Here is a 57671-nt window from a genome sequence, read left to right on the forward strand (position 1 = left end):
TTAATTCTCAAGGAAATGTCAACATGTATGTAGTTTTGAAGGTGCAAAACCTTTAATGGCCCAGTGGCTCAGTTGGTTAGAGCGCCGCCCTGTCACGGCGGAGGTCGAGAGTTCGAGTCTCTTCTGGGTCGTTAGCAATAAGCTAACGAGTTTAGTAAATTGCATATGGATATGGAATCTTAGCTCAGCTGGGAGAGCATCTGCCTTACAAGCAGAGGGTCATAGGTTCGAGCCCTATAGGTTCCATACTTGGATGGATTCCCGAGTGGCCAAAGGGGGCAGACTGTAAATCTGTTAGCAACGCTTTCGAAGGTTCGAATCCTTCTCCATCCACTTAGCTCAATAGCTAAGCCGATGTGGCTCAATTGGCAGAGCAGCTGATTTGTAATCAGCAGGTTATCGGTTCGAGTCCGATCATCGGCTTTTAATTCAATAATGAATATCGCGGGGTGGAGCAGTCTGGAAGCTCGTCGGGCTCATAACCCGAAGGTCATAGGTTCAAATCCTGTCCCCGCTATTTTGCCCAGATAGCTCAGTTGGTAGAGCAGAGGACTGAAAATCCTCGTGTCGCTGGTTCGATTCCGGCTCTGGGCATTCACTTTGAAAGTGACAATTAAATAAATATGGAGCATTAGCTCAGTCGGTAGAGCACTTGACTTTTAATCAAGTTGTCCGGGGTTCGAATCCCCGATGCTTCACTTTTAACTTCTATGATATTCCATAGAAGTTTTTTTGTGTATAAAATTTTATTATTATTTGTCAATCGGATATTTGCACTTCACTTCCGATACTTGACTATAACCGAATAACTGCTTTGCAGTTTAGTAAAAGGGGGTACAAGTAAGTCACCATCTACTGCTTATTGTTCTTCGAAATTGGAGCAGGGAACTTACAGAAAGACGAAATTAAGGAAATATTATCATATGGTTCTAAACATAGAGGGTTGCTGCATAAAGTATTAGTACCTGATAGCCGTAGGAAGTGCGCAGTCTTAGCGGTGGACAGGCTTGTATGGCAATAATATATGTAATGCAGAACAGGAGGAGTTTCCATGAAGAATTCTATAAAAGATCTGAAGAATTATTTCCAGATGATTATGACGGCTGTTACCTGCTTTGTAATGGGATTTGCAAAAATAAAAGATCAGAAATGTGTATGCCAGAATAGTGCTAGAAGACATGAAGAGAGAAAAACAGGATGTTTAAATGCATTATGGAAAAGCCTTGGAATGGGAATGTGTTTTGTCTATGAAACTCCGAAAGCCAAAATGATTTCAGAATATATTGTGAAGGACAGAGATTCAAAGAAAGACAGATCATATTTACAGCCTGATGAAAAAAAGAGTTCCCGGAAAAATAAAATTATTTACTGGGATGAGCCTAGAATTCAGAACAGGATAAATAAATCTGTATATTTTAATACGGGGTGAAAATCCCCGTATACGTTACTGTTCACTTCGTTCTCAGTAACGTAGCCAAAATTCATTCCAGATTGCCTACGGCAATGGAATTTTGAAAAGTGTACATACAGAAAGATATAGGTGTATATACTAAAAGGAAAGAAGATCATTAGAAATCGATGATCGGATAACCTGGATGGTCTTATATATGAAAAAATCTTTTTTCCCCGGAACAACGGGAGTCTTTTGTCTGTTTTTTATTCCCTATATGATTACAATAATTTTTAATGGTGTAGATACGACTTTAATTAATAGAAAATTTGATGTGGAAACAATATTACCGGTTATTGTGGCCGGGCAAATTGGAGATAATTATGAATTGGAGACAATAAAAGCGCAGGCAGTTATTGCGAGATCTAATCTTTACAGAACAGTAAAAGAGCAGAAATCACTAAATTCTGTTTTGAATCAAATTAGAGATGAAATAAAGAACAAATCATTAAAGTCGTTATATTTGCTTATTATGCAGGATAAATATGAACGTGCAGTAAAAGAAACAAAGGGAAAAGTTATTACATGGGAGAATAAGCTGAAATTAGTTCCTTTTCATGAGATTAGCGCAGGAGATACCAGGGATGGAGAAGAAGTTTTCCACAGTGAAGAGGATGCATATCTGAAATCTGTACACAGCAGTGTGGATAAGGAATCAGAAGATTTTTTAAACAGTGTATATATAAATAAGAATATACTTCCTAAAGAACTTGAAATAAAGTCAAGGGATAGTGCAGGTTATGTTACAGAACTTCTGGCAGATGGAAAAGTGTTGGAAGGTGAATCATTCAGAATGGGAATGGGGCTTAGTTCAGCAAATTTTACGATCCAGACAATAGGAAATAAAGTTCGATTTCTATGTAAAGGAAAAGGACATGGATTAGGATTTTCACAGTATGGTGGGAATGAGATGGCTAAAAATTCTAAGACAGAGGAAGAAATTCTGGAATATTATTTTCCAGAAATGGAAATAGTGGAGATTGATGCTGTTATGAGCAAGTAGCGGAAGCGGATTGCTATAGGTATCTTTTGCTTAAGTGTATTATTTTCTGGAATTATTATAGGATTAAAAGATATAAATATAAAATTGTTGAATAGATGATAATATTCTGGACACCCTATAGATATGAAGATGAAAATAGAGGTGAATGGAATATGATGAATAACAGAGTTACACGAATTATTGCCAATTCCGTTGGGCTGGCTGCTGTAGCAGCATTGGGAATTACGGTATATCAGTTAGGAACATCTCCAATTAAGGAAGAAGCGCCAAGGGAGCAGACGGAAAGCACAGATCAGGAAGAACAGAAGCAGGATACAGATGAACAGTCTATGGTAGATGTCGGAACGAGCCAGGTTGAATCTGAGAATCATCCACTGTCAGGAGATGAGGAAAATTTAGATAATACAGAGTCGACATCAGCAAATGGAACTACGGATGGGGAAATATATGGGAATACTGTGGATAATAACGATGTAGATGGTACAGCATATGTGGATAACGAAAACTCTGTTGTTGGTGAAAATGACAGTAATGCACAGCAGGGTAAGGGAATATCGTCAATGAATACTGGTGATGGAGCGTCTATTGCATCGGATAGTGAAACTACAGATGTTTCGGCATCTGCAATCAATCTTCCGGAAATTAATTTCTCTGAAGATACATTGATGGAGTGGCCAGTCAATGGAAATATTTTGCTGGATTACAGTATGGACCAGACAACATATTTTCCCACACTTGATCAGTACAAACTAAGTCCGGCGATTGCTGTTGGAGCAGTTGAAGGAGCACCTGTAGTAGCTGCAGTTAATGGCACAGTTTATTCTGTAGAACAGGATGCACAGACTGGCACTACGTTGACAATGGAAATTGGAAATGGATATCAGGCTATTTACGGACAGCTCACAGATTTAACTGTGTCAGAAGGGGATACGGTTAAAAAAGGAACTACTATCGGATATATTGCACAGCCGACAAAATATTATAGTACTGAAGGAACAAACCTTTATTTTGAAATGAAAAAAGATGGAGAACCAATTGATCCGATTGCGTATCTTCCATAATATTAACCGAATCAGGTAAGTCCCCTGCGGAGGTTGCGAAGAGCAATAAGCAGTGGGTGGGGATTTGCTTGTATCAGGAGGGGGACAAGCCCCTCCTGATAAACTGCGAAGCAGTTATTCGGTGTAGAGCCACGTAGCGGAAGCGGATTGCGAATAGCCGATTGACTTGTTTGATTTGTATGTGCAAAAATATAGAGGTATACGGCACAAATTTATTTAATAAGCATGGATTAAGTTTGAAAAGTGCACTATTGAGAACGAAGTGAACGGTGAACAGTAACGCGGACGATTTTCATGGACATATAACGATATTTTGATATTTGCAACAAAAAGTATATCTGTAGTATAATAGAAAAAAATTTGTTGGTTATTGGGGACAGAGAGGACAGTAACCTTTGTCACCGGATAGGGTAAACAAATAATGCGAAAAATACGTGTGAAATAATATTACAAACAGCGTGAAAGAGGAATTTTTGCATGAATATTAATGAAATAGCGAAGATGGCTGGAGTTTCCAGAGCTACAGTGTCCAGATATCTGAATAATGGTTATGTCAGTGAAGAAAAGAAAAAAGTTATCAGCAAAGTTATAGAGGAAACAGGATATCAGCCTTCTTCCCAGGCACAGATGCTGCGTACGAAAAAAACGAAACTGGTAGGTGTGATTTTGCCTAAGATTGATTCTAATACGATCAGCCGGGAGGTTGCCGGAATCAGTGATATACTGACCCAGAAGGGCTATCAGATGATACTGGCAAATACCAATAACAGTGTTGAAGAGGAATTAAAGTATCTCTCTTTGTTTAAAGATAATCAGGTGGATGGAGTGATTTTTATAGCAACGATTCTGACAAAGCAACACAGGGAAATGTTGAAAGAATATAAAGTACCGATTGTCTTGCTGGGGCAGCACCTGGAAGGATATCCGTGTATTTTTCAGGATGACCATAAAGCAGCGATGAGCCTTACCGAACAGATGTTAAAGACCGGAAAGAAGTTCGGATATATTACGGTTACAGATAAAGATGAAGCTGTTGGAAAGATGCGAATCTCCGGAGTAGAAGAAATACTTAAAAAAAATAATATAGGGTTAGATAAATCATGCGTTAAGTGTGGAAACTTTACCCTGGAGTCTGGATATGAAAAGGCAGAAGAACTGTTTACGGAGCATCCGGATATCGATACATTAATATGTGCAACAGATACAATGGCGGTTGGAGCGGTGAACTGGCTGAAGAAGAGCGGATACCATATTCCAGATCAGGTTCAAGTCGCCGGCATGGGTGATAGTTATCTGGGGAAAATAATCGAACCGAAGCTGACAACTGTTCATTTCTTTTATAAGACAAGTGGAATGGAATCTGCAAAAATGTTAGTGGATCTGATGGAGTCAGAGAATATATCGATACATAAAGAGATAAAGATGGGATGCAAAGTGGTAATGAGAGAATCCCATAGAAATATATAGCAGATTAAATATATAGCAGATTATAAGAGTACAAAGAGAGTTAAGAGCTTTCAAAATAGAAGTTCTTAACTCTTTTTATTATTTTATTGTTATTTATACATTGGTATTCTGCAAAAAAATAAAGTCCTGTTGTCTCAGGCAATTTTGGACAAAGTCAATCGGATATTCGTAAGTGAAGCAGGGGATTTATTTGATTCGGTTAAATTATGGTTACGTTACTGGGAACAGAATGAAGAGTAGCGAACCAGGCTATGCGACGGGATGTTACAGACAGAAGATGCTACAGACAGAAGATTTTATAGACGCGATTGCATCTTGGATATAGTGTATAAAAATGAGAGCGAATATTTGTGATATCTTACATATTTACAAATAAAAATAAGATGGATATAATAAAAACAACATATGAGAACGATTCCATAAAGAAAAACATATAGATTTATATATTTGTAAGTGAAAATACAAATGTATAAAAAACAAAGTAGAATCAAATATGGGAACGATTACATAATAAGAGGGAGGATATTATGGATTACAGAAAGACAGCCCAGGAAATATACGACCATATTGGTAAAAAAGAGAATATTATTTCCGCGGCTCATTGTGCCACACGTCTTCGACTGGTTATCGGTGATAATGCGAAGGCTGACAAGGAATATATTGAGAATATTGAAGGTGTTAAAGGCGTTTTCTTTGCCCAGGGACAGATGCAGATCATTCTGGGAACAGGAGTTGTCAATAAGGTATACGATGAATTTATTCAGATTGCCGGAGTTTCTGAGAGCAGTAAGGAAGATCTGAAGAAGGTTGCAGCTTCCAGAGCAAATCCGGTACAGAGACTGATTAAGACTCTTGGTGATATTTTCGTTCCGATCATTCCGGCAATCGTTGCAAGTGGTTTCCTTATGGGAATTATGGAAGCATTGAATTTCATGGTTAACAATGGATTCCTGAATATCGATACCAGTGGTTCGATTTATACGTTTGCACAGCTTTTCAGTAATACGGCATACACATTCCTGCCAATTCTGATTGCATACAGCGGTGCGAAAGTATTTGGCGCGAATCCGTATCTGGGAGCGGTTATCGGTATGATTATGATTCATCCAAACCTGCAGAATGCATGGACAGTTGCAACAGAAGGTGTTCAGGCAACACAGAAAGTATGGTTTGGACTTTACTCTATTGATATGGTTGGGTATCAGGGACATGTTATCCCGGTTATCATTGCGGTGTGGGTACTTGCCCAGATTGAGAAAAGACTTCACAAAGTTGTTCCAGCGATGTTTGACCTGTTTGTTACCCCGCTTGTAAGTGTATTTGTAACAGGATATCTTACATTATCTATTATCGGACCGATTTTTGTAGCTGTTGAGAATGGACTTCTGAATGGTATTCAGTGGCTGATTGCTCTGCCATTCGGTATCGGAAGCTTTATCATGGGTGCGTTTTATGCGCCGACAGTTGTTGCCGGTGTGCATCATATGTACACAATCATTGACCTTGGACAGATTTCCAAGTTTGGAGTTACCTACTGGCTGCCACTTGCGTCAGCAGCAAATATCGCACAAGGTGGAGCTACACTTGCAGTTGCACTCAAAACAAAAGACCAGAAAATCAAATCTATGGCTGTTCCATCTGCATTAAGTGCATGTATGGGAATTACAGAACCGGCGATTTTTGGTGTAAATCTTCGATTCGGAAAACCGTTTGTGATGGGATGTGTTGGTGGCGCAGTTGGCGCGTTGTTTGCATCGGTTACAGGACTGGGCGCTACAGGAACTGGCGTAACCGGTATTTTCGGAATTCTGCTTTGCCTGAATAATCCGGTATCTTATATTCTGATGTTTGTAATTGCTTTTGGTGCGGCTTTTGTGTTGACATGGCTGTTTGGATACAAGGATATGGCAGCCGGAGAAAATAAAACTGTCGAGAAGAATGTGGAAAATATTTCTGCTAAAGGTACAGAAAACATTGAAAGAACAAAAGATATAGAAAGTGTAAAAACCGAGACTGGTGTAACTGAGAATAAAGAGATTTCTAAGATGGAAGAAACAGCTGACAATGTAGAAGATTTTTCACTTTATAGTGCATTAGAAGGAACAGCAATTCCAATGTCCATGGTGAATGACGCTACATTTGCTTCTGAGGTTCTTGGAAAAGGAGTTGCCGTAATTCCTGCTATGGGAAAGGTAGTTGCACCATGTGATGCGACCGTTGAGACTGTTTTTGATACAAAACATGCAGTTGGTTTAAGCACTGAAAGTGGTATGGAACTGCTGATCCATATCGGAATTAATACGGTAGAACTTGGTGGAAAATATTATACAACTCACGTAAAAGATGGTGATCAGGTAAAGAAAGGACAACTTCTTGTGTCCTTTGACATGGATAAAATCAAAGAAGCTGGATATGATGTGACTACTCCACTTATTGTAACCAATTCAGATGATTATAAAGATGTGAAGGTTTTACGTGAAGGCGCAGTAACATCTGCTGATAAAGTATTGGAGATTGTGAAAGCATGAGCACATTAACGAAAGTTCTTGAGAAAAACGTAGCAGAGATTGAAAAGAACGCAGATATGAAAGAAGGCAGATTCCGATTGGGGCATCATCTGATGCCGCCAGTCGGATGGCTGAATGATCCAAATGGGTTATGCTGGTATAAAGGTAAATATCATGTGTTCTTTCAGTATGCGCCATTTGATGTTGAAGGTGGATTAAAATTCTGGGGACATTATACAAGTGTAGATCTGGTAGATTGGAAATATGAAGGAACAGCTCTTTACCCAGATTCTCCGTATGATTGTCATGGAGTTTATTCTGGATCTGCGCTGGTTGAAGATGAAAAGATGCATCTGTTTTTTACAGGGAATGTAAAGATTGATGGTGATTATGATTACATTAATGAAGGAAGGGAAACCAGCACACTTCATGTGGAAAGTGAAGATGGAATCCATTTCGGAGATAAGGAAGAAATCATTTCTTTTGAAAAATATCCGGAAGATTTTACATGTCATATCCGGGATCCTAAAGTCTGGAAAAAAAATAACAGATACTATATGATTCTTGGAGGACGCCTGAAAGAGGATAAAGGTGCTATTTTAGTTTACGGATCAGAAGACATGAAAGACTGGAAGCTTGATCGTGTGATCACCACACCGGAAGCTTTTGGATATATGTGGGAATGCCCGGATTATTTCGAATTGGACGGACAGAAATTTTTATCTGTATCACCTCAGGGACTTAAACGGGAAGAATATCGTTTCCAGAATATTTATCAGTCCGGATATTTCCCGGTAAAAGAAGATGAATCTGTAGATACTGAAGATTTCCGTGAATGGGATATGGGATTTGACTTCTATGCTCCGCAGACCTTTGTGGACGATAAGGGAAGAAGGATTCTGATCGGATGGATGGGAATGCCGGACGCAGAAGAAGAGTATATAAATAAGACTATCGATGAAGGCTGGCAGCACTGCCTTACAGTACCGAGAGAACTGAAAGTACAGGATGGAAAAATTCTTCAGTATCCTGTTAAAGAACTTGAGCGGCTTCGAAAAGAGAAAACGATACTTCATGATGAAAAATCAATCGCGGAGATTCGCGTTGAAGTGAATGAAGGGTTTGACCTGGTACTTGAAGAGATTGCAATAACAGACAGCAGTTTTCAGATCAGCATGGGTGGTCAGATGATATTTAAATATGAAGAGGGAATCGCTGAAATTGGCTTTTCCGGAATTGCAGGTGCGGGAAGAGACAGGCGAAAAGCTAAAATCAGTGAACTCAGGAATATCCGTATTCTCGCGGACACTTCGGCAGCAGAGATTTATCTGAATGATGGAGAGACTGTATTTTCAACCAGATATTATCCTGACCGTGAGGATCTTCAGCTAAAGATCCTTGGTGGTAAATTCAGGGGGAATCTCTGGAATCTTCGGAAAATGATATTCACAAAATAAGAAAATAAACGTATAATAAAGCAGGTGGGAAAGAAAATCCTCAGTCGGTTTCCCTACCTGCTTTTTTGACATATAAATAGTTCTGATATTGTAAATGCAAGTCAGAAAAGGATATGTCCGGATGAGATACGTGCTTTATACCGGCTGTTTATTATAGAAATAAGGATGATTGCAGAGATGCTAATGCAATTGTCCTTTACATAAATTGTAACTGACCAGTCTCCTCACAGGAGATTGCTGAATAGTTACTATAAATCAATAATAAATAAGCAGATGCTAATAACAAGTCTGTGGGAACAAAAGAAATCGAATGTATGGCAATATAGCCGGAGATTTGTAATTTAGATGGAGAGTTCGATGAATTATACTTACATTGTCAAATGTGCAGACGAAACTTTTTATACGGGGTGGACAAACTGTTTGCAGAAACGGCTGAAAGCACATAATGAGGGAAAAAACGGAGCGAAATATACAAAGGCCAAAAGACCGGTGACGCTGGTATATTATGAAGGTTTTTCCACGAAGGAAGAGGCAATGAGACGGGAGTATCAGATTAAGCAGCTTACCAGAAATAAAAAACTGGAATTGATGGATTTCTGACCAGATTGTACAAGGAGGACAAAAAAGATGAAAAGGATGACGAAATGGCTTGCAGTGTGTGTTGCATGTATGGCGTTCAGCGTTCCGGCCATGGCAGCAGAGATGCCTGGAGTTACAGTGACACCGACTCCGGTTGAGACACCGGATATTACACCAATCGAAACACCGACACCAACACAGAAACCACAGGTAAAGAATGGCTGGTATACTTACGCGTCAAAGAACAAAAGATATTATAAAGATGGACAGTATCTGACCGGAATGCGTAAAGTTCAGGGAAAAATCTATTACTTTAGTCCTAAAGGTTTCATGAAAACAGGATGGATAAAGTATAACAATAAGAAATATTATTTCGGCTCAAATGGAGTAAGATACAGTGGTGTCAAAAAAATTGATGGAAAATATTATTATTTCAGTGATAAGGGTGTTCTGAGAACAAAGACTGTCAAAGTTGGAAATACGACATATTACTGTACAGAAAAAGGAATTCTGGAAGCCTGGAAGAAGGGAAGTACTTTTTATTATCCAAGTGGAAAGAAAATGAATTCCACAAGAGCATATGAATATGAAACTTTACAGAGAGCAAAACAGGTTGTCAATGCGATCACAAAACCAAGTATGTCAAAAAGTGAGAAGTTTGAGACTTGCTTTAGATGGGTAATGTATCAGCATTATTATGATACCAGAAGAATTTTCTACAACCAGACTGCATGGCCGGCATTATATGCCAATGACTATCTTATCCTGAGTGGAAAAGGCGGAGACTGCTTCTCTGATGCATGTTCTTTTGCATACCTTGCAAAGGCGCTGGGATATACAAATATTTATGTTTGTGTAGATACAACGGCAACTGATGGAAGCGGACATTGCTGGGCTGAAATCGGCGGCAGAGTATATGATCCATTATTTGCAGAAGCTAAGAGCTACTATGGATACTTTGGTGTAGGATATGGTTCTTATGGATTATATCCGGAGAGACGAGTGGCTGTTTAACCGAATCAAGTAAGTCCCCTGCGGAGGTTGCGAGGAGCAATAAGCAGTGGGTGGGACTATATAAATTTTGAAGAGTTTTAAAATTGAACATATAAAAAGATGCTCTGGCAGATTACATTGTGACTGTTCAGAGCATCTTTTTGAGTTATTCGGTGTAGAGCTACGTAGCGGAAGCGGATTGCGAATATCCGATTTTATGGCAATTCCAGAAAATAAGATACATTGCTTATACTGGTAATGGTGCTACAAAGAAATACATTACAACAAAGTGGCAGGCACTTCCAAGCATGACAAAAATGTGGAAGATTTCGTGAGAACCGAAGTTCTTATGTCTGGAATCAAAGAGTGGAACTTTTAATGCGTAGATCACACCACCAATAGTATAAATGATTCCGCCAGCCAGAAGCCAGTCAAATCCTGCGCGTGGGAGTGCATGGAAAATAGGAACAAATGCCAGTACACACAGCCATCCCATACCAATATAGAGTACAGAGGATAACCATTTAGGACAAGTGATCCAACAGCCCTTTAAGATGATGCCAAGAATCGCAACGCTCCATACCAGTGCACATAAAATATAGCCAATGTGGTTATGAAGAACAATCAGGCAGACCGGAGTGTAACTTCCTGCAATCATAACGAAAATCATCATGTGATCCATTTTCCGAAGTCGTCTGTTGACTTTTTCCGTAGAGTCTACGGAATGGTAGATAGTACTGGCTGCATAAAGCAGAATCATAGACAGGATAAAAATACTCAGAGCTACGATGTGGATTACGTCATAGGAACGTGCAGCCTTTACGATAAGGGGAATTGCCCCGGCAACAGCGAGAAGCAGAGCGATTCCATGTGTAATAGCACTTCCGGGATCTTTTAATTTGAATTTCATAAAAATCGCCTCCATTTATGTGAGTAAATAAAAACAATAACATGTAGTTTTAAAAACTATATAATAAGTATACGATTACTATAACATAAATATTCAAAAAATCAAGTATATATTTTGGGAATCAAATAAAAAGATTTTGGAGCATGGAAAATAGTTGAAAATGCGTGATAAAGCTCATATAATGAGATTAATTGAAAAAACAATTATTGTGGGATAAGTAAGTGACAAGGGAGGCAGTTCCATGGGGAAAACTATAACGATATGTTTTACAAATAATAAAGGCGGAAGTGGAAAATCTACCACTTGTTCTAATCTTGGAGCGGCAATGGCTCAGGCTGGAAAGAAGGTTCTTCTGATTGATGGAGATATGCAGCTGAATTTGTCACTTGCGTTTTTTTCAGAGGACTGGGTGCTGGAGCATGCAACAGGGGAGAAGAACTTGTATTATGCGATTAAAAAGCAGGAAGACCTAAGTTGTTATGTGGTACATACTCCATATGAGAATCTGGATCTGATTCCGTCTTCTACATTAATGAGTTCTATAGAATATGAACTTTTTACAAAATGGCAGAGAGAATTTATTCTTCGGAAATGTATTCAGAAGATTAAAGAGACAGGAGCTTATGATTACATTTTGATTGATGCACCGCCTACACTTGGAGGCTGGGTTATGAACATTCTATGTGCTTCAGATAAAGTGATTATTCCGGTTGAGGCAAGCCCGTGGGGAATGTTTGGACTTGCAAATATGTTTGAATTCTTAAATGAAGTAAAACAGATATCACCAGAGCTTGAAGTCGCCGGGATAGCGGTGACAAAGGTGGATACGAGAAAGAATTACTATAAGCAGACGATGGAAACATTACATGAATTGGAAGATATCCACGTGTTTGAACAGATAATCAGGGTGGATAGTTCCATAGAGTGGTCCCAGGACAATAGTATTCCTGTTGTAGAGTATAAAAAATCAAGCAGAAGTGCAAAAGAATATACGAAATTAGCGGAGGAGGTAATGAAATTATGTCAGTAGGCAAAGAGAGTATCAGACGTGCAGCAAGTGCAGGTGCAAAAAGGACTACAAAAACGACAGCAAAAACAGCAGATACGGCAGCAGTTAAAACAACTGCCAGGACAACAACCAAAACAGCAGCTAAAACAGCAGCTAAAGCAACTTTTGAGAAGAAAACGGTGAAGAAATCAGTTGTTTCCACACAGGATACCAAAAAGCTGGAAGCAGTATTTGTTACAGAAAATAAAAATGAGACAGTAGAAGGGCCAGTTCGTATTAAAGAGGAACTTCCGGTATATCTTCTCTGAATTAACTTGCCAGAAGAGAGTTAATTTGTTATGCTATACGAAAAACGCAATCGGTTGCGCATATCGACAGGATGTTATTATGATGACAGAAGAAGAGAAGAGAATATATACAATTGATGATATTGCAAGAGAGCTTGGAGTTAGTAAAACAACGGTATCCAGAGCTATTTCGGGAAAGGGACGGATCGGACAGGCAACCAGAGAAAGAGTATTGGCATTTATCAAGGAGCATGACTATCGTCCAAACGTTGTTGCGAGAGGCCTTGCACAGCGAAAAACTTATAATATTGCACTGTTAATGCCGAAAGATTATGTTGCGACAGAGTTCCTGTTTTTTAAAGATTGTATGAATGGAATCTGTGAAGTAGCCTCGGAATATAATTATGATATCATTATTTCTATGATTGACGGAGAAGATATATCGCAGATACAGCGTCTGGAAGCAAATCGCAAGGTGGATGGGATTATAGTGAGCAGGGCGGTGGTAAGCTCTAAGGTACAGAAATATCTGAAAGAGTGCAGAGAACCATTTGTGCTGATCGGTCCGTCAGATGATCCGAATATTCCATTTATAGATAATAAGAATCAGGAGGCAGGAAAAGAACTGACAAGTATTATGCTGATGAAGGGAATGCGTCACCTTGCGCTCCTTGGGGGAAATCAGTCTTACAATGTTACGGTAAGCAGATATCAGGGATTTCTGGATGCACATCATGAATGAGGGATTCCTGTTGATGAGAATCTTATTTTCATGAATGTAGATAATCAGCTGGTTGTATCAGAGGCAGTAAGTAAGTTGTATGCAGCAGGAGCAGACGGTATTGTATGCATGGATGACGTGATCTGCAGTATGTGTATGAGCAGCCTGAGGGAAAAGAAAATACAGGTACCGGCACAAATAAAAGCAGCGAGTATGTATGACAGTAAAAATCTGGAATATCATAATCCACCGGTTACGAGTATTAAGTTTGATGCGGTACGGCTTGGAAAAATGGCTTGTACTAAGCTATTGAAGATTCTTGGAGAGAATCCACAGGAAGAAATAACACCGCTTAATTATCAGGTAGTGCTGAGAGAATCAACACAATAAATAAAGTATATGAGAAATGTAGGGAATCCTTGGAATAAGGGTTCCCTTTTTATATCAATCATAAGAAATTACTCCGTAATATTCCTATGGTATGGCAGGACCGCACTACAGCGGAAAGAAATTATGTCACAGAATCAATTCGTTGCAGGCGGAGAGTCCTGATTGTAGGATTCACGGGCAGTTATTCGATGTAGAGCCACGTAGCGGAAGCGGATTGCGAATATCCGATTGACATTATATTGAGGCAGGGGTTGAAAAAACGATTGCGCAGAAAAACGGAAAACGAACAAGATTATTGTGCAATATAGCAAAATATCAGCTGAAAATTAGATAATAATGGCTAATTGACTTTAATAAAATTATGTAATATACTAAAAACATGAACAATCGGTTGCGCAACAAAAAAACAGAGCGTTATGGTTACTGTGCACGCAGTGAATAGTAATATGTTTAAGAAATGATTGCGTACAACCACCAAAAAATCAGGAGGAAGAGAAAATGAGAAAAAATGTAAAAAAGGTAATCGCACCGTTACTGGCAGCAGCTATGGCACTTTCCTGCACAGTATGTGTAAGCGCAGCAGAGGACGAGACAATTAAACTGACTGTATGGGGCGCTGAGGAAGATCAGAATTTATTAAAAGAACTGACAGATAAATTTCAGGAGAAGTATGCAGATCAGAAATTTGATATTCAGATTGGAGTAGAATCTGAGTCTACTGCAAAAGATACAATTCTGACAGACGTAGAGGCAGGTGCAGATGTATATGCATTCGCAGATGATCAGCTTCCGGATCTTGTAAAAGCCGGAGCACTTCTGAAACTTGATGATTATGCAGAGGCGCTGCAGCTTGCAGATACAACACTTGATGATGTAAAAGCTGCAAACGTTGAAGGCTCTATTGATGCAGCAACAATTGATGGCAGCCTGTATGCATTTCCAAGAGCTGCTGACAACGGATATTTTCTTTACTATGATTCATCTGTAATTTCAGAAGAAGCTGCAGCAAGCTGGGACAGCCTTCTTGAAGCAGCTGATAAGGCTGGAAAGAAAGTTGGTATGACACTTGCTTCCGGATGGTACAATGCTTCTTTCTTCTATGGAGCAGGATTTACAACAGGGCTTAACGATGACGGAACAACAACTATGGACTGGAACGGAACAAGTGCTGACGGATATACGGGTGTTGATGTAGTAAAAGGAATGCTTGATATTGCATCCAATCCGGCATTTATGGCGGTTGCTGATGGTGACATTTCCAATCAGCTTGCATCAGGAAATCTTGCAGCATGTGTTTCCGGTACATGGGATGCTATGACAGCACAGGAAGCATTTGGTGATGGATATGCAGCAACAAAACTTCCTACATTTACAGTAGGTGATGCACAGGTTCAGCAGGGATCAGTTGCCGGTTACAAATATGTTGGTGTAAACGGTTATTCTGAGAATTCCGGATGGGCAGTTCTTCTTGCAGAGTACCTTACAAACGAAGAGTCCCAGCAGATGTTCTTTGATCAGAGAGAAAGTGGTCCTTCAAACAAGAATGTGGCAGCATCTGATTCTGTTCAGGAAAATGTAGCACTTGCAGCACTTGCAGCTCAGTCTGAATATGCACAGGCTCAGAAGGTTGGCGGAAAATACTGGGATCCTGCAAAGACATTCGGAGAACTGATTGCACAGGGAACATTAGCAGCAGATGACGACAATGCAATCCAGGAAGCACTTGATAATCTGGTAGAGGGTGCTACTGCTTCTGTAGAATAATATTACTATCTGACAGCAAATACTAAAAAGATAGCCCATATGCATAACGGCATGTGGGCTGTTTTAAAGATAGACAGTAACCATATGAAATTATGAGGAGGAAAGATATGGCAGCACAGGAAAATAATTCTGCTGTAGCGGCAGTGAGTGGATTCTTTAAAGCTATCGGTGGATTTTTCGCTGACTTTGGTACTGCTGTAGTGAAAGGTGATGCGTTTGTAAAGCTGTCCCTGATCTGGATGGGTGCAGGTTATGCAAAGCGTAAACAGTATGTGAAAGCAGCACTGATGACATTGCTGGAGATTGCAGTGATTGTTTTTTCAGTGAAATTTGCAATGCAGTATGTACCAAAATTCAGTACCCTTGGTACTGTAAAGATGGAAAAAGTCTTTAACATGAAAACAATGAAAAGTGAATTTAATGATTATGATAATTCCTTTACAATCCTGTTGTTTTCATTGTTCAGTTTTGTTGTGTGGTTTGCGGCGGCTGTTGTGTGGTTTAAGAACGTGATCAATGCTTATGCACTTCAGAAAATGGAAGAAGCCGGAAAGCATATCAATACTTTTAAAGAAGATCTCAGATCACTGACAGAAGAGAAGTTTCACATTACGTTACTTACACTTCCGGTGCTCGGAGTTCTTATCTTTACTTTTATTCCAATCCTGCTTTTGATCTTTGTAGCATTTACAAATTATGATCAGCAGCATATGCCGCCTACTGAGTTGTTCTCATGGGTTGGTCTCAGTAACTTTATCAATCTGTTTGGCGGCGGTGGTCTTACATCCACATTCGGATATGCATTTGTGCGGGTTCTGGGATGGACGCTTGTATGGGCTTTCTTTGCAACATTCACAACTTATATCGGTGGTATCCTGCTTTCACTGCTTCTCAACAGCAAAAAAACAAGACTGCCGAAAATGTGGCGTACTTTATTTATTGTAACTATTGCAGTTCCACAGTTTGTGTCACTTCTGCTGGTGCGTAACTTCTTTTCAAATGGTGGTATTGTCAATACAATCTGTCACAGCATTGGATTGACAGGATTCTTAAGAAGCATAGGACTTGTGTCCACAAGCTATATTCCGTTTCTTTCTGCTCCGGGATGGGCACATGTAATGATTATCCTTATTAATATCTGGATCGGTGTTCCGTATCAGATGCTGATCGCAACAGGTGTTCTGATGAACCTTCCTTCTGACCAGCTTGAGAGCGCAAGAGTAGACGGTGCAACAAACTTCCAGATATTCAGAAAGATCACAATGCCATATCTGCTCTTTGTAACAGGACCTGCTCTGATCACAGACTTTGTAAAAAATATTAATAACTTTAATGTTATTTATCTGCTTACACAGGATGTTTATACAACAACGAACCAGGCGATGGCAAGCTCACAGGCAAAAGAGGTTGACCTTCTGGTTACCTGGCTGTTCCGTCTGACTCAGGATTACTACAACTATAAGATGGCATCAGCAATCGGTATTATCGTGTTTATTATCTGTGCAGTATTCACCCTGGTTGCATTTAACAGGATGATCAAGGGAGATAAGGAGGGAACATATCAATAATGAAAAAGATGAAAGATAGTCGTACTTCTTCTATAGTATTACATAATTTATTGATCGCAGTGCTGGCATTTATCTGGCTGGTTCCGATCATCTGGCTGGTATGTACTTCCTTCAGCGCATACTCAGGAATGAATACCAGTACATTTTTTCCGAAGGAATGGAGCATCACTAATTACCTGAAGCTGTTTCATCCGGATTCCGTATCTCAGTTCCCACAGTGGTTTCTGAATACATTTATCATTGCATGCTTTACCTGTGTGATTTCCACCATGTTTGTACTGATGGTTGCTTATGCAACATCTGTTATGAGATTTAAGATGAGAAAACCGCTGATGAATATGGCGGTTATCCTGAATCTGTTTCCTGGTATGCTGGCGATGATCGCGGTATATTTCACACTGAAATCCTTTAACCTGACAAACAGCTATGCTGGTCTGATCATGGTTTACTCTGCATCATCAGGTCTTGGCTATCTGATTGCGAAGGGATTCTTTGATACCGTTCCGAGAGCGCTCTGCGAGGCTGCACGAATTGACGGATGCAGCGAGGCAAGAATTTTCTTCCAGATGGTTCTGCCGATGAGCCGCCCGATCGTTGTTTATACAGTTATCAGCAGTTTCCTGGTACCATGGATGGATTTCGTGTATGCAAAGATGATTCTGAATGCCGGAATTTCTTCCAAATATACAGTTGCCATTGGTCTGTATAAGATGCTGGATAAGAGTCTTATCAACTCTTACTTCACTCAGTTCTGTGCAGGTGGTGTACTGGTATCCGTACCGATTTCTATTCTGTTTATGATCATGCAGAAATTCTATGTGGAAGGAATTACAGGCGGTGCTGTAAAAGGTTGATATTATGAATATGACAACGGGAAGAAGAGGAATCGTCTGGAAAACTCCGGACATTACAGCCGATGGGCTGAAGATGTTTGCATGTATTGTCATGCTGATCCAGACTGTTGGAATTGCTGTTATTGAGAAAGGCCTGATCCATTTAGACCAGTACACGCAGGAAAGTCTGAACCAGGCGATGTCCCAGGATTCCCGTTTAATGACACTTGCGGGAATCGGGTCCATCATGCAGCTTATTGGCGGGATGGCGATTCCCGTATTTGCGTTTTTGCTGGTAGAGGGATTTCGAAATACATCAGATTATAAGAAATATCTGATCACGATGGTAATTACTGCTCTGGTCAGTGAGATTCCGTATGATCTGGCAATTCGTGGAAAAATATGGGATTTTTCCAGCCAGAATGCAATGATCACGATGTGTATCTGTCTGGTTATGCTGAAATGCTTAGATCTGTTTAAAGAAACTTCCGGATTTACAGGTGGTATGTTAAAGGTACTGATCCTGATCGCAGCTATTGTCTGGGTGAGCATTTTCCGGGCAGAGTATGGACTTTGTATGGTGCTGCTTGTGTTTGTGTTCTATGTGTTTGAGTCAAAAAATGTGCTGAAAACAGTGCTGGGCTGTATTATAAGTCTGATGTATGTGACCGGACCGATTGCATTCTATGGAATCTGGTGCTACACTGGAGAAAGAAAAGATCGTATCAATAAATATGTCTATTATGCTTTTTATCCTTTGCATTTGCTGGTGCTTGGAGTAATTGCAAACTATATCCTGTAAGAAGAATGAAATCAAATCCCGTCTGCTTTGACTGAGAAAAGTAATACGCAACGAGAAGAGAGTGTTTTGAAATCGGATAGAGTATTAAATATGGTAATGAAAAAGAAAACGACTGAGAATAGAGAATTAAAAGGAGAACAGGTATGGATTTTAGAACCGACAAGCTGCTTCATGGCGGCGACTACAATCCTGAACAGTGGTTAAAAAGACCGGATATTCTGGCAAAGGATATTGATATGTTAGAGGAGTCCGGATGCAATGTGGTAAGCCTTGGAATTTTTTCCTGGTCCACACTGGAACCGGAAGAAGGAGTATTTAACTTCGGATGGCTGCAGGAAATTATTGATAAGCTTTACAAAAGAGGAATCTCAACAATTCTTGCAACACCTTCAGGTGCAAGACCGAAATGGATGGCTGATAAATATCCGGAAGTGCTTCGTGTAGATGAGACACGTCACAGAGCACTGTTTGGATTCAGACATAATCATTGCTATACTTCTCCTGTTTACAGAGAGAAGGTACATATCATCAATAAGAAACTGGCGCAGGAAGTTGCCACACATCCGGGTGTTATCCTGTGGCATATTTCAAATGAGTATGGCGGAGAATGCCATTGTCCTCTTTGCCAGGAAGCATTTCGTAACTGGCTGAAAGAGAAATATCAGACGATTGAAAACCTGAATGATCAGTGGTGCACAACATTCTGGAGCCATACTTACAACAGTTTTGATCAGATTGAAAGTCCTTCTAAAATTGGTGAGACACAGCTTCATGCATTGAACCTGGACTGGAAACGTTTTGTTACTCATCAGACAGCAGACTTCATTCATCAGGAGATTGCCGCGCTGAGAGAGGGTGGAAGCACACTTCCGACAACCGCAAATCTGATGCATTATTTCGGAGGTCTGGATTACTTTAAAATTGCAAAAGAAATTGATGTGGTTTCCTGGGATACTTACCCGACATGGCATAAAGAAGCAGTGATCGATACGGCTTATGATAACGGAATGTGCCATGACCTGATGCGCTCTCTGAAAGGTAAACCATTCTTCCAGATGGAGTCCTGCCCGACTTCTACAAACTGGCAGAGCGTCAGCAAGTTAAAGAAACCTGGAATGCTTTTTGCACAGTCTATGCAGGCAATCGCACATGGTGGAGAGGGTGCTCTTTATTTCCAGATCCGCCAGAGCAGAGGTGCTTCTGAGAAGTTCCATGGCGCGGTGATCGATCATTACGGTGGAAATGATACGAGAGTATTTAAAGAGGTTTCCAAAGTCGGAGCAACTTTAAAAGAGTTAAAGGAACTGGCGGGAACGACAATGAGCAGTCCGGTGGCCATGATTTATGACTGGGACAGCCAGTGGGCAATGGAAGACAGCCAGGGCCCGAGAAATAAAGGTCTGCATTATCTGGAAGCAATGCTGAAATTCTACAGAGGTTTCCGTAAGCAGGGCGTGAATGTAGATGTGATTGATATGACTTGTGATCTGGACAATTATAAAGTGCTGGCGCTGCCAATGGTTTATATGTTCAAAGAAGGTTTCGCAGAAAACGTTCGTGCATTTGTGGAGAACGGCGGTGTTCTGGTGACAAGTTACTGGTCAGGAATCGCAGATGATACTGACAGATGTTATCTGGAAGGAACTCCGCATGGACTGATGGATGTGCTGGGAATCAGAAGTACAGAGATTGATGGTCTTTATGACTGGGAAGAGAATTCTTTCGTTCCTGTACCGGGTAATGAACTTGGAATGGATAAGACTTATACTTGCAAGTATCTGTGTGACCTTGTAGAACTTCGCGGGGCACGTACTTTAATGACTTATGGAAGTGATTTCTATGAAGGATATTCCTGCCTGACTGTCAATGAATATGGCGAAGGCAAGGCATGGTATGTGGCAGCAGATGCAGATAAGGAATTCTATGGAGATTTCCTTGAGAAAGTATTAAAAGACAGTGGCGTTTCCTGTGGAATCAAAGAAGAGATTCCGGATGCACTGGAGATTACAGTGAGAGAGAATGGAAATGCGAAATATTATATTTACCAGAACTTCGGAACAGAGGCTGTCAGCATTCCTGCACCGGAAGGAGAGGTAAGCTGGATCTATGGCAACGGAAACGATAAACTTGAAGTTTATGGTCTTGCAGTTGCAAAGGTTATCGTGTAAAATAAATAGCGATGGATGAGGAAATCCCTTCACTTTGAGCAGAGATTGAGGCTGCCTGGTGGAGGGGTTCTTTTTATAGAGAGGTACATAAAATATGATTTCAAAGACGCTGATGAGAAATATGTCGGGAAACGCTTCTTAATTGAATTAAAGGTAAAAAAGTTTATCTGTGCTGCGCTTACAGAACAGTAATGAATATGAAAAATACAGTTTTCAGTGTGAGATTATTGATGAGGCACAGTTTATTAAGAATGCCAATACACAGGCTGCTAAAGCAGTAAAAGAGATTCAGACAGGATTTAGACTGGCGTTGACAGGAACACCGGTGGAAAATCGTCTCAGTGAATTATGGAGTATTTTTGATTATCTGATGCCAGGTTTTCTTTACAGCTATAAGAAATTCCGGGAAGAGGTTGAGATTCCGGTAGTTCAGAATTCTGATGAAGATGCGATGAAGCGTTTGCAGAAAATGATACGTCCATTTGTACTTCGAAGATTAAAGAAAGAGGTTCTGACCGACCTTCCGGACAAACTGGAAGAGAACATGTTTGCCCAGCTGACAGGAGAGCAGCAGAAACTTTATGATGCTCATGTAAAACGAATGATGCTGATGCTTGATAAACAGTCTGAAGAAGAGTTTAAATCATCTAAAATTACAATTCTGGCGGAACTTACCAGATTGAGACAGATTTGTTGTGATCCGTCATTAGTCTTTGAGGATTATAAAGGTGATTCTGCAAAAAAAGAGATGTGCCTGAATATGATTCGTAATGCGGTAGAAGGTGGCCACAAAATCCTGCTGTTTTCTCAGTTTACGACAATGATGGATCATCTTGCGAAACGACTTGAAGAGGAGAAAATCAGCTACTATATGCTGACCGGCTCTGTAAGTAAGGAAAAGCGCGCACAGATGGTGGAGAGTTTTAATAAGGATGATACGCAGGTGTTCTGCATTTCTCTGAAAGCCGGAGGAACGGGATTGAATCTGACGGCGGCAGCCTGACAAGAGAGGAATTAGTAGAACTGCTTACTGGAAAATAATAAAAGAAAAATAACGATTTTTGGTAAATATGGAAATGTATATTCTGCCTGTTTTTCCACATAATAACCATACAGCACATGATGTAAAAATTCTTGCAGACAGAAGCGTAAAAATATAATGTTTAAGACATATTTAGACGAAGTGTTGCAGGGAGTGTAAAAAATCTGAAGACTAATATTATAGCCTTCAGAACAGGAAAAACAGGAGGAAGAAAAGTGCATGAAAGCTACAGGAATCGTTCGGCGGATTGATGATCTTGGCAGAGTTGTAATTCCTAAGGAAATCAGAAGAACTTTGCGGATAAAAGAAGGAACACCTTTGGAGATTTTTACGGATCGGGAGGGAGAAATTATTCTGAAAAAATATTCACCGATCGGAGAGTTAAATATTTTTGCAAAAGAATATGCAGAGGCCTTGGCTCAGTCCAGTGGGATGGTGGTGTGTATTACTGACCATGACCAGGTAGTTGCGGCAGCAGGGCAGGGAAGTAGAGAATATGTGGGAAAGCCAATCAGTAAGGCTCTTGAGGAAACGATTTCTGAGAGAGGCTCGGTGTTTGCAAATGGGAATGACAGAAGCCGAATTCCGGTTACACAGGAACAGAGAGAACCATTATATTCACAGATTATGCAGCCAATTATCAGTGCAGGAGATGCAGTGGGTTCAGTGCTTCTGCTTGGAAAGAATGAGAGAGATGTGATGGGAGAGTCGGAGAAGATGCTGATAAAGACGGCAACCGGTTTTCTTGGAAGGCAGATGGAGCAATAATAATTTATAATAAATTAAGAGAATCTTCAGAAACCAATAGTGGCAACTGAGGATTCTTTTTTGTATAATAAAAAACGATGAAAAGGAGGAGCTATACATGATAGCAATTTATTTAGCACCGCTGTATTTGTTGGTGTGTGCTTATATTCTGTTTAGAAGTATACATTGGATTCAGGTATTGCATGCTGTTTTTCAGAATGTGTGGGTGTGCAGGGGAATCGGTCTTGTTTATCTTTTTGTTGTGTTCAGTATTCTGATTGCATTTATGGCGCCGGATTCTGGCTTTCGGAGATTTATGAAACTTCTGAGTAATTATTGGCTTGGCGTTCTGGTGTATGCAATTATGACGCTGGGAATCGCTGATGGCGTGAGATTGATCATTAAATATCCACTGAAGAATATCAATTTTCCGGGAAGAGAGATTCTTTTCAGTAATGTGGGAACTGCGGTCATTGGTACGGTATGTGCGGTGATTATTTCAGTAATAAGCATTTATGGAGTAATCAATGCCGGAAATATACAGACCACGAAGTACGAGATTTCCGTTGGCAAGAAAGCGGGGAAATTAAAGTCGCTAAATGTGGTACTGATTGCGGATCTTCATCTGGGATATAACATTGGATGTCGTCAGATGGAGCAGATGGCAGAGAAAATTAATGCTCAGAATCCGGATCTGGTTGTAGTTGCAGGAGATATTTTTGACAATGAATATGAGGCATTGGATAATCCGGACAGGCTGGCAGAAATTTTGAGGGGAATCCATTCAAAGTATGGTGTGTATGCCTGTTATGGAAATCATGACATTCAGGAAAAGATTCTTGCCGGATTTACTTTTGGTGGCAGGGCAAAGAAGCAGAGTAGTGTGGAGATGGATGAGTTTCTGGAGAAAGCCGGATTTACGTTGCTTAGAGATGAGTATGTATTAATTGATAATGCGTTTTATCTGTATGGACGACCGGATTATGAAAGACCAGGCCGGGGAATTGAGGAGCGAAAGACTGCGCAGGAAATTACTGATAATATGGATTTATCATTGCCAGTGCTGGTGATTGACCATGAGCCGAGAGAACTTCAGGAACTGGCTGATGCCGGTGTGGATGCGGATTTGTGTGGTCATACTCATGATGGACAGTTATTTCCGGGAAATATCACGATTAAATTCTTATGGGAGAATGCGTGCGGGTATCTGAAAAAGGATAACATGCACAATATTGTGACATCCGGTGTGGGGCTTTTCGGACCAAACATGCGTGTTGGTACGAAAAGCGAAATCTGTGATATTGTGATGCATTTTAATTCGTAATCTGTGAGAGTACGAAGCTGTTACAATCTTATTATAGAAATATCTGATGAAGCTAAACAGATAAATATTATAGGTAGTAGCATTGAAAAAATAGAAAAGTACAAATTATGGGACTGTTGTTTCAGGATTTTGTAGAGGTGCCCCGAAGGTAGTGTAGTATTCTTCAAGAGTGAGTCCTGTCAGTGCAAGACAACTGGCAAGTGGACGGGTTACATATCGGATATGCCATGGCTCCCAGGAAATGCCGGTGACGGATTCTTTATTTGCAGGGTAGCGAATAATAAAACCGTATAGAGATGCATTTCTGACAAGCCATTTACCTTCAGGAGTTTCGGCAAATTCTGTAATTAATTCATGATTAACAGCAGGACAGGAAACATCCAGTGCAAGTCCGCTCTGATGCTCACTGGTGCCGGGTAATGCAACATAAGGATTAACAGGAGCAGGAGATATCTGTTGGTATGGAGTGGAGCTGGCAGGATTTGAGTGTCCGATACATAGCTGTTGCTGGCGCTTGTAGGAGCGATATCCGGAGATTCCGGTAAGAATCAGAGATTCTCTTTGTGCTGCCTGTATCAGCATAAGGGCTGCATGTGCGGTGCGGATTTCCAGCAGACGTTTCGGATCACCGCAGGGTGCGTCAAATGGAATTCCGATGTCGGTCAGATTTTCAGGAACATAGTCTGGTGGCAGAGGATGGTCTTTGTTGATCAGACGGGTATACAGATTCATAAGAAAAGCCCCCTTTCCCTTTTATGTTTATGAGGGAAGGGGGACTTTTATGTGGATTAAATTAAACGAATCAAGTAAGAATTCTGTTTTAATTAAAAATATCTACCTGACATGAAGCAGGGAAGTGCTATTATATTTTCAATTTCGATTATAAATAGCTAATAGTTATAGTGATCAGTCAAGAGACTTTTCACTCATTTCTTCAAGAAGATCTTTTTTCAGATCCCATAGTTTCTGGGAAAGGTCTACATAAACTTTCTGTGGATTTACGAAACGTCTGGATTCATCCCAGAGAGTGCCCTGCTCTTTCTGGCAGTAGTCACGAAGTTCCATAACGGATGGAGATTCGTAAACACGTTTTCCAGCTTTGATAACCGGAACGAGAAGCTCGCGGATTTCATATGTTCCACCGAGGACTTTGGTCTTTTTCCATGTGTCGATTGGATCAAAGAGAACCATGTTTTCTTCTTCATTTAATTTCTCATCAGCAAGGCAGATAAGGTCAGCTTTGATCTTGCCTGTTGTCTTGCTGTAGAGACGATATACAGTCTTATTTCCAGGATTGGTAACTTTCTCTGTATTCTCAGAAAGCTTGATCTTAGGCGTAAATTCTGTGCTGTCAGCATCTTTAACAGCAGCGAGTTTGTAGACACCGCCGAAAGCAGGATTATCGTTGGAGGTGATCAGTCTTGTACCAACACCCCAGGAATTAATTTTGGCATCCTGAGCTTTCAGGCTGTCGATGAGGTATTCGTCCAGGTCACTGGAAGCGGAAATGATCGCATCATCAAATCCGGCAGCAGCAAGCATCTTGTATGCTTCCTTGGAAAGATAAGCAAGGTCACCACTGTCGATACGGATGCCGTATTGTGTAAGCGGGATACCTTCTTCGCGCATTTCTTCGAATACGCGGATGGCATTCGGAACACCGGATTTCAGAACATCGTAGGTATCAACCAGTAAAGTGCAGGCATTCGGATAAAGTTTTGCATAGGTTTTGAATGCGGTATACTCATCCGGGAAGCTCATGATCCAGCTGTGTGCATGAGTTCCAAGTACCGGCACATCGAACATTTTACCGGTGAGTACACAGGAAGTACCGGCACATCCGCCAATCACTGCAGCGCGGGCACCGAAAATACCGGCATCAGGTCCCTGGGCGCGGCGAAGACCGAATTCCATGATCGCGTCACCTTTTGCTGCGTAGCATACACGAGCTGCTTTGGTAGCGATAAGGCTCTGGTGGTTAATGATGTTGAGGATTGCTGTTTCTACAAGCTGGGCTTCCATGATAGGTGCAACAACTTTTACAAGCGGCTCTCTTGGGAATACAACAGTTCCTTCCGGGATTGCATAGATATCACCGGTGAACTGGAAGTTGCTTAAGTATTCAAGGAAGTCCTCTTCAAAAATATCCAGACCTCTCAGATATTCAATATCTTCGGTTGTGAAGTGAAGATTCTCAATATATTCAATCATCTGTTCCAGACCTGCTGTGATCGCAAAGGCACCGCCGCACGGATTGGTACGGTAGAACATATCAAAAATAACAGTCTGGTTCGTCGGGTTCTTAAAATAGCCCTGCATCATAGTTAACTCATAGAGGTCTGTGAGCAGAGTAAGATTATTAGCTCTCATGATAAATCTCCTTTTTGGTTAATAATATCTCATTATCTGGAGAAAATTATTATTAAAATTTCCTGTTAAAAGTATTTCCTGCTGTTTCTTTTGACAGCGGAAAAAATGAATTACTGTTTATAAGCTGCTATTTTATCAGTTAAATGTGAAAGAAATGGATATAAACAGTAATGAGTTGTTATTGATTATATCATAATTTCACGCTGAGTACATAAAAAAGTCCCTGAAAAAGGCGCTATTTTCACGTTTTTGAAGAAAAATAAAAAAAATTAAAAAAAATTCAAAAAAGGGGTTGCATTTTCTGGAAGACTATTATATAATACCAATTGTCGCGAACGAAGTAGCGAAAACAAAATAAAGGGCTATCGCCAAACGGTAAGGCAACGGACTCTGACTCCGTCAGTTCAAGGTTCGAATCCTTGTAGCCCTGCTAAATGAGACATCTCGGTATGAGGTGTCTTTTTTTTATGGCTTGAAGTATATGAGTGTTTTGTGTGGGCCTTTTTCCTTTTTTATTGAAAAATTTTGTAACCTATGTATAATTTTTTCGACTTATATGATAAGAAGATGATATCCTGCAGGAATAATCATATCTTATTGAAACAATAAAAGGAGAAATGCGGTGGAGGATATAAAAATTATCGAGTTGTTTTTTAACAGAGATGAAACGGCAATTCAGGAGTTAAGCAATAAGTATTCGGGTTATTGTTATAAAATTGTATGGAATCTTTTGAATAATCATGAGGATGTGGAAGAATGTTTAAATGATACATGGCTTGCTGCATGGGAATATATACCACCCAGGAGGCCATCTGTATTATCTGCATATGTTGGAAAAATTGCACGAGGATTTGCAATTGATTGTTTTCGTAAAAAGCAGGCTGCGAAGCGCATGGATGGGCATGTTGTTGATGTTTGTGGTGAAATGGATGAATTAAGCTTTTCTTATGTAGTGGATGAAAAAATCGCGGAAAAAGAACTGATAAAAATCATAGAAAATTTTCTGAGAAAACTGTCAGATTCAGACAGGGATATTTTTATCAGGCGTTATTGGTATCTGGATTCCATAAAGGATATTGCGAAAAGACATGGCGTATCCCAAGGGTGTATCAAAACAAATTTATGCCGTAATCGAAAAAAACTATATCGTATTTTGAAACGTGAGGTGTTGATATGAAAAAATACTTAGACTTTTCACAAGAGTTTGGAAAGATTGACGAAGAACTGATAGCAGAAGCAGGAAAACCATGGACAATAAAGAGAGGCGATGTTTTCAGGCTGTACAGGCGAAAAATTGGTCAGGCAGCGGCAATCCTTTTGGCTTTTATCACAGTGGCTGGTAATTCGCATGTTCAGGCGGCAGTTAAAGAATTTACTACAAAAATAGGAGAGCTGATGGGATTTTCCAAAGATTTGTCTGCCTATACAGAAGTGATAAATCAGGTACAGACAAAGAATGGGATATCATTAACAATCAACGAGGTAATTTTGGATAATTATAGTTTGATCGTATCAGTAAAACCGGACTATGAAGAAAAAAAGGAAGACTCTCTATATTTATGGATTGATGATGAAAAAACATTGATTAATGGTAAGCGATATCAGAGTTTTAGCAGCACGACAGGGCTAATGGATTTGGACTCTTATACAAAATATGAGATGGATACAGAAATGGTTCTGATGCAGGAGTATGATGGTGTGGAACTGCCAGCTGGAGAAACAGAGATACATCTTGTTTTGGATGTGGGAAGTAGCGCGCCAATTTCTGAGAAAAATCGTTCTGAGAATATTACGGAGTTTGTTTATGACTTTACTATTACAGCAGAGCAATTAAAAGAGCAGACGATACGAAAGAAAATGAATATGGAAATTTCAGGTGGAGACGGATGTAATCTGATTTTAAAGGAACTTGCGATGAACGATTTACATTCCAGGATTACGGCACTTGGGGTGACTCCGGATGATAAATGGCTTAATGAATATGAATTGAAACTGAAAGGCACAGACAGTTTTGGCAATCCAGTGAGTTTTGAAGGTGCAGGATTTGGACCGGAAAATGAATTGAGGTTCGAAACCAGTGTTTTTGGTGATTATGAAGAAGGCGATGTAGTTGATGCGGATAACTTCCAGATGTCGCTGCCAGACAAAAACTGTCAATATCTCGATTTACAATTGTATCAGAGAAAAATCCGGTGGGATTTACAATCAGCAGAACAATTGGATGATGAATATTATGTACAGGAAAAAACTGATTCTGACGAGATATATTCAAAAGAAAATAATTATGGATGGGAACCAGTTGGGGAGAAGTTTCGAATCCAAATAGATGAAGATTTGGATATTGCTGATAAAATTATTGGTGGTGCTGATGAACCAACATATATAGATCTTAAATAAATATCAGAAGATAATTAGTTGAATCCTTTTTTAAGAGTAAATCATCCTAATAGTAAGTATTAAAAAATTATAGAAAACAGGAGGGGGACAAGCCCCTCCTGATAAACTGCGGAGCAGTTATTCGGTGTAGAGCCACGTAGCGAAAGCGGATTGCGAATATCCGATTGAATCTTAAATATGTTGTACCGGAGGAATCTATCAAGTGTGCTATAATTCAAGGCTATCTATTTTTTTCTGTGTTTCAGAAGAGACATGAGGATATACCTCTTTTAGATAATATTGGATATCGTAGTGATCCGGATACTGATAGGTAAAGTCTCCCACTTCTTTTATTTTTTCTGCAAGGTCTATTAGCTTAAGTGCGAAAGTTTCATAGTCTTCCAGACGGGTATAACAGAGGCAGTAAAACTGGAAGAGTACGTACTCGGAACTTCCGTTAGCCTTCTGTTCATCGCATAGTTTCAGAGCGTCTTCGTAATTCTCTTCTTTTATTAAAGCAGAAATAGAAGAAAACTTTGCAGCAGATTGCTGGCAGGCATTCATGCAGGTTTCGTATTTATCCTTTTCAGCAGAAGAAAGCTCCATATTTCCTATTTCAACCATACGTGTATAAAGAGGAGAAGCGTCCAGAATACTTTGCGTTCCCATGACATCAGTAATAAATGTGATTATCACATCGGCGGCCTCATCGTAATTTCCCTCCGCCTCATAAAGGGAAGAATAGGTCAGAGCACCTGCAAAAGTATCCGATGGTGTATTGGTGCTTTCCAGGATGTCTCGTGCTTTTTGCAAATCTCCGTTGTCAATAGCTTCCTGAGCCTGAGTGCAAGGTGTTTCAAAGTTAGGCTCGGGTGTGGAATGCAATGAGCTAAGCAGAAGAACTACGGTGATCAAAAGTATGATACAGGCAAGTATATTGGACAATATAAATGAAAACCTGTATGTGTAGGTATGGTGATTCATGCGACTGCACTGTTCCAGAATCTGCGAGGTATATTCACCGGGAATCTGGTTTCGTAATTCCTGAAGTTGATGCGGCGAGGTAATATTTTGTTTTTTCAGATATTCGAGATTCTGCTGCTTATGCGCGATTTTCAGTAGTTTTTCGTTCATATGATTTCCTCATTGTCAGGATAATAATTAAAGGTAATATAATTGTTCAGTGTTAAAGATAATACTGGAAAAATTAATGGAATAATGAAGCAAGAAGTAATATTAAAAACCCGCAAAGAGCCGAAATAATTGTAGCCTTCAGTGGCGTTGCAGTACGAAGTCCCGGGATATGGCTGAGGGGTAAATTCTTCGGTGGTGCGGTTGATGCAAGTAGTTTTTCCAGATCACGCCTCAAGGCAGAGAGTTTTTTGTATCTCTTAGAGTAATCGGCAGTACATTTAAAAATAATCCTGCGGATTTTTTTGCTGCATTTTCTGCGGAGAGCTTCGGGAGAAATCTGTTTTGGGGATTTTCCCGCGATCATAAATGCGAGGACACATCCAAGGGAATAAATGTCTACTCTGTCGGTTGGATTTTTGAAATCCAGGATCTCCGGTGCTGCGTAAGGGTTGGTTCCGGCAATTACTGTGACCATATGATTTTCATTTTTAAAACGGCTTGTGATGTCGAAATCTATCATCTTGCAGCAGATTTTCTGATGAAGTCCGCAGATATGTCTGTATGGATCGGTAAGCATAGAGAGGCGGTCGGTGAGCAGAATATTCTGAGGTGCAACATCGCCATGCACAAAAGAAAGAGAAGCAATACTTTCCAGTCCAATGCAGAGCTGAATAAGGAAAATAAGAGCTTCTGTTTCAGATAAACAGCCATATTCATTTATGTAATCTTCCAGGGACAGACTTCTCTTTTCGGCAAGCCTCCTTGAGGAATATTTTAGGCATACAGGTTTGCGGATAAATTCATTAATGGAGATAAATTGATTGTCGGCGGATACGACTCCGAAAACTGCTTCTGTATATGGATTCCATACGGTACTTAATTTTTCATATATTGCTGCCTGCTCCGGAGAAATTTCCTTAAGGATTATGGATGTTCTGTCGGCTGCAAGTGACGCGTATTCAGGTTGAAGTTCGGCAGTGTAGATGCTGTAAAAATTTCCATCTTTCTTCTGCTTTGGTGCAGAAAGTTCATCCAGAAAATCAAGATCAATATATTCCTGCAATGTTTTTTGCATAGTTTGTGAGAGTGCCATGATAAGAAAAGTTATCCTCCAAAGTGTTTGATCAAATCGCCAGGCAGATGTTTTTCGTCCGTCTGACTTTTAAGTATAGTATATGGCATGCTCTGGAATTTTGCAAAGAAAATGGCATGTTAATTAAGGGGAGTTAAGTCTTTGGCGAGTAGAATCTCATTGATGTCGTAAAGACTTTTTCTCTGGCGTATTCCACACATGATTTCGAAGTCCCGCTCGTTTTTCGGATAAAAATCTGCCTGGATCAGGCGTTTAAGAATATTTCTGGATTCCTGAAGGCTTAATTTCAGCATAATACAGACAATGATAAGTTTGTCGCGGCTGAGATTCTTATTTCCCTTTAAGAAATCATGAAGATGGGAAGGGTAGATGTTGCACATGCCTGCAAATTTATTGATGCTGGCAGGAATCGCAGCAATACGGTTGTAGAGTTCCAACAGGATTTCCTCCTGTTCAACAAAATGAATGTTTTCCCGGTTTACAGTTCCTCTTTTTTCTATTTCCTGAAAAAGGATGTCAGTGCTTAATTTTTCATTTCCTGATTTTTCTGTCATGATTGTTATTCACCTCGGATTTATAGTGTAAAAACGGGATAAGTTCCCCGTTTAGTTGTGATATTAGTGTGTTTCGCAAAGTGCTTCGTAAAAATATCGTCTGCGAATAATAATCAGTATAGTACCAAGTTGGCAGGAGCGCAAAGTAAATGTAGAAATATGGGGAAAACATACACTGGCAGTGAATAAAACATAGAACAGGCAGGGGTATAATTATATGAAAAAGAAACGTTGGGAGGAAAAAAATGTCGATAGTTTTATGTATTTTGATATTGGTAATGGGCGTGATCGTTCATAAGATTTATGCCAGCTGTGTTACTGTGATTCATTTTGGTTTTCAGAGTGTTTTTACGGAGTGGTTCTGGTGTATTATGGCGGGAGCTATTATTGTAGCACTCGCTGGAAAAGCATTGGGCTTGCTGTAAATACAAAAGAGCTGAAAGAACGATTCAGAAAGTCTGTTGACAGTAAGAATAGAACTGTTATGAGAGACGTAAGGGAAGGCAGGAAAAAGCTATGAAATGTAAAAAGTGCGGAACCGAATTTGACGGAAAGTTTTGTCCGAATTGCGGAGAACCATTAGAGAAGCCGAAGAAGAAAAAGAAGAAAGTCTTATCGAAAGTTATTATTGCGTTGGTAATTATGGCAGCAATTGGAATTGTTGCAGGAGAGAGTGATGACAGTGGCTCCGGAAGTGTAACGAGTACGAATGTGACACAGAATACCTCAGATGCAGCGAGTGTGGAAAGTGATACGGAATCATCAAAGGTGAGATTGTATCAGCTGCTTGGACAGGAATCTGAAGGTGACAGGGGTTACAATATGAGTCAGAAATCAATTGATTTTATCAATGAGCATGAAGATTTGTTCCCTGCTTCAGGAGTAGATACATTGACTCCGTATATAAACAGTGAGATCGGTTACAAAAACATTTCAAAAAGCCCGGATAAGTATGGAGATCAGGTTATGGTAATTGATTATGCCGGAGTATTGCAGATAAGTGAACAAGATGCAGGAGATGAGACACTTACAATATTACAGGCATATGATGATGAGGGCGAGAATTATATGGTATATTATTTTGGAGAATTACCGAATGTGCTGGATGATGATACTGTAAAGATTTACGGAATACCTCTGGGAACTACAAGTTTTGATAACATCAGTGGTGGAACTACACTTGCTGTTGTACTTGGCGGATGTTATGTAGAAAAAATACAGGAATAAGAAGACGTTGGTCAGGAATAGGAATATTTCTTAAAACGATAAGTTGATTAAATATAGTAATATATGATATTGAAAAAAGGCTGCAGATTTACGAAGTTATATTCGTTAAAACTGTAGCCTTTTTGATAAGTGTATAGCCTCTTTAGCTTGTGTGTCTGTCTAAATCCTAAAGTACTTAGAATATTGTAAGAAAACCTTACAATGCAGAATATCCGTAACTGCTGACAATAGCGTCAATTTTTTGCTTCTTCTGGCACATTGGGCAGTTGTTGGAAGGATAGGAATGATAATCTGGTACATCCTTGGCATTGAAAATGGAGTGTACAGGGAGAGAAGCGACACTGTCAACTCTGCTGAAAATGGCAGCAACGCCTCTTATGATACCGCCATAATACAGGATGCTTTCAATTGATTTTGATAAAGTGGAACCGGTAGTAATAGAACCATTCAGAATCAGGATATTTTTACCTTTGATCATTGGCTGATAATTATCGCGGAAAATAACCTGTCCGGAATTTCCTAATTCAGGTGTGATTACATAAATTGTCTGGTGAGCATTCAGAGAGAAGATGCCGGCTTTCGTCAGTTCTTCTGAAAGATACGCGCCAATTACTTCCAATCCATCCATACAGATGATGGTGTCAATCGGGGTAGAAACTTCATAATTGGAAGCCAGTTCATGTGCGATATTTTGTGCTTCTGCAGTTCTTGACTTCATGGTTGTAAGGTCAAGATAGTGCGTGATATGGGACTGGGATGTTACAAAATGTCCTGGAATTACTTTGAGCTGAATACGACTGTCACTGCGGGCATAAATTTTTGTCATGTTTTCCTGATTCATAAAAATACCTCCCATTCATTTTTAATCTTTTCATATTGTACCATTGTACAGCGAAAAAATAAATAAAATTGTGCAAAATTAATAAAAAACAAGTAGCTGTTACAATGGTTTTGTGGAATTGAGATGAAGGGAATGGTATAATAAAATTCTCCGGGCAGAATTGCCCTGCGGTGGAGGGAAAATTATCCAGAGTAAATACGAAGTGGAGGAAAATGTTAATATGAAATACGATTTTACATCAATCATAGACAGACACAATATGGATGCGATTGCAGTAGATGGATTAGGAACAAGCGCAATGAGTCCCGCGAAGCCAAAAGAGGGATTTGACATCATTCCAATGTGGGTGGCGGATATGAATTTTCCAACGGTACCGACAATTCCGGAGGCAATCATTGAGCGTGCAAAACATCCGGCATATGGATATTTTTCACCGAGAGAGGAATATTTCCAGTCTATTATTGACTGGCAGACGAAGCGAAATGGTGTGACAGGACTGGAGAAAGACCATATTGGTTATGAAAATGGTGTGCTCGGATGTGTGGTTTCCGCACTGACTGCTTTTGCAGCGCCGGGAGATGCGGTATTGCTTCACAGTCCGACATATATAGGCTTTACCGGAAGTATTGGAAATAATGGATTTAAAATGGTTCACAGTCCGTTAAAGAAAGATGAGAACGGAATCTGGCGTATGGATTTTGAGGATATGGATGCGAAAATTAAAGCAAATAACATTCATGTGGCAGTTTTTTGTAGCCCTCATAATCCATGTGGACGAGTATGGGAGAAGTGTGAAATTGAGAAAGCAATGGAGGTTTATAAAGCAAATGACTGCGTTGTAATTTCTGATGAAATCTGGTCTGACTTGATTCTGGAGGGCTATAAACATGTTCCGACTCAGTCTGTAAGTGAGGATGCACGAAACAGAACAATTGCGGTGTATGCGCCAAGTAAGACTTTTAATCTGGCAGGACTGGTAGGAAGCTATCATATTATTTATAATAAATATCTGCGAGACAGAGTTGTGGCAAAGAGCAGTAAACCACATTATAATGAGATGAATGTTCTGTCTATGCACGCGCTGATCGGAGCATATAAGCCGGAAGGATATGAGTGGGTAGATGAACTGCGTCAGGTGCTGACCGGAAACGTAGACTTTGCCTGCAATTATATTAAGGAACACTTTGAGGGAGTGGAGGTCAGCCGCCCACAGGGAACTTACATGCTGTTTCTGGATTGTACGAAATGGTGCGAAGAACATGGAAAGAGTATTGATGAAGTGCAGAAAGCAGGATGGGATGTCGGTGTTGCATGGCAGGATGGAAGAATGTTTTTGCACCCATGCTCAATCAGAATGAATCTGGCACTGCCGCTTAGCAGAGTAAAAGAGGCGTTTGAGAGACTGGATAAATATGTGTTTAACAGAATCAAGTAAGTCCCCTGCGGAGGTTGCGAAGAGCAATAAGCAGAGTGTATCCGGATGAAGACAGGAAGCTGATAAAATCAGAGGAGTAAATCAAATCATAAAGCTAAATTACAAAGCCATGTTCATAAGCAGAAAAACTGTCAGAACATAGCTTTACAGAAAGAGGAATACAAAATGATAAAAGCAGTAATCTTTGACATTGATAATACATTGTATGATTATGATAAAAACCATATTTACGGTATGAAAGCGTTGGCGGATTATTGTGAGAGTGCGTTTGGGGTATCTGGGGAAGAGATGAAACGATGCTATAAGGAAGCGCAGAGAATTATGCTGGACAGAATCCGGACGGATACGGCGGCTATTCACAGTCGTCTGCTTCGAATGCAGATTATGTTGGAATTATGGGAAAAGCCGTTGTTTCCACATGCTTTAAATATGTACCATGCATACTGGGATACACTGATCCGACAGGCACAGCCATCACCAGGGGTTCAGAAATTTATGCAGGAACTGAAAAAGCGGGGAATACGTATTGGAATTGGTACGGATATGACTGCTTATGTTCAGTATAAAAAATTAAGTGCTTTGGGGTTGTATTCTTATATTGACTTTATTGTAACCAGTGAGGAAGCCGGTGCTGAGAAGCCAGATTCACATTTATTTGATATCTGTGTGGAAAAAGCCGGATTTTCTGCGAATAAATGTGCATTTATCGGTGACAGTCTGAAAAAAGATGTGGAAGGTTCTGCAAAATGTGGGCTGAAAGGAATCTGGTATACACAGGGAAAAGAGCCGGAAATCGAAGCAAAATTCCCGGTGATAAAATCATTTGAAAATTTGAATATTGAGGAACTTCTGAAATAATCATAAGAAAATCTTAAGAATTTGTCCCTTTCATATTAAGATACTTTGATTATTCTAATAACAGAAAAACATAAAAGATGTTTAAAAACCGGAAATTTAATTGCAGGACTTTTAAAAGTTATGGAAATTGAGACGGGGATTTGAAAAGAGGGAGGTGTATGAAGTGGCGAATATTCTGGTCTGCGATGACGATAAGGACATCGTGGAGGCAATCAGCATTTACCTGGAACAGGAAGGATATACGATTTTCAAGGCGTATGATGGCCTGGAGGCAATTAATGTGTTGCGAAGTCAGAAAGTAGATCTGCTGATTATAGATATCATGATGCCGAAACTTGATGGAATCAGGGCTACTTTGAAGATAAGAGAGGAGAATCCGCTTCCGATCATTATTCTTTCTGCGAAGTCAGAAGATGCGGATAAGATTCTGGGATTAAATGTAGGTGCTGATGATTATGTGACCAAACCGTTTAATCCACTGGAACTGGTGGCACGAGTGAAATCACAGCTTCGAAGATATACAAGACTGGGAGCTGCAGTGCCGCAGGAGAGCGCTCATGTTTATGAAACCGGAGGGTTAAGTGTCAATGATGATCTGAAAGAGGTCCGGGTAGATGGAGAATTGGTAAAACTGACGCCGATTGAGTACAACATTTTGCTTTTACTGATGAAGAATCAGGGCAGAGTTTTCTCTATTAACCAGATTTATGAAAATATCTGGAACGAGGAAGCCGTGGCGGCAGATAATACGGTAGCGGTGCATATCCGGCATATCAGAGAGAAGATTGAAATCAATCCGAGAGAGCCAAGATACCTGAAAGTTGTGTGGGGACTTGGATATAAAGTAGAGAAGATATCGTAAAAAATGACATTAGTCAGTTAACAGTTATTTTTGGCGAATAAATTATCATTATCGTTGTATGACAGCAAGATAAATGAGTGGATAAGAATAAAAAGGAAAGGGACAAAACAATGAAAGGAAAGAGATATAGAAGCAATTTTGCCAAGACAGTCTGGATCGTGATTGCACATCTGGCTGCGGTTGCAGCAGCAGTCTGCATGGTAGCTTTTGTCGCACTCTATGAGAAAGGAATCCGTCTGGATGACAGAAATAAAAATTATATTGAATCAGAGGAATTTAACAATGAACTGCGTCAAAAAGGAACGGATATTATCGGTGGTTTATCTGTACAGGAGGATATAAATTTTCTTAAAAACGCAGGTTCATCAGCAGTGATTGATCTTTTTGAATTTAAGGAGAAAGGTAACTCACGGGATGCCATTAAAGAGCTCTCAATGAAGGATGTTTCTGGTCTTGCATATTCTGTAAATGATATTCTGGAATGGGCGAAGGACTGGGATGGAAGCGAGGCATATTATGATAATGGAAATATCATTCAGTGCCGGACAACTGATGGAACCAGTCATTGCTTTTATCTTGATGATTTCAAAAAGAGGATAGCAGAGGGAACCCTGAAAATTGATTATAATAAAGATTACTTTGATTTAGATGCAGATGAATTCTGGGACAAAACAGATGCTCAGAAAGTGGATGTGGCATATGATCTGGTTTATTGGAATTCAGATGAGAGCCAGAATATTGGAAGTGTCACGGATGTTACGACCGGGGTGGAATACTCAGAGACTTATTTCCTTTCAGTGAATGGACTTGCAGAGAAATTTGCACCGCAGGGAGCGGATAATCTTCTGGATGCAGTAAATTCCAGTGAGGAATGGAGTGGAAGTCCTCGGGGAGCTTACGATGAACTGGCTAATCTTCTGGATTGTATCAGTTCCGTACAAAATGATGCCAAAACTTATGAATATACAGTTGCACAGGACAATTCTTTTCAGCCCACAGGGGAATGTGAGGAAGGGAGTAGTAACCTCACATATCTTTTCGCGGATAAAAAAGCAAAGACAGTCTATACAAATAAAGAGGCATACGGTGACTACACACAGCTGGAGCAGAACCTTGAGAAGATACTTAAGGAGCATACATTTGCGGTTATTTACCCGGATTTAAGTGAATGTGTTACAGATATTCCAAATATCAGCCTGCAGGTATGGAATCATACGATTAAACAGAGCCTTGATACAGAAGATTTTGTTTTTGCAGTCAATGTAGACACTGAATTTCCGATAGCAGATTCTATTGCGTCTGATGCAGAGACTTTTGAAAAATATGCAAATTTGATGCTGCCGGTATTGCTTGGAACTATTCTTAGTTGTGTGATCTGGCTGATCAGTATGATCTGGCTGACAGTGGCAGCAGGAAGAAAACCGGAAGATGAAGAAATCCATCTGAATAGTTTTGACAGATGGTATACAGAAATCGCGGCGGGAGTTGTGACAGGGGTATGGCTTGTTGGTTTTATGGGAATGGTAACAGTGATTGCAAACTCACTGATCGGGACTTTCAACAATATGCAGATTCTGATAATTTCACTGGTAATATGCGGAATTTATACAATGGCATGGTTCCTGACAGGATATCTCAGCCTGGTAAGAAGAATCAAGGCAGGTACGTTCTGGAAAAACAGTTTGCTTAGAAGAATTTTGAAATGGATTGGAAAATGCAATAGAAAGATCGTAGATTTTATTGGCAGCTTTTCTCGAAATACATCAGAAAAAATAAAAGTTCTGTTTGGTATTGGCGGATTTGTGTTTTTACAGTTTATGATAAATGCGTCAGGAGTATTTGCGTTGGTGCTGATCGTGGCAGATGTAGCGGCAATCGTTTATGCAGTTCGTAAAGTGGATGGTCTGGATCTTATTATGGACGGACTGAAGAAAATCAGTGACGGAGAATTGCAGTATAAGATTAAAACAGAGCAGCTTACCGGAAAATACAAAGCAATGGCTGAATATATCAATAATATCGGTGACGGTCTGGATGCTGCGGTGGAGAACAGCCTGAAGAAAGAACGAATGCAGACAGAACTGATCACAAATGTTTCCCATGATCTGAAAACGCCGTTGACATCTATTATTAATTATGTAGATTTACTGAAGCGTGAGAATCTGACAGACCCGCAAGTACAGGAATATTTGCGTATTCTGGATGAGAAATCCCAGAGACTGAAGGTGTTAACTGAGGATGTGGTGGAAGCGTCCAAGGCAAGTACCGGGAATATCAAATTTGAGATGAACGACATTGATTTCGTGGAAATGGTACAGCAGGTTATCGGAGAATTCGAAGAGAAGTTTCAGGAAAAGAACCTTACCATGATGGTGCATTTTACAGATGAGCCGTCCATGATCTACGCAGACGGACAGAAAATGTGGAGGGTCCTGGAGAATGTATTTGGTAACGTTGTGAAGTATGCAATGGAAGGAACCAGAGTATATGCGGAAATCAGCAACAGCAATAAGAAAGTGGTCTTTTCCTTGAAAAATATTTCTGCACAGCCACTGAACTTCTCAGCAGATGAACTGACGGAGAGATTTATCCGTGGAGATGTTGCCAGAAATACAGAAGGAAGCGGACTCGGTCTTTCCATCGCCAAGAGCCTGACGGAATTGCAGGGTGGAGAATTTAAGTTGTATCTGGATGGAGATCTGTTTAAGGTAATGATTACGTTTGCTGCGAATATGTCGAAAAAATAGTATGGTAAGTATGGAAATGGTCTGATAAAATAGAGATATAGTTTTTGTGTAAGGCCATAAGTATCTTTACGGGAACAAACAATTTTGTTTCCGATACAATTACCGCCGCAAGGTTTAATGAATACTTTGGCTTTACGCAGAAGGATGTTGACCAGCTTTTAATAGATGCGGATGTTTCGGAAAAAACGGAGCAGGTCAAAGTATGGTATGATGGATATCATTTTGGAAAAACGGATGTATATTGTCCCTGGGATGTGATGAACTATTTGCGGGATCTTCAGGAGAATCCAGATGCAAAGCCGACAGGATACTGGAAAAATACCAGTGATGTTGTGGTATTGGACTCAAGAAATGGCAGGGTAGCTGTTTTTGAGGCGAAATACTCTAAGACTTTGGAACATATGGAATCAGATTGCGAGAAAGCTGTCCGACAGATAAATGATAGAATGTATGCAGAAGAGTTTGCGGATAATTATGATGAAGTGTTCTGCTACGGAATTTCCTTCTATAAAAAAAGATGTATTGTGTTAAGAAAGTAATAGAAAGCAGGAAGTTGTTGAGGTGTGTTATACCCAAAAGCTTCCTGCTTGTTTTTTTTTGATGTTGTAATATTTTAATTAGTATTAAAATTCTGGTAAGAAAAATGCTCAGTCTTGCGAAATATGGTGATACATAGCATAATAAGTAATGATAAAAATATAGTAACTGTTCAGTACCTTCACAGTTACGAGTCAAAATCCATTAAAAATCGCCTTCGGCGATGGGATTTTGACTTGTATGTCTCAGGATTTTGGCATGTTCATGCCAAAACACCTCGCGGGATAGTAGACTGCTGAATAGTTACAAAATATATTCATATACAGAGAGGAAAAGCGGATGAACTACAGTTTTAACAGCAGAGTCAGATATAGTGAGACAGGCGAAGATGGCAGACTGACATTGCCAGGGATTTTGAATTATTTTCAGGATTGTTGTACGTTTCATGCGGAGTCGATTGGGCTTGGAGGGGACGTTCTGAAGGCGAGAAACAGAGCATGGGTACTTTCTTCCTGGCAGGTAGTGGTGGATGAGTATGCAAAAATGGGAACAGAGATCAAGATTATGACAGTACCGTATGAATTCAAAGGATTTATGGGAATGCGTAATTTCGTTATAGAGGATACTGAAGGAAAAAAACTTGCGTGGGCAAATTCCAACTGGACACATCTTGATATCAGCATGGGACTTCCTGCCAGACTGACTCCGGCAGATACAGATAATTATGTACTTGGTGAAAAGATGGAAATGGATTATGTACCAAGAAAAATCAAACTTCCGGAGGATATGATTGCGCAGGAAGCTTTCACGGTACAAAAACATCATCTGGACACAAACCATCATGTAAACAATTGCCAGTATGTATGCATGGCAGAAGATTTCCTTCCGGAAAGTTTCAAAATATACCAGATGCGCGCAGAATATAAAATGCAGGCAAAGCTTGGAGATGTAATTTGCCCGAAGGTAAAAACGGAAACAGATAAAGTGGTTGTATCTCTGGATAATATAGAAGGAAAAGCTTATGCGATAGTAGAATTCCTGAAAAAAGAGGGAGATATTTAAGCGAAAAATGTCTGTAATTATTCACTGATTTATTGATGATGACAGATCTGAGAAGTTACTGTTATCTGTAAAAGTCCTTATAGGGATAGGGATATAGATGATAGATATACAGAAATGCAAAAAAATTGTGAGACATTACAACACATAACTAAAAATAAGGAAAAAAGTTTCATACACAACTGACAAATATATTCCAGAATCCACATGTGGTTTCGTGAGAGTTTTTTTGAATAAATTGTTTACAAACCACACAAAACAATATATACTAAAGCTGTAAACAACAAGAAACAACGAATTGTTAAAAATAAACAACATAAAACCACAAAAATGGAGGATATATATTATGAAAATTCTGGAATCTAAATTTGTACAGGGCTTTATTAAAATGGCCAATGACGGTTATCAGCAGGGCTGGCATGAGAGAAATGGTGGAAACTTAAGCTATCGTCTGAAACCGGAAGAAGTTGAGATGATCAAACCTCGTCTGAATGCACCTGGAGAATGGACACCGATCGGAGTAGAGGTTCCGGGACTGGCCGAAGAGTTTTTCCTTGTGACAGGAAGCGGTAAATATTTCAGAAACATTATCGTGGATCCTGAGGTATGTCTGGCAATCATTGAACTGGATGAGACAGGAACGAACTACAGAATCCGCTGGGGACTCGTCGAAGGTGGCAGACCTACCAGCGAACTTCCGACTCATTTGATGAACCATGAAGTAAAGAAGAAACTGACAAATGGAAAACATCGTGTTATTTATCATGCACACACAACAAATACGATTGCACTGACATTTGTTCTTCCGCTGGATGACAAGATCTTTACCAGAGAATTATGGGAATCTGCTACAGAATGCCCGGTTGTTTTCCCGGATGGAGTTGGAGTTGTCGGCTGGATGGTACCAGGCGGAAGAGAAATCGCTGTAAAGACAGCAGAACTGATGAAGAAATATGATGTTGTCATCTGGGCACATCATGGTATGTTCTGCTCCGGTGAAGACTTTGACCTTACATTTGGTCTGCTTCACACAGTAGAGAAATCCGCAGAGATTCTTGTAAAGATCCTGTCTATGACACCAAACAAACTTCAGACAATCACACCGGATAACTTCCGTGCACTTGCAAAAGACTTCAAAGTAAGCCTGCCGGAAGAATTCCTGTATGAAAAATAATTAACATACAAGTTGGTACATGTACCGTACAAGTGTTATAATACAGATATTAATAAGGGATTTTCCGGATGGGATATGCAAAACCGGAATATCTGAAAGATACTGCAATTAATATCTGAAAAGCAAAAGGAGAGGTACGAATTATGCTGGAAAAATTAAAAGAGGAAGTTTACAAAGCAAACATGGATCTTCCGAAATACGGACTTGTTACATTTACATGGGGTAATGTCAGCGGAATTGACAGAGAATCAGGACTTTTTGTTATCAAACCAAGTGGAGTAGATTATGATTTACTGACGCCGGACGATATGGTTGTTGTTGACCTGAACGGAAATAAAGTTGAGGGAAAATATAATCCATCTTCTGATACAGCAACTCATGTAGAACTGTACAAAGCATTCCCGAATATCGGAGGCGTTGTTCATACACATTCTTCATGGGCAACAAGCTGGGCACAGGCAGGAAGAGGAATTCCTTGCTATGGAACAACTCATGCAGATTATATGTACGGAGAAATCCCATGTGCACGTTGTCTGGAAGGCAAAGAATTTGATGAATACGAGAAGAACACAGGACTTCTGATCGTTGATATGTTCAAAGACAAAGATTACGAAGCAGTACCAGCTGTACTTTGCAAAAACCATGGACCATTTGCATGGGGCAAAGATGCTCACGAAGCAGTACATAACGCAGTTGTTCTTGAAGAAGTTGCCAAGATGGCGGCACGCTGCGAGATGATCAACCCACAGGTAAAACCTGCTCCACAGGATCTGCAGGATAAACATTATTTCAGAAAACATGGTGCAAATGCGTACTATGGACAGGGTAACAAATAAGAAAATATTTATATAAGATAAACTATCATAAAAACTTCTGAAAAGAGTATAAAAGTTACTGTTCACTCCGTGCACGGTAACATACAATTCTTTTCAGAAGTTTTTTTGTGACAGCGCATTGTGCCGCCTTTATTATTTGTGTTATACTGAAATGCAAAGCTATAGCAATTCCAGTATTTTATGGAACTGCTATAATGTCAGAGGATATAATTATAGCAGGTCAGGAAATAATTGACCTGCTTCTAAAGCATGATAGAAGGACAAAAAATACTGGCATGAGATATCAGAAAAACAAAAAAGCAAGCAAAAACGAAATGGAGATTATATGATAGAGTTAGGAAAAAAACAGAAATTAACAGTAGTGAAATCCGTAGATTTTGGTGTGTATCTGGCGGAAGATATGCACGCAGATGCAAAGAACAGAGTACTTCTTCCATCTAAACAGGTTCCGGAGGGAACAAAAGAGGGAGATAGTATTGAAGTGTTTATCTATAAGGATTCTCAGGACCGTCTGATCGCAACAACCAAAGAACCGAAACTTCAGGTAGGACAGACCGCAGTTCTAAAGGTATCTCAGGTAACGAGAATCGGCGCATTTCTTGACTGGGGGCTGGAGAAAGACCTTCTGCTTCCATATCATGAGCAGACTTTGAAGGTAAGAGAAGGCGAAGATGTACTGGTAGCTCTCTATATTGATAAGAGCAGCCGTCTCTGTGCAACGATGAAAGTGTATCATTATCTTTCTACCAGAACTCCTTACGTAGTCGGAGATATGGTTAAAGGCCGTGTGTATGAGATCAGCGACAGATTCGGTGTGTTTGTAGCAGTCGATGATAAATATTCCGCGCTGATCCCGGCAAGAGAGGCGAAAGGAAAATACCGTCCGGGTAAGATTCTTGAACTGCGTGTCAGCGAAGTAAAAGAAGATGGGAAAATGAACGTCACAGACCGTCAGAAAGCATATCTGCAGATCAATGAAGATGCAGAAAATGTACTTGAAGTAATCAATGAATTTGCGGGAGTTCTTCCTTTTGATGACAAGGCATCACCGGAGGTCATTCAGAGGGAATTTGGACTGAGCAAAGGTGCGTTCAAACGTGCAATCGGTCATCTGATGAAAGAAGGCAAAGTAGAAATCAAAGATAAGAGAATCTATGCGAAATAAGATTTTAGCAGTTGTTTAGTTAACCGTGAGAATGCTGAACAGATGCAATTATTTATAAGGATAGAATACGTAAACTGTATAGTCTGGCAGAGATAGTTCTGCCGGACAAATTTCTTTATAGAAATATTATTTTAACCGGATAAACTGTAAAACAGCTATTCGGTGTAGAGCTATGTAGCGAAAGCAGATGAGTCTATCTGCTTGGTTTGGTAAAACAGAACAGGAGAGAACAAAAATTGGAGTTTACACATCTTCACGTCCATACAGAGTACAGTCTGCTGGATGGTTCTAATAAAATAAAAGAATATGTAGCCCGTATCAAAGAACTTGGGATGGACAGTGCGGCGATCACAGATCATGGAGTTATGTATGGTGTGATTGATTTTTATCGTGCAGCGAGGGCCGAGGGAATCAATCCGATCTTAGGGTGTGAGGTATATGTGGCCCCGGGTTCCAGATTTGATCGTGAAGCGGGAAGCGGCGAGGACAGATATTACCATCTGGTTCTTCTTGCTGAGAATAATCAGGGTTATGCAAATCTGATGAAGATTGTTTCTAAAGGATTTACAGAGGGCTTTTATTATAAGCCGCGAGTAGATTTGGCTGTATTAAAAGAATATCATGAGGGAATTATTGCACTAAGTGCCTGCCTTGCCGGTGAGGTTGCCAGATATCTCCAGAGAGGAATGTATGAGGATGCAAAGGCAGCAGCCCTGCGTTATCAGGACATTTTCGGAAAAGGAAATTTCTTTCTGGAATTACAGGATCATGGAATTCCGGCGCAGCAGGTAGTGAATCAGGAACTGCTTCGCATGCACGAAGAGACAGGTATCGATCTTGTTGCAACAAACGATGTGCATTATACAAAAGCAGAGGATGCAGCACCACATGATATTTTGCTTTGCCTGCAGACAAACAAGAAGCTGGCAGATGAGGACAGAATGCGTTATGAGGGTGGACAGTATTACGTAAAATCTCCTGAGGAAATGGCGCAGCTTTTTCCATATGCATTAGAGGCACTGGAGAATACACATAAGATCGCGCAGAGATGTCATGTAGAAATTGAGTTTGGTGTGACCAAGCTGCCGCGTTTCGATGTTCCGGATGGTTTTACCTCATGGGAATATCTGAATAAGTTATGTTTTGAAGGACTGGAGGAACGTTATCATCCGGTCACAGAAGAATTAAAATCCCGACTGAACTATGAGCTATCTACTATCAAAAATATGGGCTACGTAGATTACTTCCTTATAGTATGGGATTTCATCAAATATGCACGCGACCATGACATCATGGTAGGACCGGGACGAGGTTCTGCGGCGGGAAGTCTCGTAGCTTATACGTTAGGTATCACACAGCTTGATCCGATCCGATATGATCTGCTCTTTGAGCGGTTCCTGAATCCGGAACGAGTATCCATGCCTGATATTGACGTTGATTTCTGCTTCGAAAGAAGACAGGAGGTTATTGAATATGTACGTCGCAAATATGGCGATGACTGCGTGGTTCAGATCGTTACCTTTGGTACTTTGGCGGCCCGCGGTGTTATCCGAGATGTCGGACGTGTGCTGGATATGCCTTATGCACAGGTAGATTCCATTGCAAAAATGATTCCTCAGGAATTAAACATTACCATTGATAAAGCCCTGACCATGAATCCTGAACTGAAGAAAGCGTATACAGAACAGGATGATGTTCATTATCTGATTGATATGGCAAGACGTCTGGAAGGTCTTCCGAGACATACTTCCATGCATGCGGCAGGTGTCGTAATCAGCCAGAAAGATGTATCCGAATATGTACCTCTTTCCAGGGCACAGGATGGTTCGATTGTTACCCAGTTTACCATGACGACACTGGAAGAACTGGGACTTCTGAAAATGGACTTCCTGGGACTGCGTACACTGACAGTTATCCAGAATGCAGCGAAATTAATCCAGAAGGATACGGGCGTTACACTGGATATGCAGAAAATTGACTATGATGATAAGAAAGTTCTTGATTCTCTTGGCACTGGCCGTTCAGATGGTGTGTTCCAGCTTGAAAGTGCGGGAATGAAGAACTTCATGAAAGAATTGAAACCGCAGAGCCTTGAAGATGTAATCGCGGGAATTTCCCTGTACCGTCCGGGCCCGATGGATTTCATTCCTCAGTATATCCGGGGCAAAAACCGTCCGGACACGATTCGTTATGACTGCCCGCAGCTGGAGCCGATTTTGCAGCCTACTTATGGATGTATCGTATATCAGGAGCAGGTTATGCAGATCGTGCGTAACCTGGCTGGTTATACTTTGGGCCGAAGCGACCTGGTACGTCGAGCAATGTCCAAAAAGAAGGCCTCTGTCATGGAAAAAGAGCGCCAGAACTTCGTTTATGGAAATGAAGCAGAGGGAGTTCCGGGATGTATTGCAAATGGAATCGACGAGGCGACAGCGAATAAAATTTATGATGAAATGATAGATTTTGCAAAGTATGCATTTAATAAATCTCATGCGGCGGCTTATGCAGTTGTTTCCTATCAGACAGCGTATCTGAAATACTATTATCCGGTAGAATTTATGGCGGCGCTTATGACATCAGTCATTGATTTTCCAAATAAGGTTGCAGAATATATTCTGGTGTGCAGACAGATGGGAATTAAGATCCTGCCGCCGGATGTCAACTGCGGAATGTATGGATTCTCAGTAGATAACGGAGCTATCAGATATGGACTGTCTGCAATCAAGAGCGTCGGCCGTCCTGTTATTGAGAGCCTGGTAAGTGAGCGTGAGCAGAACGGGGAGTATAGTTCCCTGAAAGATTTCATGGAGCGAAATACGCAGCAGATGAATAAACGTGCTGTAGAGAACTTTATAAAAGCAGGAGCGTTGGACTGTCTGGAGGGTAACCGCCGTCAGAAGATGATGGTTTACCAGCAGATTTCAGATAGTATCAGCCAGGACAGAAAGAATTCTCTGGTCGGACAGATGAGTCTTTTTGATCTGGTCAGTGAAGAGGATAAAAAAGAATTCGAGATCCGCATGCCGAATGTGGAGGAATTCGGAAAAGAAGAACTTCTTGGATATGAGAAAGAAGTTCTGGGAATTTATCTGAGCGGTCATCCGCTGGAGAATTACCGGGCAATGATGGAGAAAACGATCTCCGCAAAAACTTCTGATTTCCAGCAGGATGAGGAGACGAATCTTCCAAAAGTCATGGACGGTCAGAAAGTGATCATCGGTGGAATGATTACGGATAAAACAATCAAATATACAAAGAATAACAAGGTCATGGCATTTCTTACAGTGGAAGATCTTGTCGGAACGGTAGAAGTAGTTGTTTTTCCACGTGATTATGAGAAAAGCCAGCAGTTTCTGAATGAAGATGCGAGGGTATTTATCCAGGGAAGAGTATCCGCGGAGGACGATCGAGCCAGTAAACTGATCCTTGAAAAGATCCGTCCGTTTGACAATATGCCAAGAGAGATCTGGATCCAGTTTGATAATAAAGAAGTGTATGCACAGCGTTCACAGGAACTGCTTGAAGACCTCAGACGCTCCCCTGGTGACAGTGCCGTTGTAATCTATCTGAAAGATGTAAAGGCCATAAAAAAGCTTCCGGTTGGTTATCATGCACAAATACAGGATTCATGGATGAATTACATGTACGAAAAATATGGTCAAACCAATGTTAAAGTTGTAGAAAGAGGATTGAAAAACTTATAAAAATGCGCTAAACTATACCCGAATATGTGTATAGTAAAAATGAGATAGATTCATAAGATGGAGGAAGAAAAAATGGCAGAAAAGAAGATAAAAACCATTGGTGTCCTCACCAGTGGTGGTGACGCACCTGGAATGAACGCTGCAATCCGTGCGGTAGTCAGAAGAGGCTTAAGCCAGGGACTGAGTGTAAAAGGTATTTTGAAAGGATACGATGGACTGCTAAATGAAGAGATCATTGACATGAGTGCCAAAGACGTTTCTGATACAATTGAGCGTGGCGGTACAATCCTTTACACAGCACGTTGCGCAGAGTTCCGTACAGAAGAAGGACAGAAGCGTGGTGCAGAGATCTGTAAGAAACATGGTATCGACGGACTTGTTGTTATCGGTGGTGACGGATCTTTCGCAGGTGCTCAGAAGCTTGCAAATCTTGGTATCAACACAATTGGTCTTCCTGGAACAATTGACCTTGATATCGCATGTACAGAATACACGATCGGGTTTGATACAGCTGTAAATACGGCAATGGAAGCAATCGATAAAGTACGTGATACTTCTACTTCTCATGAGAGATGCAGTATCATCGAGGTTATGGGACGTGGTGCCGGATACCTTGCTCTGTGGTGTGGTATTGCCAATGGTGCAGAGGATGTTCTGATTCCTGAGAAATATGATTATAATGAGCAGAAGCTGATCAACAACATCATTGAGAGCCGTAAGAAAGGCAAAAAACATCATATCATCATCAATGCAGAAGGTATCGGTCATTCAGAAGCAATGGCAAAACGTATCGAAGCTGCTACCGGTATTGAGACACGTGCTACAATCCTTGGACATATGCAGCGTGGTGGAAGCCCGACATGTAAGGACCGTGTATACGCATCTATGATGGGTGCTCTGGCTGTAGATCTTCTTGTTGCCGGTAAGAGCTGTCGTGTAGTTGGATATCGTCATGGCGAATTCGTAGACTTCGATATCAACGAAGCACTTGCTATGCAGAAAGGTATTTCCGATTATCAGTGGGAAGTATGCCAGTCACTTTCTCATAACTATGATAAAAACAACAAATAACAAATGAATAAAAGGATGCAGTTATATAACAGACTGCATAAATTAAATACTGCTCAGATAATTACCCTCGGTTTTGCGGGGGTGATTATCTTAGGGGGATTGCTTCTGTGGCTGCCGTTTTGTACGGCGCCCGGATACCATACTTCTTTTACAGATGCCATGTTTACGGCAACTACAAGTGTCTGCGTGACAGGACTTGTGACCGTTGTTACGGCAACGCAATGGACATTGATCGGCAAGATCATCATTCTTGTTCTGATCCAGATCGGAGGTGTGGGATTGATTTCTCTGGGCAGTATTATTTTTATAAGTCTGCGTAAAAAAATATCGCTGAGAAATCGCCGCATTATCCAGGAGTCCTATAACATGGATAGAATGAGCGGAATGGTGAATTTGGTAAGAAAAGTGTTACTTTGTGTACTGGGTGCCGAGGGAATCGGGGCTGTTTGTTATTCGTTCCGATTTATTCCTCAGTTCGGTCCGGTAAAGGGAATCGGCTATTCTGTTTTTACGGCAGTGTCAGCATTCTGTAATGCCGGAATTGATTTGATTGGTGAGGATAGTCTGGCACCGTATGTTGCGGATCCGGTGGTGAATTTTACAACGATCGGACTGGTTATCATGTCAGGACTTGGATTTGTCGTATGGTGGGATATCTGGGATAAGATCAAACAGGTTGTCAGGGGGAAACTTCCTCTGAACAGGGCATTTAAAACACTTCGCCTTCACAGCAAGATGGTATTGGTTATGACTGTTTCGCTGATTGTCGGAGGAACGGTGCTGATTTTTCTGTTTGAACATGGAAATATATATAGTATTGGAGCTTATTCCACCGGGACGAAATGGATGGCTTCTTTATTCCAGTCAGTAACGACAAGAACTGCAGGATTTTTTACGGTAGGGCAGGACAGATTTTCCAATGCAACGTATCTGTTATGTCTGGTATTGATGTTGATTGGCGGTTCACCGATGGGAACAGCCGGCGGAATTAAGACCACTACTGTAGCGGTTCTTCTTCTGGGTCTGAAATCAAATCTTCAGGGAAAGAAGGATGTAGAAGTACACCACAGAAGAATCAGAGACAGCTATATCCGTTCTGCTATTGTAGTAACGGGAATGGCATTTGGAGTACTGATTGTCATGAGTATTCTGCTATGTGCGGTTATGCCGAAAACAGCAGTGCAGGATGTTGTTTATGAGATCACTTCAGCAGTTGCGACGGTAGGCCTGACCAGAGGCCTGACACCACAGTTGAATGCAATTGGTAAATGGATTGTGATTCTGACCATGTATCTTGGAAGAATCGGTCCGCTGACTCTGGGAACAGCAGTGACGGTACGTGCGCAGAAGATGCCATCAGATTCTCATCTTGCGGCTGAGGATATTATGATTGGATAATTGGATTAGAAGGAGAAATTGGGAAGAAATGAAGAACAAATCTTATGCAGTGATCGGTCTTGGCCAGTTTGGAATGACCGTAGCGCTCACGCTGGCAGAGGCGAACTGTGATGTGCTTGCCATTGATGACAAAGATGACAATGTGCAGGATATTGCAGAGAAAGTTTCATATGCTGTCAAAGCAGATGTACGTGATCCGGGTGTTCTGGAGTCACTTGGCGTACAGAATGCAGATGTTGCAGTCATTGCGGTAGCTGAAAATATGGAAGCCAGTATCACTGCCACCATGCAGGTGAAAGAACTTGGCGTTCCTTTTGTAATGGCGAAAGCAATGAATTCTCTTCACGGAAGAATCCTTGAGAAGATCGGAGCGGATAAGGTCATCTATCCGGAACACTCTATGGGAGTCCGTGTGGCAAGAAATTTACTCTCCAGTGGCTTTATCGATATGTTCGAACTTTCTTCCGATTTCAGCATGGCGGAATTTAAGATTCCACAGGAATGGATAGGAAAAACACTCCGGGATCTGAAAATCAGGGAGAAATATCATATTAATCTGATCGGGCTGAAACAGGGTGAGCGGATTAATATGAATGTGCAACCGGATAAAGTACTTCCGGCAGACTGTACGATAGTGGCTGCAGGAGCAAACAGTGACCTGAATAAGGTTTCGGGAAATTGAGGATAATATATGATCACCAGTGTAAATAATGGACAGGTAAAAAATACCATACAATTAAACCAGAAGACAAAAGCCCGCAGAGAACAAGGGCTTTTTGTTGCAGAAGGAAGAAAAATGTTTGGCGAGGCACCAAGGGAATGGGTTTCTAAAGTGTATGTGTCAGAGACACTTACCGGCGATACAGGACTGATGGCCCAGGTGGAGAAACTTCCATATGAAATAGTTGCAGATTCTGTTTTCCGTCAGATGAGTGATACACAGACTCCACAGGGAATCCTTACTGTGTTGAAAAAACCCTCCTATACAATAGAGGATATTCTTGGCGGAGAGAACCCGCTGGTCATGATCCTGGAGGATCTGCAGGATCCGGGAAATGCAGGAACGATTCTCCGTACAGGCGAGGGTGCCGGAGTAAGTGGAATCCTTCTGACAAAGACTTGCGTGGATATCACTAACCCGAAAGTTATACGATCTACGATGGGCTCTGTCTACAGAATGCCTTTTCTATATGTAGAAAGTGTGGTATCATTAACACAGGAACTGAAAGACAGAAATATCCGCACTTTTGCGGCACATCTGCATGGAAAGAACTCTTATGATCAGGAATCCTACACAGGAGGAACTGCGTTCCTGATCGGCAATGAGGGAAAAGGTCTGACAGATGAGGCTGCGGAGAGTGCAGATTGTCTGATCAGGATTCCTATGTGTGGAAAAGTAGAATCCCTGAATGCCGCCATGGCATCTGGAATTCTCATGTATGAGGCTGCACGTCAGAGAAGGTGAAAGAATAGCTATTCTGGCAGCGATATTTGTCTGTTGAGATACTGTACCAGAATAGTTGCTTTGACTGATGTCAGCACATATCAGAAAGGGGGAGTTTCATGCAGCCTTTGATCTGGCTTGGATTTCTTGCATTATTGCTTGTGATAGAAGCAATCACAGCAGGCCTCACCACCATCTGGTTTGCCGGAGGCGCATTGGTCGCAGCTATTGCGTGTTATGCAGGGGCGAACCTGACTGTACAGATACTGTGTTTTTTGTGCGTTTCTCTGGTACTTTTGATTTTTACCAGACCTTTGGCCATGAAGTACTTCAACAAAGAAACCACACAGACCAATGTAAACAGTCTGATTGGAAAGAAAGCAGTTGTGATTCAGGACATTGACAATCTGGCACAGACAGGTCAGGTTCGTATCAATGACATTGAATGGACTGCACGTTCTGCCGATGACGAAAAAATCGGCAAAGACACCGTCGTGACGATTCAGGAGATCCGCGGTGTGAAACTCATTGTAAAACAAAATAAGGAGGATTAGTTATGGGCGTGGTTTTTCTGATAGTCATTATCATTATCGCAGTATGGGTACTTGCATCCTGCATCCGCATCGTGCCACAGGCATATGCAGTGATTCTGGAACGCCTTGGCGCTTATCAGGCAACCTGGAGCACCGGAATTCATTTCAAGATTCCGTTCATTGAACGAGTAGCAAGAAAGGTAAATCTGAAGGAACAGGTAGTGGATTTTCCACCGCAGCCGGTTATTACAAAGGATAACGTAACCATGCAGATCGATACAGTTGTATTCTTCCAGATCACAGATCCGAAGCTTTACACCTATGGAGTAGAGAATCCAATCATGGCCATCGAGAATCTGTCCGCAACAACCTTAAGAAATATTATCGGTGACATGGAACTGGATGAGACACTGACATCCCGTGAAACTATCAACACCAAGATGAGAGCTTCTCTTGATGAAGCAACTGATCCATGGGGAATTAAGGTTAACCGTGTGGAATTAAAGAATATCATTCCTCCGGCAGCCATCCAGGATGCGATGGAGAAACAGATGAAAGCCGAGCGTGAACGTCGTGAGGCAATCCTGATCGCAGAAGGTCAGAAGAAATCTACGATCCTTGTAGCAGAAGGTAAAAAACAGTCCGCAATTCTGGACGCAGAAGCTGAGAAACAGGCAGCGATCCTTCGTGCCGAAGCGCAGAAAGAGCGTATGATCAAGGAAGCGGAAGGTCAGGCTGAGGCAGTTCTGAAGGTACAGAATGCCAACGCAGAAGGTATCCGCATGATCAGAGAAGCGGGAGCAGATGAAGCAGTTCTGACATTGAAGAGTCTGGAAGCCTTTGCTAAAGCAGCAGATGGAAAAGCAACCAAGATCATTATTCCGTCAGATATTCAGGGAATCGCCGGTCTGGCAAGTTCTTTGAAAGAGATCGTAACTGATCCGAAGTCTGAGACTGATAAATAATAATTTATAAAGTGGATTATTAATGAAGCAGATAGAGATTTTCGTTATTGTTTACTCTGTTTTCAATAATGAGATATCTGCTTCATTACATAGGAATAAAAGGACATAAATGTTACTGTACACGAAGTGAACAGTAACAAATAAATGACATCGGGGAGAGAATTATCATGAATTTAAAAGGAAGAAATTTTCTGACACTGAAAGATTTTACACCAGAAGAGATCACATATCTCATTGATTTATCCGCAGAACTTAAAGCAAAGAAAAAAGCCGGAGAGCTTCATGAATATTACAAGGGCAAAAACATTGCGCTGATTTTTGAAAAAACAAGTACAAGAACCCGCTGCTCTTTCGAAGTAGCTGCTCATGACCTTGGAATGGGAAGTACATATCTGGATCCTACAGGTTCTCAGATCGGTAAGAAAGAAAGCATTGCAGATACAGCAAGAGTTCTGGGAAGAATGTATGATGGTATCGAATATCGTGGATTTGGTCAGGAAGTTGTAGAAGAACTTGCAAAACATGCAGGTGTTCCGGTATGGAACGGTCTGACAAACGAATACCATCCGACACAGATGATCGCAGATATGCTGACAATCCGTGAACATTTCGGTGATTTAAAAGGCCGCAAACTGGTATATATGGGCGATGCCCGTTACAACATGGGTAACTCTCTGATGATTGCCTGCACAAAACTTGGTATGCATTTCGTAGCCTGCACAACTAAGAAATATTTCCCGAATGCAGAGCTTGTTGCTCAGTGTGAGGAATATGCAAAAGCATCCGGCGGAAGCATCACTCTTACAGAAGATGTTCAGACAGGAACAAAAGACGCCGATGTTATCTATACAGATGTATGGGTATCCATGGGTGAGCCGGACGAAGTATGGACAGAGAGAATCCATGATCTGACACCTTATAAAGTAACAAAAGATGTTATGAAGAACGCAGGAGAGAAAGCAATCTTCCTTCACTGCCTGCCGGCATTCCATGATCTTAAGACAAAGATTGGCAAGGAAATGGGAGAGAGATTTAACCTGACAGATATGGAAGTAACAGACGAAGTATTTGAGTCTGAACAGTCCAAAGTATTTGACGAGGCAGAAAACCGTATGCATACCATCAAAGCAGTTATGGTAGCAACATTAGGAGAGCCGGAGAACAAATAATGGCACAGAATGATCTGTATAATGAAGAAACAATTTCAAAGGCAATAAATACAAAATGGGCGGGCAAAACCGTCCATTTTGCAAAAGAAACAGATTCTACGAATTCATGGATCAAGCGCCTTGCAAAAGAAGGTGCAGAGCATGGAACACTGGCAGTTGCAGAATTTCAGTCAGCAGGCAGAGGCCGTTTTGACAGAAAATGGGAAGCGCCGGAAGGAAGTTCTATTATGATGACTTTGCTTCTCAGACCGGAATTTTCTCCGCAGTATGCGTCTATGCTGACGCTGGTTATGGGACTTGCAGTGGCACAGGCGGTAGAAGAACTGGGCTTTGAGGTAAGTATCAAGTGGCCGAACGATGTGGTCATATCCAGAAAAAAGATCTGCGGAATCCTGACGGAAATGGGAACAAATGGAGTGAAGATCAATTATGTCCTCATCGGAGTGGGAATCAATGTAAATCTTAAAGAATTTCCGGAAGAAATGCAGGATAAGGCGACATCATTGATCCTTGAAAGTGGTCAGGAGTACGACAGAAATCAGGTAATCTCGCAGGTGATGAAATACTTTGAGATTAACTATGAGAAATTTGTGCAGACCTGTGATTTCACACATCTCCTGGAAGATTACCATAAGATTCTGGCAAACCTGAACCAGCCGGTAAGAGTGCTGGATGGAAGCAAGAGTTTTGAAGGAATCTGCAGAGGAATCGATGAAAAGGGTGAACTGCTTGTGGAGAAGCAGGATAAAGAAATCACAAAAGTCAGCGCGGGAGAAGTTTCAGTGCGCGGGCTTTACAGTTATGTGTAATAAAGAAGTGATATAGCGAAAGAGGGAAATAGTAATATATGTATCAGAACAACATTACTCTCTGCGGCGCAAGCGCCTACGAGAAGAAATTTTATTTTAACCAGGACTTCAATGCACTTCCGGATCATGTAAAGAAAGAACTGCAGATCATGTGCGTTCTTTATACAGAAGATGTAGGCGGAATCCTGACATTGGAATTTGACGAAAATGGAAGACTCCAGTTCAAGACAGAGGCACTGGAGGCAGATGCCCGCTATGATGAAATCGGAAGCGGACTGAAAATCAAGCAGATTCAGCAGGAGAAGAAAGAACTTCTGGAATCCCTGGAAATGTATTACAAAGTATTCTTCCTGGGAGACATTCCTGAAGAAGAACTGAAGAAAACACCGGGCAGTGAGGAATAAATTCATGCAAGGGACAGATAGAATGGAAAGCATGAAAGAGAATCCTGCGCGGACAGGTAGCAGACTGGTGGGGGCAGATGGGAAACCAATCCAGATGCAATGGAAAATCGGTAACGTCCAGATTGACAATCCATTTGTGCTGGCACCGATGGCCGGAGTGACGGATCTGCCGTTTCGAACTCTGTGCAAGGAGCAGGGAGCGGGGCTGATCTGTATGGAAATGATCAGCGCCAAGGCAATTTCTTTCCATAATAAAAACACTTACGCATTGATGGAAATTGACCCTTGTGAGCACCCGGTTTCCATGCAGCTTTTTGGCAGTGAACCAGACCTCATGGCGGAGGTGGCGAAATCTATTGAGGACAGAGAGTTTGACATTCTGGATATCAATATGGGATGCCCGGTGCCAAAGGTTGTAAACAATGGCGAGGGTTCTGCATTGTTGAAAACCCCGGATTTGATTGAAGAGATTGTCCGAAAAGTGTCATCTGCTATTAAAAAGCCTGTAACTGTCAAAGTGCGTATTGGCTTTGAAAATGAACCGATAGATATCGTGGAAATCGCAAAACGTATTGAGGATGCGGGTGCGGCAGCACTTGCCGTACATGGCCGTACCAGACAGCAATATTATTCAGGTACCGCAGACTGGGATACCATCCGCAGAGTAAAAGAAGCAATCACGATTCCGGTGGTCGGAAATGGGGATGTAGATTCTCCGCTGAAGGCAGAAGCTTTGATAAAACAGACTGGCTGCGATGCGGTCATGATCGGACGTGCAGTGAGAGGAAATCCATGGCTGTTCAGGGAACTGAATCACTACTTCCAGACAGGAGAACTGCTGGGACGCCCGTCGGCAGAGGAAATCTGTGAGATGGTCCTGCGACATGCGAGAAAGCAGATAGAGCTAAAAGGTGAGTTTGTAGGAATTCGTGAGATGCGCAAACATGTCGCCTGGTATACCGCAGGAATGCGTCACAGCGCCGGACTTCGAAGAGAGTCAAATACGATTGAGAGCTACGAAGCATTGGAACAGCTTTTGTCCAGATTGGGATAAAATGAAAGCCGTGCCAGCCGATGAAACGGTGTTTTTTTGATGATGGAAAATGATAGAAAATCAGGTATATGATTTAATCAAAAGGCGCCGGGAATGCTTGACAATCCGGGCGCTTTTTTGTATAATACAGAAATTGTGAATATCCTAGAATAAGTCTGCCCTTTTTCAGGTATGATGTATCAGGAAGCACATAAATCCATGTAGTGATCCGGGGTGTATATAAGACACCATAGACTATATACCGGATGTTGAAAGGGAGTAAGGTTATTATGGAAGAAAAGAAAAACTTACTAACTTATGCAGGACTTAAAAAATTAGAAGAAGAGCTGCATGATTTAAAGGTAGTAAAGAGAAAAGAAGTAGCAGAGAAAATTAAGGAAGCCAGAGAACAGGGCGACTTATCAGAGAATGCGGAATACGATGCAGCGAAAGACGAACAGAGAGACATTGAAGCACGTATCGAAGAAATCGAGAAGATCTTAAAGAATGCTGAAGTTGTAGTTGAGGACGAAGTAGATCTTGACAAGATCAGCGTTGGATGTAAAGTAAAAGTACACGATTTTGAATTCGAAGAAGATATCGAACTGAAAATCGTAGGTTCCACAGAGGCTAACAGCCTTGAAGGCAAGATTTCCAACGAATCTCCTGTTGGAAAAGCACTTATGGGTGCTCACACAGGCGATGTAGTAGAAGTTGAGATGCCAGCCGGAATCATGAAATACAAAGTTCTGGAAATCCAGAGAAACGTATAAGAAACGGATGACTGAGGT

Annotated in this window: 53 protein-coding genes, 8 tRNA genes and 1 pseudogene; 55 read left to right on the forward strand and 7 right to left on the reverse strand. The window is 40.9% G+C overall.

Annotated elements, in window-relative coordinates; all coding sequences use genetic code 11:
* Nucleotides 1-57: 57 nt before the first annotated feature.
* The 15 genes from WKT11_RS11140 (at nucleotide 58) to WKT11_RS11210 (ending at nucleotide 10538) form a co-directional block, all read left to right on the forward strand.
* Nucleotides 58-131, forward strand: a tRNA-Asp gene (locus WKT11_RS11140).
* 42 nt (nucleotides 132-173) lie between these two features.
* Nucleotides 174-246, forward strand: a tRNA-Val gene (locus WKT11_RS11145).
* 5 nt (nucleotides 247-251) lie between these two features.
* A tRNA-Tyr gene (locus WKT11_RS11150) sits at nucleotides 252-333 on the forward strand.
* Between the two features lie 17 nt (nucleotides 334-350).
* Nucleotides 351-423, forward strand: a tRNA-Thr gene (locus WKT11_RS11155).
* A gap of 20 nt (nucleotides 424-443) precedes the next feature.
* Nucleotides 444-517 (forward strand) — tRNA-Met (locus WKT11_RS11160).
* 4 nt (nucleotides 518-521) lie between these two features.
* Nucleotides 522-594: transfer RNA gene (locus tag WKT11_RS11165), tRNA-Phe, on the forward strand.
* Nucleotides 595-625: 31 nt separating this feature from the next.
* Nucleotides 626-698: transfer RNA gene (locus WKT11_RS11170), tRNA-Lys, on the forward strand.
* 353 nt (nucleotides 699-1051) lie between these two features.
* Nucleotides 1052-1429, forward strand: coding sequence for a hypothetical protein (locus WKT11_RS11175; RefSeq protein ID WP_117676833.1), 378 nt, complete (start codon nucleotides 1052-1054; stop codon nucleotides 1427-1429).
* A gap of 238 nt (nucleotides 1430-1667) precedes the next feature.
* Entirely contained in the window at nucleotides 1668-2453 is a 786-nt protein-coding gene (locus WKT11_RS11180) for a SpoIID/LytB domain-containing protein (RefSeq protein WP_243010111.1), read from the forward strand.
* Between the two features lie 152 nt (nucleotides 2454-2605).
* Complete coding sequence (locus WKT11_RS11185) at nucleotides 2606-3514, forward strand: M23 family metallopeptidase (protein WP_117846351.1); 909 nt, start codon at nucleotides 2606-2608, stop codon at nucleotides 3512-3514.
* A gap of 477 nt (nucleotides 3515-3991) precedes the next feature.
* Nucleotides 3992-4981 (forward strand): LacI family DNA-binding transcriptional regulator, encoded by a 990-nt coding sequence (locus tag WKT11_RS11190; RefSeq protein ID WP_117676836.1) that lies wholly within the window; start codon nucleotides 3992-3994, stop codon nucleotides 4979-4981.
* Between the two features lie 527 nt (nucleotides 4982-5508).
* Complete coding sequence (locus WKT11_RS11195) at nucleotides 5509-7509, forward strand: PTS beta-glucoside transporter subunit IIBCA (RefSeq protein ID WP_119242177.1); 2001 nt, start codon at nucleotides 5509-5511, stop codon at nucleotides 7507-7509.
* Nucleotides 7506-8945, forward strand: coding sequence for a glycoside hydrolase family 32 protein (locus WKT11_RS11200; protein ID WP_118411026.1), 1440 nt, complete (start codon nucleotides 7506-7508; stop codon nucleotides 8943-8945). The genes WKT11_RS11195 and WKT11_RS11200 overlap by 4 nt, the downstream gene beginning before the upstream one ends.
* Before the next feature lie 357 nt (nucleotides 8946-9302).
* Nucleotides 9303-9545: a GIY-YIG nuclease family protein gene (locus tag WKT11_RS11205; protein ID WP_117676839.1), complete on the forward strand. Its 243-nt coding sequence runs from the start codon at nucleotides 9303-9305 to the stop codon at nucleotides 9543-9545.
* Nucleotides 9546-9572: 27 nt separating this feature from the next.
* Nucleotides 9573-10538 carry an N-acetylmuramoyl-L-alanine amidase family protein gene (locus WKT11_RS11210; protein WP_243098577.1) on the forward strand — a complete coding sequence of 322 codons (966 nt, stop codon included), beginning with the start codon at nucleotides 9573-9575 and terminating at the stop codon, nucleotides 10536-10538.
* 226 nt (nucleotides 10539-10764) lie between these two features.
* Here WKT11_RS11210 and trhA read toward each other — a convergent pair whose 3' ends face one another.
* Nucleotides 10765-11427 carry a PAQR family membrane homeostasis protein TrhA gene (gene trhA, locus WKT11_RS11215; protein ID WP_117676840.1) on the reverse strand — a complete coding sequence of 221 codons (663 nt, stop codon included), beginning with the start codon at nucleotides 11425-11427 and terminating at the stop codon, nucleotides 10765-10767.
* Between the two features lie 241 nt (nucleotides 11428-11668).
* On the opposite strand from trhA, the gene WKT11_RS11220 reads away from it, so the two are divergent.
* From WKT11_RS11220 to WKT11_RS11280, 13 genes and pseudogenes are all read left to right on the forward strand, one after another.
* Nucleotides 11669-12457, forward strand: coding sequence for a ParA family protein (locus WKT11_RS11220; protein ID WP_117676841.1), 789 nt, complete (start codon nucleotides 11669-11671; stop codon nucleotides 12455-12457).
* Nucleotides 12448-12744 (forward strand): hypothetical protein, encoded by a 297-nt coding sequence (locus WKT11_RS11225; RefSeq protein ID WP_117676842.1) that lies wholly within the window; start codon nucleotides 12448-12450, stop codon nucleotides 12742-12744. The genes WKT11_RS11220 and WKT11_RS11225 overlap by 10 nt, the downstream gene beginning before the upstream one ends.
* A 79-nt stretch (nucleotides 12745-12823) precedes the next feature.
* Nucleotides 12824-13465, forward strand: a complete 642-nt coding sequence (locus WKT11_RS11230) for a LacI family DNA-binding transcriptional regulator (RefSeq protein ID WP_340284350.1) — start codon at nucleotides 12824-12826, stop codon at nucleotides 13463-13465.
* A gap of 30 nt (nucleotides 13466-13495) precedes the next feature.
* Entirely contained in the window at nucleotides 13496-13834 is a 339-nt protein-coding gene (locus WKT11_RS11235; RefSeq protein ID WP_340284352.1) for a substrate-binding domain-containing protein, read from the forward strand.
* A gap of 498 nt (nucleotides 13835-14332) precedes the next feature.
* A complete protein-coding gene (locus tag WKT11_RS11240) occupies nucleotides 14333-15598 on the forward strand; it encodes an extracellular solute-binding protein (RefSeq protein WP_118137739.1) in 1266 nt (421 codons plus the stop codon).
* A 107-nt stretch (nucleotides 15599-15705) separates the two neighbouring features.
* A complete protein-coding gene (locus WKT11_RS11245) occupies nucleotides 15706-17166 on the forward strand; it encodes a carbohydrate ABC transporter permease (protein WP_117676845.1) in 1461 nt (486 codons plus the stop codon).
* Nucleotides 17166-18020, forward strand: coding sequence for a sugar ABC transporter permease (locus WKT11_RS11250; protein WP_117676846.1), 855 nt, complete (start codon nucleotides 17166-17168; stop codon nucleotides 18018-18020). The genes WKT11_RS11245 and WKT11_RS11250 overlap by 1 nt, the downstream gene beginning before the upstream one ends.
* Before the next feature lie 4 nt (nucleotides 18021-18024).
* Nucleotides 18025-18801 carry a TraX family protein gene (locus tag WKT11_RS11255; RefSeq protein ID WP_226824601.1) on the forward strand — a complete coding sequence of 259 codons (777 nt, stop codon included), beginning with the start codon at nucleotides 18025-18027 and terminating at the stop codon, nucleotides 18799-18801.
* A gap of 66 nt (nucleotides 18802-18867) precedes the next feature.
* Nucleotides 18868-19005 (forward strand): hypothetical protein, encoded by a 138-nt coding sequence (locus tag WKT11_RS11260; protein WP_173719837.1) that lies wholly within the window; start codon nucleotides 18868-18870, stop codon nucleotides 19003-19005.
* On the forward strand, nucleotides 18945-20969 hold the full coding sequence (locus WKT11_RS11265) for a beta-galactosidase (RefSeq protein ID WP_118247645.1): 2025 nt from the start codon (nucleotides 18945-18947) through the stop codon (nucleotides 20967-20969). Before WKT11_RS11260 ends, WKT11_RS11265 begins: the two co-directional genes overlap by 61 nt.
* Before the next feature lie 181 nt (nucleotides 20970-21150).
* A pseudogene (locus WKT11_RS11270) lies at nucleotides 21151-21966 on the forward strand (DEAD/DEAH box helicase); the annotation flags it as partial.
* Nucleotides 21967-22230: 264 nt separating this feature from the next.
* Nucleotides 22231-22779 carry a stage V sporulation protein T gene (gene spoVT / locus WKT11_RS11275; RefSeq protein ID WP_117676848.1) on the forward strand — a complete coding sequence of 183 codons (549 nt, stop codon included), beginning with the start codon at nucleotides 22231-22233 and terminating at the stop codon, nucleotides 22777-22779.
* Nucleotides 22780-22876: 97 nt separating this feature from the next.
* A complete protein-coding gene (locus WKT11_RS11280) occupies nucleotides 22877-24082 on the forward strand; it encodes a metallophosphoesterase (RefSeq protein ID WP_117676849.1) in 1206 nt (401 codons plus the stop codon).
* Nucleotides 24083-24187: 105 nt separating this feature from the next.
* Here the strand turns inward: WKT11_RS11280 and WKT11_RS11285 are convergent, their stop codons facing one another.
* Together WKT11_RS11285 and WKT11_RS11290 are read right to left on the reverse strand one after the other, a co-directional pair.
* The gene (locus WKT11_RS11285; RefSeq protein WP_340284364.1) at nucleotides 24188-24814 is read right to left on the reverse strand and encodes a M15 family metallopeptidase; all 627 of its coding nucleotides are present in this window, start codon (nucleotides 24812-24814) and stop codon (nucleotides 24188-24190) included.
* Between the two features lie 174 nt (nucleotides 24815-24988).
* Nucleotides 24989-26452: a nicotinate phosphoribosyltransferase gene (locus WKT11_RS11290; protein WP_118516657.1), complete on the reverse strand. Its 1464-nt coding sequence runs from the start codon at nucleotides 26450-26452 to the stop codon at nucleotides 24989-24991.
* A 358-nt stretch (nucleotides 26453-26810) separates the two neighbouring features.
* On the opposite strand from WKT11_RS11290, the gene WKT11_RS11295 reads away from it, so the two are divergent.
* The 3 genes from WKT11_RS11295 (at nucleotide 26811) to WKT11_RS11305 (ending at nucleotide 28849) form a co-directional block, all read left to right on the forward strand.
* A tRNA-Gln gene (locus WKT11_RS11295) sits at nucleotides 26811-26882 on the forward strand.
* Nucleotides 26883-27074: 192 nt separating this feature from the next.
* Nucleotides 27075-27629, forward strand: a complete 555-nt coding sequence (locus WKT11_RS11300) for an RNA polymerase sigma factor (protein WP_118516656.1) — start codon at nucleotides 27075-27077, stop codon at nucleotides 27627-27629.
* On the forward strand, nucleotides 27626-28849 hold the full coding sequence (locus WKT11_RS11305) for a DUF4179 domain-containing protein (RefSeq protein ID WP_118516655.1): 1224 nt from the start codon (nucleotides 27626-27628) through the stop codon (nucleotides 28847-28849). The genes WKT11_RS11300 and WKT11_RS11305 overlap by 4 nt, the downstream gene beginning before the upstream one ends.
* A 207-nt stretch (nucleotides 28850-29056) precedes the next feature.
* On the opposite strand, the gene WKT11_RS11310 is transcribed toward WKT11_RS11305, so the two are convergent.
* The 3 genes from WKT11_RS11310 to WKT11_RS11320 form a co-directional block, all read right to left on the reverse strand.
* Nucleotides 29057-29962, reverse strand: coding sequence for a hypothetical protein (locus WKT11_RS11310; protein ID WP_118516654.1), 906 nt, complete (start codon nucleotides 29960-29962; stop codon nucleotides 29057-29059).
* A gap of 73 nt (nucleotides 29963-30035) precedes the next feature.
* The gene (locus tag WKT11_RS11315) at nucleotides 30036-31037 is read right to left on the reverse strand and encodes a protein kinase domain-containing protein (RefSeq protein ID WP_340284369.1); all 1002 of its coding nucleotides are present in this window, start codon (nucleotides 31035-31037) and stop codon (nucleotides 30036-30038) included.
* A gap of 137 nt (nucleotides 31038-31174) precedes the next feature.
* Entirely contained in the window at nucleotides 31175-31609 is a 435-nt protein-coding gene (locus tag WKT11_RS11320) for a hypothetical protein (protein ID WP_117676855.1), read from the reverse strand.
* A gap of 245 nt (nucleotides 31610-31854) precedes the next feature.
* Here WKT11_RS11320 and WKT11_RS11325 point away from each other — a divergent pair, with 245 nt between their 5' ends.
* Nucleotides 31855-32034 (forward strand): hypothetical protein, encoded by a 180-nt coding sequence (locus WKT11_RS11325; protein ID WP_117676856.1) that lies wholly within the window; start codon nucleotides 31855-31857, stop codon nucleotides 32032-32034.
* A gap of 91 nt (nucleotides 32035-32125) precedes the next feature.
* Nucleotides 32126-32836 carry a zinc ribbon domain-containing protein gene (locus WKT11_RS11330; RefSeq protein ID WP_117676857.1) on the forward strand — a complete coding sequence of 237 codons (711 nt, stop codon included), beginning with the start codon at nucleotides 32126-32128 and terminating at the stop codon, nucleotides 32834-32836.
* A 196-nt stretch (nucleotides 32837-33032) separates the two neighbouring features.
* Here the strand turns inward: WKT11_RS11330 and WKT11_RS11335 are convergent, their stop codons facing one another.
* Complete coding sequence (locus tag WKT11_RS11335; protein WP_117676858.1) at nucleotides 33033-33677, reverse strand: orotate phosphoribosyltransferase; 645 nt, start codon at nucleotides 33675-33677, stop codon at nucleotides 33033-33035.
* 220 nt (nucleotides 33678-33897) lie between these two features.
* Between WKT11_RS11335 and WKT11_RS11340 the strand changes: the two genes are divergently transcribed.
* The 22 genes from WKT11_RS11340 (at nucleotide 33898) to greA (ending at nucleotide 57653) form a co-directional block, all read left to right on the forward strand.
* Complete coding sequence (locus WKT11_RS11340) at nucleotides 33898-35112, forward strand: MalY/PatB family protein (protein WP_118609968.1); 1215 nt, start codon at nucleotides 33898-33900, stop codon at nucleotides 35110-35112.
* 165 nt (nucleotides 35113-35277) lie between these two features.
* Nucleotides 35278-35970: an HAD family hydrolase gene (locus WKT11_RS11345; protein ID WP_340284374.1), complete on the forward strand. Its 693-nt coding sequence runs from the start codon at nucleotides 35278-35280 to the stop codon at nucleotides 35968-35970.
* 163 nt (nucleotides 35971-36133) lie between these two features.
* On the forward strand, nucleotides 36134-36832 hold the full coding sequence (locus WKT11_RS11350; RefSeq protein WP_117676860.1) for a response regulator transcription factor: 699 nt from the start codon (nucleotides 36134-36136) through the stop codon (nucleotides 36830-36832).
* Between the two features lie 77 nt (nucleotides 36833-36909).
* Nucleotides 36910-39579, forward strand: coding sequence for a sensor histidine kinase (locus WKT11_RS11355; protein WP_340284376.1), 2670 nt, complete (start codon nucleotides 36910-36912; stop codon nucleotides 39577-39579).
* 44 nt (nucleotides 39580-39623) lie between these two features.
* Nucleotides 39624-40118, forward strand: coding sequence for a PD-(D/E)XK nuclease domain-containing protein (locus WKT11_RS11360; protein WP_117676861.1), 495 nt, complete (start codon nucleotides 39624-39626; stop codon nucleotides 40116-40118).
* Between the two features lie 337 nt (nucleotides 40119-40455).
* Nucleotides 40456-41178 carry an acyl-[acyl-carrier-protein] thioesterase gene (locus tag WKT11_RS11365; protein WP_340284378.1) on the forward strand — a complete coding sequence of 241 codons (723 nt, stop codon included), beginning with the start codon at nucleotides 40456-40458 and terminating at the stop codon, nucleotides 41176-41178.
* Between the two features lie 343 nt (nucleotides 41179-41521).
* Nucleotides 41522-42349, forward strand: coding sequence for a rhamnulose-1-phosphate aldolase (gene rhaD, locus WKT11_RS11370; RefSeq protein WP_117846160.1), 828 nt, complete (start codon nucleotides 41522-41524; stop codon nucleotides 42347-42349).
* 143 nt (nucleotides 42350-42492) lie between these two features.
* Nucleotides 42493-43185, forward strand: a complete 693-nt coding sequence (locus tag WKT11_RS11375) for an L-ribulose-5-phosphate 4-epimerase (RefSeq protein ID WP_117676864.1) — start codon at nucleotides 42493-42495, stop codon at nucleotides 43183-43185.
* Nucleotides 43186-43292: 107 nt separating this feature from the next.
* Entirely contained in the window at nucleotides 43293-43514 is a 222-nt protein-coding gene (locus WKT11_RS11380) for a hypothetical protein (protein WP_117676865.1), read from the forward strand.
* Entirely contained in the window at nucleotides 43511-44350 is an 840-nt protein-coding gene (locus WKT11_RS11385; RefSeq protein WP_117676866.1) for a CvfB family protein, read from the forward strand. The genes WKT11_RS11380 and WKT11_RS11385 overlap by 4 nt, the downstream gene beginning before the upstream one ends.
* A 236-nt stretch (nucleotides 44351-44586) precedes the next feature.
* Nucleotides 44587-48054: a DNA polymerase III subunit alpha gene (locus WKT11_RS11390; protein WP_340284382.1), complete on the forward strand. Its 3468-nt coding sequence runs from the start codon at nucleotides 44587-44589 to the stop codon at nucleotides 48052-48054.
* A 72-nt stretch (nucleotides 48055-48126) separates the two neighbouring features.
* Nucleotides 48127-49125, forward strand: coding sequence for a 6-phosphofructokinase (gene pfkA / locus WKT11_RS11395; RefSeq protein ID WP_117676868.1), 999 nt, complete (start codon nucleotides 48127-48129; stop codon nucleotides 49123-49125).
* A 3-nt stretch (nucleotides 49126-49128) separates the two neighbouring features.
* Nucleotides 49129-50523 carry a TrkH family potassium uptake protein gene (locus WKT11_RS11400; RefSeq protein WP_243010101.1) on the forward strand — a complete coding sequence of 465 codons (1395 nt, stop codon included), beginning with the start codon at nucleotides 49129-49131 and terminating at the stop codon, nucleotides 50521-50523.
* 28 nt (nucleotides 50524-50551) lie between these two features.
* A complete protein-coding gene (locus WKT11_RS11405) occupies nucleotides 50552-51205 on the forward strand; it encodes a potassium channel family protein (protein ID WP_117676870.1) in 654 nt (217 codons plus the stop codon).
* Nucleotides 51206-51214: 9 nt separating this feature from the next.
* Nucleotides 51215-51988, forward strand: coding sequence for a TrmH family RNA methyltransferase (locus tag WKT11_RS11410; protein WP_118516648.1), 774 nt, complete (start codon nucleotides 51215-51217; stop codon nucleotides 51986-51988).
* Nucleotides 51989-52086: 98 nt separating this feature from the next.
* Complete coding sequence (locus tag WKT11_RS11415) at nucleotides 52087-52521, forward strand: NfeD family protein (RefSeq protein ID WP_117676872.1); 435 nt, start codon at nucleotides 52087-52089, stop codon at nucleotides 52519-52521.
* 2 nt (nucleotides 52522-52523) lie between these two features.
* The gene (locus WKT11_RS11420; RefSeq protein WP_117676873.1) at nucleotides 52524-53465 is read left to right on the forward strand and encodes an SPFH domain-containing protein; all 942 of its coding nucleotides are present in this window, start codon (nucleotides 52524-52526) and stop codon (nucleotides 53463-53465) included.
* 167 nt (nucleotides 53466-53632) lie between these two features.
* Nucleotides 53633-54634 carry an ornithine carbamoyltransferase gene (gene argF / locus WKT11_RS11425; RefSeq protein WP_117846163.1) on the forward strand — a complete coding sequence of 334 codons (1002 nt, stop codon included), beginning with the start codon at nucleotides 53633-53635 and terminating at the stop codon, nucleotides 54632-54634.
* Nucleotides 54634-55443, forward strand: coding sequence for a biotin--[acetyl-CoA-carboxylase] ligase (locus WKT11_RS11430; RefSeq protein ID WP_117846164.1), 810 nt, complete (start codon nucleotides 54634-54636; stop codon nucleotides 55441-55443). Before argF ends, WKT11_RS11430 begins: the two co-directional genes overlap by 1 nt.
* Nucleotides 55444-55481: 38 nt before the next feature.
* On the forward strand, nucleotides 55482-55847 hold the full coding sequence (locus tag WKT11_RS11435) for a DUF6145 family protein (RefSeq protein ID WP_117846165.1): 366 nt from the start codon (nucleotides 55482-55484) through the stop codon (nucleotides 55845-55847).
* A 94-nt stretch (nucleotides 55848-55941) separates the two neighbouring features.
* Nucleotides 55942-56901, forward strand: coding sequence for a tRNA dihydrouridine synthase DusB (dusB, locus tag WKT11_RS11440; RefSeq protein WP_117846169.1), 960 nt, complete (start codon nucleotides 55942-55944; stop codon nucleotides 56899-56901).
* Between the two features lie 269 nt (nucleotides 56902-57170).
* Nucleotides 57171-57653 (forward strand): transcription elongation factor GreA, encoded by a 483-nt coding sequence (gene greA, locus WKT11_RS11445; protein ID WP_117676877.1) that lies wholly within the window; start codon nucleotides 57171-57173, stop codon nucleotides 57651-57653.
* Nucleotides 57654-57671 lie beyond the last annotated feature (18 nt).

The sequence above is a fragment of the Blautia sp. HCN-1074 genome (assembly GCF_037890165.1).
In the GTDB taxonomy this organism is placed as follows: Bacteria; Bacillota; Clostridia; order Lachnospirales; family Lachnospiraceae; genus Blautia_A.

What these genes read in the sequence shown, in the direction of transcription:
- WKT11_RS11175 (WP_117676833.1), top strand. Translation starts at nt 1,052, where the DNA reads ATGAAGAATTCTATAAAAGATCTGAAGAATTATTTCCAGATGATTATG.
- WKT11_RS11180 (WP_243010111.1), top strand. Translation starts at nt 1,668, where the DNA reads ATGATTACAATAATTTTTAATGGTGTAGATACGACTTTAATTAATAGA.
- WKT11_RS11185 (WP_117846351.1), top strand. Translation starts at nt 2,606, where the DNA reads ATGATGAATAACAGAGTTACACGAATTATTGCCAATTCCGTTGGGCTG.
- WKT11_RS11190 (WP_117676836.1), top strand. Translation starts at nt 3,992, where the DNA reads ATGAATATTAATGAAATAGCGAAGATGGCTGGAGTTTCCAGAGCTACA.
- WKT11_RS11195 (WP_119242177.1), top strand. Translation starts at nt 5,509, where the DNA reads ATGGATTACAGAAAGACAGCCCAGGAAATATACGACCATATTGGTAAA.
- WKT11_RS11200 (WP_118411026.1), top strand. Translation starts at nt 7,506, where the DNA reads ATGAGCACATTAACGAAAGTTCTTGAGAAAAACGTAGCAGAGATTGAA.
- WKT11_RS11205 (WP_117676839.1), top strand. Translation starts at nt 9,303, where the DNA reads ATGAATTATACTTACATTGTCAAATGTGCAGACGAAACTTTTTATACG.
- WKT11_RS11210 (WP_243098577.1), top strand. Translation starts at nt 9,573, where the DNA reads ATGAAAAGGATGACGAAATGGCTTGCAGTGTGTGTTGCATGTATGGCG.
- trhA (WP_117676840.1), bottom strand. Translation starts at nt 11,427, where the DNA reads ATGAAATTCAAATTAAAAGATCCCGGAAGTGCTATTACACATGGAATC.
- WKT11_RS11220 (WP_117676841.1), top strand. Translation starts at nt 11,669, where the DNA reads ATGGGGAAAACTATAACGATATGTTTTACAAATAATAAAGGCGGAAGT.
- WKT11_RS11225 (WP_117676842.1), top strand. Translation starts at nt 12,448, where the DNA reads ATGTCAGTAGGCAAAGAGAGTATCAGACGTGCAGCAAGTGCAGGTGCA.
- WKT11_RS11230 (WP_340284350.1), top strand. Translation starts at nt 12,824, where the DNA reads ATGATGACAGAAGAAGAGAAGAGAATATATACAATTGATGATATTGCA.
- WKT11_RS11235 (WP_340284352.1), top strand. Translation starts at nt 13,496, where the DNA reads ATGAATGTAGATAATCAGCTGGTTGTATCAGAGGCAGTAAGTAAGTTG.
- WKT11_RS11240 (WP_118137739.1), top strand. Translation starts at nt 14,333, where the DNA reads ATGAGAAAAAATGTAAAAAAGGTAATCGCACCGTTACTGGCAGCAGCT.
- WKT11_RS11245 (WP_117676845.1), top strand. Translation starts at nt 15,706, where the DNA reads ATGGCAGCACAGGAAAATAATTCTGCTGTAGCGGCAGTGAGTGGATTC.
- WKT11_RS11250 (WP_117676846.1), top strand. Translation starts at nt 17,166, where the DNA reads ATGAAAAAGATGAAAGATAGTCGTACTTCTTCTATAGTATTACATAAT.
- WKT11_RS11255 (WP_226824601.1), top strand. Translation starts at nt 18,025, where the DNA reads ATGAATATGACAACGGGAAGAAGAGGAATCGTCTGGAAAACTCCGGAC.
- WKT11_RS11265 (WP_118247645.1), top strand. Translation starts at nt 18,945, where the DNA reads ATGGATTTTAGAACCGACAAGCTGCTTCATGGCGGCGACTACAATCCT.
- spoVT (WP_117676848.1), top strand. Translation starts at nt 22,231, where the DNA reads ATGAAAGCTACAGGAATCGTTCGGCGGATTGATGATCTTGGCAGAGTT.
- WKT11_RS11280 (WP_117676849.1), top strand. Translation starts at nt 22,877, where the DNA reads ATGATAGCAATTTATTTAGCACCGCTGTATTTGTTGGTGTGTGCTTAT.
- WKT11_RS11285 (WP_340284364.1), bottom strand. Translation starts at nt 24,814, where the DNA reads ATGAATCTGTATACCCGTCTGATCAACAAAGACCATCCTCTGCCACCA.
- WKT11_RS11290 (WP_118516657.1), bottom strand. Translation starts at nt 26,452, where the DNA reads ATGAGAGCTAATAATCTTACTCTGCTCACAGACCTCTATGAGTTAACT.
- WKT11_RS11305 (WP_118516655.1), top strand. Translation starts at nt 27,626, where the DNA reads ATGAAAAAATACTTAGACTTTTCACAAGAGTTTGGAAAGATTGACGAA.
- WKT11_RS11310 (WP_118516654.1), bottom strand. Translation starts at nt 29,962, where the DNA reads ATGAACGAAAAACTACTGAAAATCGCGCATAAGCAGCAGAATCTCGAA.
- WKT11_RS11315 (WP_340284369.1), bottom strand. Translation starts at nt 31,037, where the DNA reads ATGCAAAAAACATTGCAGGAATATATTGATCTTGATTTTCTGGATGAA.
- WKT11_RS11320 (WP_117676855.1), bottom strand. Translation starts at nt 31,609, where the DNA reads ATGACAGAAAAATCAGGAAATGAAAAATTAAGCACTGACATCCTTTTT.
- WKT11_RS11325 (WP_117676856.1), top strand. Translation starts at nt 31,855, where the DNA reads ATGTCGATAGTTTTATGTATTTTGATATTGGTAATGGGCGTGATCGTT.
- WKT11_RS11330 (WP_117676857.1), top strand. Translation starts at nt 32,126, where the DNA reads ATGAAATGTAAAAAGTGCGGAACCGAATTTGACGGAAAGTTTTGTCCG.
- WKT11_RS11335 (WP_117676858.1), bottom strand. Translation starts at nt 33,677, where the DNA reads ATGAATCAGGAAAACATGACAAAAATTTATGCCCGCAGTGACAGTCGT.
- WKT11_RS11340 (WP_118609968.1), top strand. Translation starts at nt 33,898, where the DNA reads ATGAAATACGATTTTACATCAATCATAGACAGACACAATATGGATGCG.
- WKT11_RS11345 (WP_340284374.1), top strand. Translation starts at nt 35,278, where the DNA reads ATGATAAAAGCAGTAATCTTTGACATTGATAATACATTGTATGATTAT.
- WKT11_RS11365 (WP_340284378.1), top strand. Translation starts at nt 40,456, where the DNA reads ATGAACTACAGTTTTAACAGCAGAGTCAGATATAGTGAGACAGGCGAA.
- rhaD (WP_117846160.1), top strand. Translation starts at nt 41,522, where the DNA reads ATGAAAATTCTGGAATCTAAATTTGTACAGGGCTTTATTAAAATGGCC.
- WKT11_RS11375 (WP_117676864.1), top strand. Translation starts at nt 42,493, where the DNA reads ATGCTGGAAAAATTAAAAGAGGAAGTTTACAAAGCAAACATGGATCTT.
- WKT11_RS11385 (WP_117676866.1), top strand. Translation starts at nt 43,511, where the DNA reads ATGATAGAGTTAGGAAAAAAACAGAAATTAACAGTAGTGAAATCCGTA.
- pfkA (WP_117676868.1), top strand. Translation starts at nt 48,127, where the DNA reads ATGGCAGAAAAGAAGATAAAAACCATTGGTGTCCTCACCAGTGGTGGT.
- WKT11_RS11400 (WP_243010101.1), top strand. Translation starts at nt 49,129, where the DNA reads ATGAATAAAAGGATGCAGTTATATAACAGACTGCATAAATTAAATACT.
- WKT11_RS11405 (WP_117676870.1), top strand. Translation starts at nt 50,552, where the DNA reads ATGAAGAACAAATCTTATGCAGTGATCGGTCTTGGCCAGTTTGGAATG.
- WKT11_RS11410 (WP_118516648.1), top strand. Translation starts at nt 51,215, where the DNA reads ATGATCACCAGTGTAAATAATGGACAGGTAAAAAATACCATACAATTA.
- WKT11_RS11415 (WP_117676872.1), top strand. Translation starts at nt 52,087, where the DNA reads ATGCAGCCTTTGATCTGGCTTGGATTTCTTGCATTATTGCTTGTGATA.
- WKT11_RS11420 (WP_117676873.1), top strand. Translation starts at nt 52,524, where the DNA reads ATGGGCGTGGTTTTTCTGATAGTCATTATCATTATCGCAGTATGGGTA.
- argF (WP_117846163.1), top strand. Translation starts at nt 53,633, where the DNA reads ATGAATTTAAAAGGAAGAAATTTTCTGACACTGAAAGATTTTACACCA.
- WKT11_RS11430 (WP_117846164.1), top strand. Translation starts at nt 54,634, where the DNA reads ATGGCACAGAATGATCTGTATAATGAAGAAACAATTTCAAAGGCAATA.
- WKT11_RS11435 (WP_117846165.1), top strand. Translation starts at nt 55,482, where the DNA reads ATGTATCAGAACAACATTACTCTCTGCGGCGCAAGCGCCTACGAGAAG.
- dusB (WP_117846169.1), top strand. Translation starts at nt 55,942, where the DNA reads ATGCAATGGAAAATCGGTAACGTCCAGATTGACAATCCATTTGTGCTG.
- greA (WP_117676877.1), top strand. Translation starts at nt 57,171, where the DNA reads ATGGAAGAAAAGAAAAACTTACTAACTTATGCAGGACTTAAAAAATTA.